The sequence below is a fragment of the Pseudomonas sp. 4CAES_32.4 genome, assembly GCF_058136335.1.
In genome coordinates, this window is the sequence record NZ_CM176882.1 from 6,053,235 (window position 1) to 6,109,569 (window position 56,335).

The following is a 56,335-nucleotide window of genomic DNA, read 5'->3' on the forward strand; positions in this document are numbered from 1 at the left end:
AACATCTTGCGGATCCTGCAGGCGGACGGGCGGATTTCCTTTACCGAACTGGGCGAAAAGGTCGGGCTCTCGACCACGCCGTGCACCGAGCGCGTGCGGCGTCTGGAGCGCGAAGGGATCATCATGGGCTACAACGCCCGGCTGAATCCGCAGCACTTGAAGGGTAGCTTGCTGGTGTTTGTCGAGATCAGCCTCGACTACAAATCCGGCGACACTTTCGAAGAGTTCCGCCGCGCGGTGCTGAAATTGCCGCACGTGCTGGAATGTCATCTGGTGTCAGGGGATTTCGACTATCTGGTGAAGGCGCGGATTTCCGAGATGGCCTCGTACCGCAAGCTGCTGGGCGACATTCTGCTGAAGCTGCCGCATGTGCGGGAGTCGAAGAGTTATATCGTGATGGAAGAGGTGAAAGAGAGCCTAAACCTGCCGATTCCAGATTGAGATGTGTGGCTGATGCCATCGCCAGCAGGGCTGGCTCCCACAGGTCCAGTGGTGAACACAAACAATGTGAACACCTGCAATCCCTGTGGGAGCTAGCCCTGCTAGCGATGCAGACGACTCGGTTTATCCAGCTAGACCAACACCTGCCGATTCGCCGCCATGTACTCGAATATCTGCTTCTCGACCCTTGGATGAATCAACTCCACCGGCCGCCGCTCATTCGGGCAGGGCAAGGTTTTGGTCGTACCGAACAACCGGCAGATCAGCGGCCGCTCTTCATACACCGTGCAGCCATTCGGCCCCAGATGCACACAGTTGAGCTCTTCCATCGCCGCATCCTGCTCAGCGCGGGTCTTGCGCGGCAGGCGGGCCATTTCTTCCGGCGAGGTGGTTACCGGGCCACAGCAATCGTGGCAGCCGGGCACGCACTCGAACGAGGGGATCTGCTGGCGCAAGGTGCGGACTGTCTGGCTGTTGCAGCTCATCGAAACGGTAACCGAGGTGAATTAGGCGACAATTGTGCCGCAAAAGCCGTGATCCAGACACCGCAGCCCGACCAGTGTTGCCCCCGTTCGGGCGTGCGGCTTATGCTCCGTCAAATTTTCTCGACACCCCGTCTCAGGATCACGCCCATGACTGCCCGCGCCCACTCCCCCGCGAGCCAACCTCACGTTGCCTCTTACTACGCCGCCAGCAGCCTGCCGCAGCCGGATCATCCGCTGCTGCAAGGCGAAGTGCTGGCCGACGTCTGTGTGGTTGGCGGTGGGTTTTCCGGGTTGAACACGGCGCTGGAACTGGCCGAGCGCGGGCTCAGCGTGGTGTTGCTGGAAGCGCACAAGATCGGCTGGGGCGCCAGCGGTCGTAACGGCGGACAGTTGATTCGCGGCGTCGGGCATGGCCTCGATCAGTTCGCCAACGTCGTCGGCAGCGACGGCGTGCGCGAGATGAAACTGATGGGCCTGGAAGCGGTGGAAATCGTTCGTCGGCGCGTCGAGCGCTTTCAGATTGCCTGCGACCTGACCTGGGGCTACTGCGACCTGGCCAACAAAGCTTCCGACCTCGATGGCTTTGCCGAGGACGCCGAAGAACTGCGCGGCCTCGGCTATCGCTACGAAACCCGCTTGCTGCAAGCCAGCGAGATGCACACGGTGGTCGGCTCCAAGCGCTACGTCGGCGGCTTGATCGACATGGGTTCCGGCCATCTGCATCCGCTGAATCTGGCCTTGGGCGAGGCGGCAGCGGCGCAGCAACTGGGCGTGCAACTGTTCGAGCATTCGGCGGTGACGCGTATCGACTACGGCCCGGAAGTCAAAGTCCACACCGCCCAAGGTTCGGTGCGGGCGAAGACGTTGGTGCTTGGCTGCAATGCCTATCTGAATGATCTGAATCCGCAACTCAGCGGCAAGGTTCTGCCCGCCGGCAGCTACATCATTGCCACCGAACCGTTGAGCGAAGAGCAGGCGCACAACCTGCTGCCGCAGAACATGGCGGTCTGCGACCAACGCGTCGCACTGGATTACTACCGGCTCTCGGCGGATCGTCGCTTGCTGTTCGGCGGTGCCTGCCATTATTCGGGGCGCGATCCGAAAGACATCGCTGCGTACATGCAGCCAAAAATGCTTGAGGTATTCCCGCAACTGGCCGGGGTGAAGATCGATTATCAGTGGGGCGGCATGATCGGCATCGGTGCCAACCGTTTACCGCAGATTGGTCGACTGAATGATCAACCGAATGTGTATTACGCCCAGGCTTATTCAGGCCACGGGGTGAATGCCACGCACCTGGCGGGCAAGTTGCTGGCCGAGGCGATCAGCGGGCAACACAGTGGCGGGTTTGACCTGTTTGCCAAGGTGCCGCACATCACCTTCCCGGGCGGCAAGCATTTGCGCTCGCCATTGTTGGCGTTGGGGATGTTGTGGCATCGCCTTAAAGAGTTGGTCTGATCTTTTTCCAGTGAATTTGAAGGCCCAATCGCGAGCAGGCTCACTCCTACAGTTGAAATGCGTTCCCCTGTAGGAGTGAGCCTGCTCGCGATGAGGCCCAAAACGACCATACAGATCTCAGATCCGCCAGAACGGCTTCAACCCTTCCTCCTGCGCTTGCTCACGCGTCAGCCCGACGTCCTTGAGCTGATCCGCCGTCAACGCCAGCAACGCCCTGCGCGTGTGCAGACGATGCCACAGCAGATCCCAGCGACTCAGGCCGGACGGTGCGTTGCGCATAATCTCATTGCGCGCACGATCCTTCTGCCCTGCCGCCAGTTCCTGACTGTGTAACGTCAGCCGCACATCGCTCAAGCCGTTCATTTTCGATACTCCTGTTTACTTGGGTAGCCAGAGATTCCATGATGCGCGGGCGACAAAAATCGTTACAGATTCAAAGCAACTGTATTAACTCCATACAGATTTGCCGCTCTGAAGACTGAATTGTCGATTTTTGCCGCATCTGTACTGGTTTAACGAATCATCTGCACCGAGGCAGCGCCATGACCCTCTACGTAAACCTCGCCGAATTGCTCGGCACGCGTATCGAACAAGGCTTCTATCGCCCTGGCGACCGGCTGCCGTCGGTGCGTGCCTTGAGCGTCGAACACGGGGTCAGCCTGAGCACGGTGCAGCAGGCCTATCGCATGCTCGAGGACAGTGGCCTGGCCACGCCGAAACCCAAGTCCGGCTATTTCGTCCCGGTCGGGCGCGAGCTGCCGGAGCTGCCCGCCGTCGGCCGACCGGCGCAACGGCCAGTGGAAATTTCGCAGTGGGATCAGGTGCTGGAATTGATTCGCGCGGTGCCGCGCAAGGACGTCGTGCAACTGGGGCGCGGCATGCCCGACATCAGCTCGCCGACCATGAAACCGTTGCTGCGTGGCCTCGCGCGTATCAGCCGTCGTCAGGACATGCCCGGCCTGTATTACGACAACATCCATGGCACCCTCGAACTGCGGGAACAGATCGCCCGATTGATGCTCGATTCCGGCTGCCAGCTGAGCCCCAGCGATCTGGTGGTCACCACCGGTTGCCACGAAGCGCTCTCGACCAGCATCCACGCGATCTGCGAGCCGGGCGATATCGTTGCGGTGGATTCGCCAAGCTTCCACGGCGCCATGCAGACCCTCAAAGGCCTGGGCATGAAAGCCCTGGAAATCCCCACCGACCCGCTCACCGGCATCAGCCTCGAAGCGCTGGAACTGGCGCTGGAGCAATGGCCGATCAAGGTCATCCAGCTCACTCCGAACTGCAACAACCCACTCGGCTACATCATGCCGGAGTCGCGCAAACGCGCCCTGCTCAACCTTGCGCAACGCTTCGACGTGGCGATCATCGAGGACGATGTGTATGGCGAACTGGCCTACACCTATCCGCGTCCGCGCACGATCAAATCCTTCGACGAAGACGGCCGCGTGCTGCTGTGCAGTTCGTTTTCCAAGACCCTGGCGCCCGGGCTGCGGATTGGCTGGGTTGCACCGGGTCGTTATCTGGAGCGTGTGCTGCACATGAAATACATCAGCACCGGATCCACCGCACCGCAACCGCAGATCGCCATTGCCGAATTCCTCAAATCCGGCCATTTCGAGCCGCATTTGCGGCGGATGCGCACGCAATACCAGCGCAATCGCGACATGATGATCGATTGGGTCACGCGCTACTTTCCGGCGGGCACCCGCGCCAGCCGTCCGCAGGGCAGTTTCCTGTTATGGGTGGAATTGCCGGAAGGTTTCGACACGCTGAAACTGAATCGCGAGTTGCTCGACCAAGGCGTACAGATCGCCGTCGGCAGCATTTTTTCCGCCTCGGGCAAGTACCGCAATTGCCTGCGGATGAACTACGCTGCCAAACCTACGGCGCAGGTTGAAGAAGCGGTGCGCAAGGTCGGTGAAACCGCGATCAGATTGTTGGCCGAAGCCGACTGACCTTTTTCCACAGACCAGCGTCCATATGCCGACCTTTGCCGCCAACCGGAACGATCCTACGTGAGCTTCAGACAGCCCCTATTCGCTTTGCTGTTATTCACCTCGTTCCTCAGCGGCTGCGCCAGCCTCGATGTGCCGCGCGAGCCGAGCCAGGCGTTGCCGGCGTCGAGCTCCAGTTTCGGCCGTTCGATTCAGGCGCAAGCCGCACCGTATAAAGGGCAATCCGGCTTCCGTCTGTTGTCCAACAGCACCGAATCTTTCACCGCCCGCGCCGAGTTGATCCGCCATGCGCAGGTCAGCCTCGACTTGCAGTACTACATCGTCCATGACGGCATCAGCACACGGATGCTGGTGGACGAATTGCTCAAGGCTGCCGACCGGGGCGTGCGCGTACGCATCCTGCTCGACGACACCACCAGCGACGGCCTCGACCTGATCATCGCCACGCTGGCAGCCCACCCACAGATCCAGATTCGCCTGTTCAACCCGCTGCATCTGGGCCGCAGCACCGGCGTCACGCGCGCGGCTGGACGGTTGTTCAACCTGTCGCTGCAACACCGGCGCATGCACAACAAACTGTGGCTGGCCGACAACAGCGCGGCCATCGTCGGCGGGCGCAATCTGGGCGATGAGTATTTCGACGCCGAGCCGAATCTGAATTTCACCGACATCGACATGCTCAGCGTCGGCCCGGTCGCCGAGCAGCTCGGACACAGTTTCGACCAATACTGGAACAGTGCGCTTAGCAAGCCGATCGACGAATTCCTCTCCAGCAAGCCAACCGCCAAAGACCTGCAGAACACCCGCACGCGCTTGGAAGAATCCCTGGAAGAAACCCGCAAACAGAATCACGCGCTGTATCAGCAGTTGATGACTTTCACCACCGAACCGCGCATGGACGTCTGGCGCAAAGAGCTGATCTGGGCTTGGAATCAGGCGCTGTGGGATGCACCGAGCAAGGTCTTGGCCAAGGATGAACCGGATCCGCAATTGCTGCTGACCACGCAACTGGCGCCGGAGCTGCGTGGGGTGAGTAAAGAGCTGATCATGATTTCGGCGTACTTCGTGCCGGGTCAGCCAGGCTTGGTTTACCTGACCGGACGTGCCGATGCCGGTGTCGCGGTGAGCCTGCTGACCAACTCGCTGGAGGCCACCGACGTGCCGGCGGTGCATGGCGGATATGCGCCGTATCGCAAGGCATTGCTCGAACATGGTGTGAAATTGTATGAACTGCGGCGCCAGCCTGGGGATAACTATGGCAGCGGGCCGCATGTGTTTTACAGCAAGTCGTTTCGCGGCTCGGATTCCAGTTTGCACAGCAAGGCGATGATCTTTGATCGCCAGAAGTCGTTCATCGGCTCGTTCAACTTCGACCCGCGCTCGGTGTTGTGGAACACCGAAGTCGGGGTGTTGGTGGACAGCCCGGAACTGGCCGAGCATGTGCGTGAACTGGCCTTGCAGGGCATGGCGCCAGCGCTGAGCTATGAGGCGAAGTTGCAGGAGGGCCAGATCGTCTGGGTAACCGAAGACAATGGCCAGATGCATACGCTGGCCAAGGAACCGGGGAGTTGGTGGCGCCGCTTCAATGCGTGGTTCAGCACCACCGTCGGCCTGGAACGCATGCTTTAAAAAGCAAAAGATCGCAGCCTTCGGCAGCTCCTTCAGAACGAATGCATTTCAACTGTAGGAACTGCCGAAGGCTGCGATCTTTCGATCTACGCAGCCTCGGTCACTGGGCCAAACGCGCCCTGACGCAAAAGAAGCAGAACCAACCCGAACGCCCCGATCGCCATCAACAACGGCAACGCATGCCCGTTGATCCACTGGCTTCCCGCCCCCGCTGCCAGCGGTCCGACGAGGCAGCCCACACCCCACAGCTGCGCGATATGCGCATTCGCCCGCACCAGCGCATCGTCGCGATAACGCTCGCCAATCAGGATCAGCGACAGTGTGAACAAGCCACCGGCACTCGCGCCGAACAACACCCACAGCGGCCAGATCAGCAGCGTATCGAGCAGTAGCGGAATCGCCAGGCTCGACAGCATCAGCACCACCGCGCACCCGGCAAACAGCGTGCGTCGCGACAGGTAATCGGCCAACGCACCTATCGGCAATTGCAGCAGCGCATCGCCGACCACCACGGTGCTGACCATCGCCAAAGCGATTTCAGCGGTGAAACCCTGTTGCAGGCAATACACCGGCAACAAGGTCAGGATCATCGCCTCGAACGCCGCAAACAATGAGACCGCCCATGCAATCGCTGGCAGTTCGCGGGCAAATCCCCATAGATCGCGGAACGTCACGCTGTTCGCTTCACTGCTCGGCGCACCGCTACGACCCAGCAACAGCAACGGCGACACCAACAGCAGTCCGACGCCGACCCAGAACCCGTAATCATGCTCGGTGCCCAATGCGCCCAGCAGCAACGGACCCGAGAGTTGGCTCAACGCATAACTGCTGCCATACAACGCCACCAAACGACCGCGCCAGTGCTCGACCACCAGTTGATTGATCCAGCTCTCGCCGAGGATGAACACGATGGTCAGGATCACGCCGATCATCAGGCGCAGCACCAGCCAGATCGGGTAACTCGGCAACAGCGCCAGCAAGCCAATCGACAGCGCCCCGGCCCACAGGCACAGGCGCATCAGGTTGGCCGTGCCAAAGCGCGCCGCCAGATGACTGGAAATCTTCGCGCCCAGCAACACGCCAATGGCCGGCATCGCCGCCATCACACCAATGGCGAAGGAACCGTAGCCCCAACCCTCCAGGCGCAACGAAACCAGCGGCATGCTGACCCCCAGGGCCAGGCCAACACTCAAGACAGACGCCAACACGGCGAAATACGTCGCCCAACGCATGGTCCACGCTCCTGTGGATTATTTTTATGTGCACCACAAAATCACTGTGGGAGCGAGCTTGCTCGCGAATCCGGTTTCACAGTCAGCAATTCTGCTGACTGATACACCGCTTTCGCGAGCAAGCTCGCTCCCACAGGGGATCTCTGTATGGTTCGGGAACCGGACTGAGTCAGGCTCCCTTAACGGCTTACAGCTTGATCCACGTCGCTTTCAGTTCGGTGTACTTGTCGAACGCGTGCAGCGACTTGTCGCGGCCGTTGCCCGACTGCTTGAAGCCGCCGAACGGTGCGGTCATGTCGCCGCCATCGTACTGATTGACCCACACGCTGCCGGCACGCAGGGCCTTGGCGGTCAGGTGCGCCTTGGAGATGTCCTGGGTCCACACTGCGGCGGCCAGGCCGTACGGCGTATCGTTGGCGATCTGGATGGCTTCTTCAGCGGTATCGAAAGCAATCACCGACAGCACTGGCCCGAAGATCTCTTCCTGGGCGATCTTCATCGCGTTGCTCACACCGTCGAAAATCGTTGGCTCAACGTAAGTGCCGCCGGTTTCCTGAAGGATGCGCTTGCCGCCAGCGACGAGCTTGGCGCCATCGCTGTGGCCGGATTCGATGTACGACAGCACGGTGTTCATTTGCTGGGTATCCACCAGCGCACCGACGTTGGTCGCCGGATCCAGCGGGTTGCCCGGTTTCCAGGTTTTCAGCGCCTCGATCACCATTGGCAGGAATTTGTCCTTGATCGAACGCTCGACCAGCAGACGCGAACCGGCAGTGCACACTTCGCCCTGGTTGAAGGCGATGGCACTGGCGGCGGATTCGGCTGCAGCCTGCAGATCCGGCGCATCGGCAAAGACGATGTTCGGGCTCTTGCCACCCGCTTCCAGCCAGACGCGCTTCATGTTCGACTCGCCGGAGTAGATCATCAGTTGCTTGGCGATCTTGGTCGAACCGGTGAACACCAGCGTGTCGACATCGTTGTGCAGGGCCAGCGCCTTGCCAACGGTGTGACCGTAGCCCGGCAGCACGTTGAGCACGCCTTTCGGAATACCGGCCTCAACGGCCAGTGCGGCGATGCGGATGGCGGTCAGCGGCGACTTTTCCGACGGCTTGAGGATCACCGAGTTACCGGTCGACAGCGCCGGGCCGAGTTTCCAGCAGGCCATCATCAGCGGGAAGTTCCACGGCACGATGGCGCCAACCACACCCACAGGCTCGCGAGTCACCAGACCCAGTTGATCGTGCGGTGTAGCGGCGACTTCGTCGTAGATCTTGTCGATCGCTTCACCGCTCCAGCTCAGCGCTTGCGCCGCGCCCGGAACGTCGATGTACAGCGAATCGCTGATCGGCTTGCCCATGTCGAGGGTTTCGAGCAGGGCCAGTTCTTCGGCGTGCTGCTTGAGCAGACCGGCAAAACGGATCATGGTGGCTTTGCGTTTGGTCGGTGCCAGGCGCGACCAGACGCCGGAATTGAAGGTAGCGCGGGCGTTTTCCACGGCGCGCTGGGCATCGGCGGCGTCACAGCTGGCGATCTTGCCGAGCAGACGGCCATCGACCGGGCTGATGCACTCGAAGGTTTCGCCGGAGACGGCGTCGGTGTATTCGCCATTCAGGTAGGCGCGGCCTTCGATTTTCAGGTCGCGGGCACGTTGTTCCCAGTCGGCACGAGTCAGGGTGGTCATTCGGGTGTCCTCCTCTATTGAATACGGGCGCCGCGATCTTCGCGGACGTCTTCAAGAATTCTGCCCGGCCAGCCTGCATTTCGGCCCGAGGCAACCGCCACCCTAAACCAGCGGCCGGGGTTGTTTCAATATATTTGACATAAGGTGGCCATACGGCCTTGCGGTGTTGATTTTAATCAACATAGACTTTGGCCCTTTCCAGCCAATCGCGCCGTATTCACAGGGGATAACAACAATGAACATCCAGAACGTCGTCGACATCAGCCTGACCAGCAGTGAAGCCGAACGCTATCGCCCGGACCCGGCCAAGGTCCTCAAGGGTGATCCTGAACAAGCGGTGTTTCACCAATACGAAAGCCCTTGTGGGCAAATGGGCGTTGGCGTGTGGGAAGGTGCGGTGGGTCAATGGACGGTGAATTACACCGAGCATGAATATTGCGAGATCCTGCAGGGTGTTTCGGTACTGCGTGATGGCGAGGGCAATGCCAAGACCTTGCGTGTGGGCGACCGGTTCGTGATTCCGGCAGGCTTCCGTGGCACTTGGGAAGTGCTCGAAGCGTGCCGCAAAATCTATGTGATCTTCGAACAAAAAGCCTGAGGCGGTATAACTATCTACCGCACTCGGCAGTTCTTGTCGGTTGATTATCAATCGGCATCTCGATTCACGAGGTGCCTTGATAATCACTCTGCCGCAAGGAATGCAGCATGGCCAATGCCACGACTTACACCGACGCCCAAGTACTCGACCTGATCAACTCGGTCATCGGTACGCAATACTCCGAAGCCTTGCGCCAGCAAGTGGAAGACACCACCGGACGCCCTACCCGCCCGTGGGGCAATTACGTGGCGACCTATGACTCGCGCGCTGAGCGCATCAATCTGAACGTCAACACCGATGACCGGATCATCTCGATCTATTTTGGTTAAACGTCGCTGACGTAACGTTTCTTCAGGCAACAAAAAAGGCCCGTATCGTGAGATACGGGCCTTTTTCGTAAGTCAGGAAAAATCAATTACTTGATTTTGCCTTCCTTGTACATCACGTGCTTGCGAACAACCGGATCATATTTCTTGATCTCGATTTTGTCCGGGGTAGTACGCTTGTTCTTGTCGGTAGTGTAGAAGTGACCAGTACCGGCGCTCGAGATCAAACGAATCAATTCACGCATGATTAGCTCCCTTAAATCTTGCCATCGCGGCGAAGTTCGGCGAGCACGACAGTGATGCCACGCTTGTCGATGATACGCATGCCTTTGGCAGATACGCGCAGACGCACAAAACGTTTCTCTTCTTCAACCCAGAAGCGGTGATGCTGCAGGTTCGGCAGGAAACGACGACGGGTTTTGTTGTTTGCGTGGGAAATGTTATTCCCAGTCACCGGACCCTTACCGGTAACTTGACATACTCTCGACATGCCTCAGCCCTCTAAAACCACATGCCCAACCCGGCATGGGTTGGCCGCTTAATCTCTCAGTCATTTGGCGCCAGGCGCCGCGTTTCTTTAGAGGTCTTACCGGCTACACCTACAGTGAAGGAACCGGGCCCCTAGAAAAGAGCGCTGCTTTATACCAGAAAGACTGAGGTGCAACAACTTTCCGTGTGCAATCAATCCACAAAAAGGCGTTTTTCCAGCCTGCGAACGCCTTGGATAAAGGCTGGCACAGACTTTTACCACTCGTCGCAGAAAATCACTTCTACGAAGGTTGCAGACTTTTTGCGAGGCACCGCGGTCTGAAAAACTGCCATCACTGTGCCCTTAAAATGCAAAAAGGGGATAGTCATTTGTAATCCAGCCCTCTAGGGTAGGCCTTTTCCAGACTGCACTTGCAGATGGGCCTTCGATCTGTAAAAGGAAACCGACCATGCGCCTCGCTGCCCTACCCCTGTTGCTCGCCCCGCTCCTGCTGAGCCCTCTGGCCCAGGCCGCCGCGCTGAGCGTCTGCACTGAGGCCAGCCCGGAAGGGTTCGATGTGGTGCAATACAACTCGCTGACCACCACCAACGCTTCGGCCGACGTGCTGATGAATCGTCTGGTGGACTTCGACACTGCCAGCGGCAAAGTCGTGCCGAGCCTGGCCGACAGCTGGGAAGTCAGCACCGATGGCCTGACTTACGTGTTCAAGCTGCATCCGCAGGTAAAGTTTCACACGACCGATTACTTCAAGCCGAGCCGCGAGCTGACCGCCGAAGACGTCAAGTTCAGCTTCGACCGCATGCTCGACCCGGCTAACCCGTGGCACAAGGTCGCGCAGAGCGGCTTCCCGCACGCGCAATCGATGCAGTTGCCGGCGTTGATCAAGAAGATCGACGCCCTCGATCCGCTGACCGTGCGCTTCACCCTTGATCATCCGGACTCGACGTTCCTCGCCACACTGAGCATGGGCTTCGCTTCGATCTACTCCGCCGAATACGCCGACAAACTGATGAAGGCCGGCGCGACCGACAAGCTCAACAGCCAGCCGATCGGTACCGGCCCGTTCGTGTTCAGCCGCTTCCAGAAAGACGCGGCGATCCGCTACAAGGCCAACCCGGACTACTTCGGCGGCAAACCTTCGGTCGATCCGCTGATCTTCGCCATCACCCCGGACGCCAACGTGCGCCTGCAAAAGCTGCGGCGTAACGAGTGCCAGATCGCCCTGTCGCCGAAACCACTCGACGTACAAGCGGCGCTGAAGGAGCCGACGCTGAAAGTCGAAAAGACTGACGCCTTCATGACCGCTTTCGTCGGCATCAACAGCCAGCATCCGCCGCTGGACAAGCCGGAAGTGCGTCAGGCGATCAACCTCGCCTTCGACAAGGCCAACTACATCAAAGCTGTGTTTGAAGACACCGCCGAAGCCGCCAACGGTCCTTACCCGCCGAACACCTGGAGCAACGCGAAGAACCTGCCGGGTTATCCGCACGATGTCGCCAAAGCCAAGGCGCTGTTGGCTAAGGCCGGGCTGAAGGATGGCTTCCAGACCACCATCTGGACGCGCCCTTCGGGCAGCCTGCTCAATCCGAACCCGAGCCTGGGCGCGCAGATGTTGCAATCGGATCTGGCGGAAATCGGCATTCAGGCGGAAATCCGCGTGATCGAGTGGGGCGAGCTGATTCGCCGGGCCAAGGCTGGCGAGCATGATCTGCTGTTCATGGGCTGGGCCGGCGATAACGGCGACCCGGACAACTTCCTCACGCCGCAGTTTTCCTGCGCGGCGGTCAAGTCCGGCACCAACTTCGCACGCTACTGCAATGCTGATCTGGACAAGCTGATCAGCGCCGGCAAGACCACCAGCGAACAAGGTGTGCGTACCAAGCTGTACGAGCAGGCGCAGGCGCAGATTCAGCAACAGGCGCTGTGGCTGCCGCTGGCGCACCCGACTGCCTATGCGCTGACGCGTAAAGACGTGCAAGGTTATTCGGTGAGCCCGTTTGGCCGACAGGACTATTCCAAAACCAGCGTCAATCCATAAGCGGCAAGCCGCAAGCTAGAGCTGTCCGCGCAGGGCTCTAGCTTGCCGCTTGTAGCTCGACGCTTGCCGCTGTTTTTTTACATCCAGCCACATTCCGCCATCGACAGCGGCTCGCCATCACCGACGATGAAGTGATCAAGCACCCGCACATCAATCAGCTCCAGCGCCTTCTGCAAACGCTTGGTCAGCAGTCGATCCGCCTGACTGGGGTCAGTGTTCCCCGACGGATGGTTGTGGCACAGGATCAACGCCGCGGCGTTATTGGCCAGACATCGTTTCACAATCTCTCGGGGATGCACGCTGGTGTTGTCGATGGAGCCGCGAAACAGCGTCTCGAATGTGAGTACTTGATGTTTGGAGTCGAGAAACAGGCAAGCAAATACTTCGTGCGGCTCGTGACGCAGCATTGCTTTCAGATAGTCGCGAACGACTTTAGGGCTTTCCAGGGCGGGTTTCTGCCGTGACTTCTCGGCCAGATGCCTTTTGTTCATCTCCTGAGCCGCTTGCAGTTGCGCAAACTTCGCCGGCCCGAGACCCAATTGTTTGCTGAATGCGTCCTGATCGGCCTCGAGCAGCAAACGCAGGCTGCCGAATTGAGTCAGCAGATTGCGCGCCAGATCCACAGCACTTAATCCGGGCAATCCGGTACGCAGAAAAATCGCCAATAACTCAGCGTCCGAAAGGCTCGCTGCCCCGTGCTCCAATAACCTTTCCCGCGGGCGTTCCGCCGCAGGCCAATCGCGAATACTCATACACATTCCCTGTCTGTGGGCGCCGCTGTTCCGTAGCGGTCGCTGTGATATCTTAGCCCATCTTTTTTGCGGGCGAATTCACCCTGGGGAGGGGGTTTCGCCACGTATGTCACCCACGAAATGAAAGGCAGACCTATGCAGCGGCTGTATCGGAAACGCATCGTTCTGGGCGTCGGCGGCGGCATCGCGGCCTACAAGAGCGCTGATCTGGTTCGTCGCCTGATCGACCAGGGCGCCGAAGTGCGTGTGGTCATGACCCACGGCGGCGCCGAGTTCATCACCCCGCTGACCATGCAGGCACTGTCCGGCCACCCGGTGCACCTCGACTTGCTCGACCCGGCGGCTGAAGCTGCGATGGGCCACATCGAGCTGGCCAAATGGGCCGACCTGGTGCTGATCGCCCCGGCGACCGCCGACCTGCTCGCCCGTCTTGCCCAAGGCATTGCCAACGATTTGCTGACCACGCTGGTGCTCGCCACCGACGCTGTCGTCGCGGTTGCTCCAGCGATGAACCAGGCGATGTGGCGCGACCCGGCGACCCAGGCCAACCTGCAACTCCTTGAAAGCCGTGGCCTGAAGACTTTCGGCCCGGCCTCGGGCAGCCAGGCCTGCGGCGACGTCGGCATGGGCCGGATGATGGAGGCCACCGACCTCGCACAATGCGCGGCAGACTGCTTCCAGCGTCAGGCACTGACCGGCAAACACGTCGTCATTACCGCCGGCCCGACCCAGGAAAACATCGATCCGGTGCGCTACATCACCAACCACAGCTCCGGGAAAATGGGTTTTGCCCTCGCCGAAGCAGCGGTTGAAGCCGGCGCCCGCGTTACGCTGATCAGCGGCCCGGTGCACCTGCCGACGCCGGACCGCGTCACGCGCATCGACGTGGTCAGTGCCCGCGACATGCTCGCGGCCTGTGAATCGGCGATCCCGTGCGACGTGTTTATCGCCTCGGCAGCCGTAGCGGACTACCGCCCGGAAGTCGTCGCCCCGCAAAAACTCAAGAAAGATCCTACGAGCGGTGACGGCTTTGTCCTGCAAATGGTGCGTAACCCAGACATCCTGGCCACCATCGCGACCCGTCCCGACCGTCCGTTCAGTGTCGGCTTTGCCGCCGAGACCGAACACCTGCTCGACTACGCTGCACGCAAGCTGAAGGACAAGAATCTCGATTTGATCGTCGCCAACGACGTCGCCAACCCGAGCATCGGTTTCAACAGCGAAGAAAACGCCTGCAGCGTGATTGACCGTGAGCTGCACGCCACGGTTTTCGCCCAGACCAGCAAGAGCAAGATCGCTCGCCAACTGGTCACTTTTATCGCCGAACGTCTGAACCAGGTTTAATTTACATGCACGCTTTGCAAGCCAAGATCCTCGACCCACGCATCGGCACCGAATTCCCGCTGCCGCAATACGCCACGCCAGGCTCCGCCGGCCTCGACCTGCGCGCCATGCTGGATCAGGACATTGTGATCAAGCCGGGTGAAACCGTACTGATCCCCACCGGTCTGTCGGTTTACATCGGCGACCCGAACCTCGCCGCGCTGATCCTGCCGCGCTCGGGCATGGGCCATAAGCACGGCATCGTGCTGGGCAACCTCGTTGGCCTGATCGACTCGGATTATCAAGGCCCGCTGATGGTGTCGTGCTGGAACCGTGGCCAGACCGACTTCACCATGACCGTCGGCGAACGTCTGGCGCAACTGGTGCTGGTACCGGTGGTACAGGCGCACTTCGAAATGGTCGAAGAGTTCGTCGAAACCGAACGCGGCACCGGCGGGTTTGGCCACACCGGCACCAAATAACGGAATACATCTCCTGTAGGAGCTGCCGAAGGCTGCGATCTTTTGATCTTGATCTTAAAAAACAAAGTCAAAAGATCGCAGCCTTCGGCAGCTCCTACGGGGGAAATTTGTGCAATTTGTGCGACAGGTTTTAACACCGAAAATCAAGGTTTTGCCGGGCGAAAGCCGCGCCGGGCGAGGCGTCATGGCCCTTTCATACCACGAACTCTCTGTGGAAAACGCCGTCATACCCTTCAGTTTGAGCCTGCCGTCGAACGATTCGTCGGTCTGTCCCGCCACTTTCGAGATGGAGCATTTCCGTAGATGAGCACCCCAGCCAAGATTGCCCCGAAGCTGCCCGACAGCATTTTCCGCGCCTATGACATTCGCGGCACCGTGCCGGAATTCCTCAATGCCGAAACCGCTTACTGGATCGGCCGCGCCATCGGTTCGCAGAGCCTCGCTCAAGGTGAGCCGAATGTGTCCGTCGGTCGTGACGGCCGCTTGTCCGGCCCGGAACTGGTTGCAGAGCTGATTCGCGGTATCGCCGAGAGCGGCTGCCATGTCAGCGATGTCGGTCTGGTGCCGACGCCGGCGCTGTATTACGCCGCCAACGTCCTGGCCGGCAAGTCCGGGGTCATGCTCACCGGCAGCCACAACCCGTCGAACTACAACGGCTTCAAGATCGTCATCGCCGGCGACACCCTCGCCAACGAACAAATCCAGGCCCTGCACGAGCGCCTCAAGACCAACAACTTGAGCAGCGGCAATGGCAGCGTCACCCAAGTCGAGATCCTCGACCGCTACAACACCGAAATCGACCAGGACATCAAACTGGCGCGACGCATGAAGGTTGTGGTCGACTGCGGCAACGGCGCGGCCGGCGTGATCGCCCCGCAACTGATCGAAGCGCTGAACTGCGAAGTCATCCCGCTGTTCTGCGAAGTCGACGGTAACTTCCCGAATCACCACCCGGATCCGGGCAAGCCTGAAAACCTCGTCGACCTGATCGCCAAGGTCAAGGAAACCAACGCCGACATCGGTTTGGCCTTCGACGGCGACGGCGACCGTGTCGGCGTGGTGACCAACACCGGCAGCATCGTTTACCCCGATCGTCTGCTGATGCTGTTCGCCCGTGACGTGCTGGAGCGCAACCCCGACGCGGAAATCATCTTCGACGTCAAATGCACCCGTCGCCTGGTGCCGCTGATCAAGGAATACGGTGGTCGGCCGCTAATGTGGAAGACCGGTCATTCGTTGATCAAAAAGAAAATGAAACAATCCGGTGCGCTGTTGGCCGGCGAAATGAGCGGGCACATCTTCTTCAAGGAGCGCTGGTTCGGTTTCGATGACGGTATCTACAGCGCTGCACGGCTGCTGGAGATCCTCAGCAAGGAAAAATCCACCGCGGAAGAGCTGTTTGCGACCTTCCCGAACGATATTTCTACGCCGGAAATCAATATCCATGTGACCGAAGAGAGCAAATTCAGCATCATTGATGCACTGCACGACGCACAGTGGGGCCCAGGCGCTGACCTGACCACCATCGACGGCGTGCGAGTCGATTACGCCAAAGGCTGGGGCCTGGTGCGCGCGTCCAACACCACACCGGTGCTGGTGCTGCGCTTCGAGGCCGATGACGAGGCAGAACTTGCGCGTATCAAGGACGTGTTCCACGCCCAACTGAAACGTGTTGCACCTGATCTCCAACTACCGTTCTGATCCACCGGAGCCCTGAATGACCCTCGAACGCGATGCCGCCGCCAACACTGCCAAGGTCCTGTCCGAAGCGCTGCCTTACATCCGACGTTATGTCGGCAAGACCCTGGTGATCAAATACGGCGGCAACGCGATGGAAAGCGAGGAGCTGAAAACCGGCTTCGCCCGCGACATCGTGCTGATGAAAGCCGTGGGCATCAACCCGGTGGTCGTGCACGGTGGCGGCCCGCAGATCGGTGATCTGCTCAAGCGTCTGTCGATCGAGAGCCACTTCGTCGATGGCATGCGCGTCACCGACGCCGCGACCATGGACGTGGTGGAAATGGTCCTCGGTGGCCAGGTCAACAAGAGCATCGTCAACCTGATCAACCGCCACGGCGGCAGCGCCATCGGCCTGACCGGTAAAGACGCCGAACTGATTCGTGCGAAGAAGCTCACCGTCACCCGTCAGACCCCGGAGATGACCCAGCCGGAAATCATCGACATCGGCCACGTCGGCGAAGTCATCGGTATCAACACTGACCTGCTCAACCTGCTGGTCAAAGGTGATTTCATCCCGGTGATCGCGCCTATCGGCGTCGGTGCCAACGGCGAGTCGTACAACATCAACGCTGACCTGGTGGCTGGCAAAGTCGCTGAGGCTTTGAAAGCTGAAAAGCTGATGCTGCTGACCAACATCGCTGGCCTGATGGACAAGTCGGGCACCGTGTTGACCGGCCTGAGCACCCAGCAGGTCGACGATCTGATTGCCGACGGCACGATCTACGGCGGTATGCTGCCGAAGATCCGTTGCGCGCTGGAAGCGGTTCAGGGCGGTGTGGGGAGTTCGCTGATCATCGACGGTCGCGTGCCGAACGCAATCCTGCTGGAAATCTTCACCGACACCGGTGTGGGCACGCTGATCAGCAATCGCAAGCGTCCCTGATCGCTGAAACATAAAAGATCGCAGCCTGCGGCAGCGCCTACAAAAACGAATTTCGTCTGTATGAAATTTCTGTAGGCGCCGACGAAGACTTCGATCTTTTTTGTGCGCGAGAGAAACGTCCGACGCTCATCAGCGAAGCGTCCGACATCGCGAAAGCAATAATCCTCATAGGATCTTCCCTGAATCCACAGGAGATCCTCCCCATGCAAAAAGACCACGTACCTTACGGCAGCGATGTTTCAGCAGGCACTTACGAATGTGCCGATTGCGGACACGAATACTCCAACCAGTCGAAAACCTCTCTGCCACCCTGCCCCGACTACCAACCCAGCACTCATGTGCTCAACGGCTGGAATATCTTGAGCGGCCAGGGCGATGCAGCGGCAGATCCGTACCCGGATCAGTCTTCCCAATAATCGTGGAGGACTGAATCATGCAGATCTCGTTCACGATCGACGCCGACGCTTTCGAGCAGGAACAGAAGGAACCAGTCAAAAAGACGCTGCGCATCAACGACGCCGAAATTGCTCACGCTCTTCAGCGCATCGCCAAGGCCAGCCTGACCGAATACCTGAAAATGCTGGTCGAGGGTGGCATGCCCAGCCGGGCTGACGAGGCCAAGCAGGATCGTCTGCTGTACTTGATTCAAAGCTACTTCGGGCAGACCTTGCCGACCGAATCGCAAATCTCGACGATCTTTCAGCTGACCCAGAGCCAAAGCAAAACCCTGCTGAAGAACACGGTGTCGCGCTTTCGCAATCAGCTCGATGACATCCTGCAACACAGCATGCGTGCGGTCGTGGCGTCTGCGGAATATGCGCAAACCGTGTATCTGGTGGTCATCAGCTCGGACGTGATTCGTGACGAGTTGAACATGCTGATCACGCAGAATGAGCCGACCTTCAAACCCATCACCAAACGCAAAGGCAGCGCCGGGCAGTTCGAGATCAGTGAGGATTCTCACGATTTGCTGTGCGCGACGCTCGGACTCAATGCCGTTCAGTGACATCGTCGCGGTCAGTGGCCTGCTGCTGACCCTGACTACTTTTCTGTTCAACTTGGCTTGGCCGACACTTAACCAAGCCTTGGCGCTGGATGAATTCCAATCAGGCCCGCAGAACAGAAGGCGTAGCCGGGAAAAAGTCAGGGATGCTTTTTACTGGCGAGCGCTGCCACTGACGTGCGCTTTTGCGACGTTGTTTTACGTCAATTTGCCCGCCGCCGTACGCATCTTGCGCAGCAGTGAATTCGCTCCATGGGATTTTGATGTGGATCGCACGCTGTATGTCATGGTGGTGATCGCGCTGCTGGCTTTTGCGCTGATAAACGTAGGCCTGACCGTGAAGCTGCTGAGAAAATGGCGAAAGCTGTGCTAACTGAAAACCAAAAGACCCCGCTCAGCGTGACTGAACGGGGTCTTTTTATTGCCGAAAATCCGACGTGGGAGCGAGCTTGCTCCCACAGGACTGCGATCAGACGCCAAACTGGGCGCGATACGCTTCCACGGCTGGCAGGTGCTGCTTGAGCTGCGGATCGTCAGCGAGGAATTCGAGCACCTGATTCAGCGAAACGATGCTGATCACCGGGATGCCGAAGTCGCGCTCGACTTCCTGGATCGCCGACAACTCACCGTTGCCACGCTCCTGACGGTTCAGGGCGATCAGCACGCCGGCGGCCTTGGCGCCGTCCTGGGAAGCAATGATCTGCATAACTTCGCGAATAGCGGTGCCAGCGGTGATCACGTCGTCGATGATCAGCACGTCGCCGGTCAACGGCGCGCCGACCAGGCTGCCACCTTCGCCGTGAGCCTTGGCTTCTTTGCGGTTGAAGCACCATGGCAGGTCACGGTCGTGATGCTCGGCCAGCGCAACGGCTGTGGTCGCTGCCAAAGGGATGCCTTTATAGGCAGGGCCGAACAGAACGTCGAAAGGAATGCCGCTTTCGGCGATGGCTGCGGCGTAGAAACGCCCCAGTTGCGCCAGGGCCGAGCCCGAGTTGAACAGGCCGGCATTGAAGAAGTAAGGACTGGTGCGCCCGGACTTCAGGGTGAACTCACCGAAGCGCAAAACGCCGCGATCGATGGCAAAACGAATGAAATCGCGCTGATACGCTTGCATGAAAAAAACCCCAAATACCACGGATTTAGCTAATTAGCTTGACGCCGTGTATCATACACGCACGCGATTTTTGGGGCCATTTATGCGGATCATCAGTGTGAACGTCAATGGTATTCAGGCTGCAGTCGAGCGTGGTTTGCTCAGTTGGCTGCAAGCACAGAATGCCGACGTCATCTGCCTGCAGGACACCCGTGCCTCCGCCTTTGAACTGGATGACCCAGCCTTCCAACTGGATGGCTACTTCCTTTATGCCTGCGATGCTGAAGTCCCTGCCCAAGGTGGCGTGGCTTTGTATTCGCGGTTGCAACCGAAGGCTGTCATCAGCGGTCTCGGTTTCGAGACGGCCGACCGCTACGGGCGCTACCTGCAAGCAGATTTCGACAAAGTCAGTATTGCCACCTTGCTGCTTCCTTCGGGGATGAACGGCGATGAGGACTTGAACCAGAAGTTCAAGCTCATGGACGACTTCGGCAAGTACCTGGACAAACAGCGACGCAAACGTCGCGAGTACATTTATTGTGGCTCGCTGTACGTGGCGCAGCAGAAGCTCGACATCAAGAACTGGCGCGACAGCCAGCAATCCCCGGGCTTCCTGGCGCCAGAACGCGCCTGGATGGACGAGATTGTCGGCAACATGGGTTATGTCGATGCCCTGCGCGAAGTCAGCCGTGAAGGCGACCAGTACAGCTGGTGGCCGGACAACGAACAGGCCGAGATGCTCAATCTGGGCTGGCGCTTCGACTACCAGATCCTGACGCCAGGCCTGCGACGCTTCGTGCGCAGCGCACGCCTGCCACGTCAGCCGCGGTTCTCGCAGCATGCGCCGCTGATCGTCGACTACGACTGGACGCTGACCATCTAAGCGTCATCTCGCCGTACAAAAAATGCCCGTATCGCAAGATACGGGCATTTTTCATGCGTCAGTCAAAGCAAATCCAAACCTAAACAGCCACGAAGAATGGCAGGGCCAGATACAGCTTGATCACGATGACATTGATGATGTCGATGAAGAACGCCCCGACCATCGGTACCACCAGAAACGCGATCTGCGACGGCCCGAAACGCTGCGTCACTGCCTGCATGTTGGCAATAGCGGTCGGTGTCGCGCCGAGGCCGAAACCGCAATGCCCCGCCGCCAGCACGGCTGCATCGTAATTGCTGCCCATTACCCGGAACGTCACGAAAATCGCAAACAGCGCCATGACCAGCGCCTGCACGGCCAGAATGATGAAGATCGGCAACGCCAGCGCCGCCAGATCCCACAATTTGAGCGACATCAGCGCGATTGCCAGAAACAGCGACAGGCTGACGTTGCCCAGCACCGAGACTTCACGCTCAAACACCTGATACAAGCCCAGCGCCGAAAGGCCGTTGCGCAAAACCACACCCACAAACAGCACGCAGACGAACGTCGGCAATTCGAGCGCAGTGCCTTGCAGCCAACCATTGAGCAGGCTGCCGGCCAGAAGGCTCACGGCAATCAAGGCCAGGGTTTCGATAAACGAGAAGGGTGTGATTGAGCGTTCTTTGTTCGGTTGCTCAAAACCCTTTGGCAGTCGCGGCGCCTCCTGTTGATTGCAGCCGGGCACTTCGACGCGTTTGATCAGCAAGCGTGCAACCGGGCCTCCGATCAGACCACCCAACACCAAACCAAACGTCGCGGAGGCCATCGCCAGTTCGGAAGCCGAAGCCAGACCGTACTTCTCGCTGAACACCGTGCCCCATGCGGCTCCAGTGCCGTGGCCGCCCGCCAGGGTAATGGACCCGGTCAGCAGCCCCATCAACGGGTCAAGCCCGAGCAGGGTTGCCAATCCAATACCCATCGCGTTCTGCACCACCAACAATCCGGTGACTGCCAAGAGGAATACCCCAACAATGCGCCCGCCTTTCTTCAGGCTGGCGAAGTCGGCACTCAGTCCAATGGTGGCAAAAAAGGCCAGCATCAGCGGCGTTTGCAGCGAAGTATCAAAGCGAACTTCAATATTGAACGATCGCAGAATCAACAACAGCAATGCGACTACCAGGCCACCGGCCACGGGTTCAGGAATATTGTAACTGCGCATGAAACCGACGCGTGTAACAAGTCCGCGCCCAAGTAAAAGTACCAGGGAAGCGGCCACGAGCGTTCCGTAAAAATCGAGCTGAATCATATGGATTATTCTTGGCTAGATATTCATGGGCGAATTGTTTACCTACATCCGCCCTATGAACTGGCTGATTGTCTCAACACTGATTACTGAGGAATTCAAGAGCCTTCGATGGCTTGAATATATCGAAATATTTCAGTAGCAATATTACGCGGGGGCCAACTCTACCAACCGCCTCACCTCATTGCCAAGGACATGAGCCGTCACTGGCGCACGCAGTTGTGACTAAAAATGTAATTACTGGATTTATACAGATTATTAACTACCAGTCATCGCCACCAGAGAATTCCTACATACAAAACCCAAATAATTAAGTTACGGAAATAAAAAAGCCCTGACATGTCAGGGCTTTTTTTAAATATTGCCAAATGCTATTTATTTAATCAGTCGCCAAGTAAATGGATAACGGTACGGAAAACCCTCGTTAGCCTTCACACCACCAATGATCGTCAGAATCAACGCACCGATGGCCAACAGACCAAACAGGAAGAATCCGATAATCAGCACCATCAGCAGGAAGCAGATCGCCGATGCGATGGCGACGGTGATCTGAAAGTTCAGCGCCTCTTTACCCTGCGCATCGATGAACGGGTCCATCTCGCGCTTCATCTGCCAAAGGATCAACGGCCCGATCAGCGTACCGAACGGGATCCAGATCCCCAGCAAGGCGGACAAGTGACAAAACACCGCCCATTGGCGAACCTCCTGGCTCGGTTTGGGCAGCAACTCTTGCTCACTCATCGCGTACTCCTTGCGGTTATGAACCTGCTCAGTCGGCCAGTGCAGCCTTTTGCAGTTCAAAGATCTCGTTCATGCCTTTCTTGGCCAGCTCCAGCATGGCGTTCAGGTCTTCAGGCTGGAACGGCGCGCCTTCAGCAGTACCCTGCACTTCGATGAAACCACCGGTGCTGGTCATCACCACGTTGAGGTCGGTCTCGGCAGCGGAATCTTCAAGATAGTCCAGATCCAGCACCGCCTCGCCCTGATACATGCCAACCGATACCGCGCCGATCATTTGCTTGAGCGGGTCGCCGCCTTTCAGGCCGCCGCGCTTCTTGATCACTTTCAACGCATCAACCAGCGCAACCATGGCGCCAGTGATGGACGCAGTGCGAGTACCGCCGTCAGCCTGGATCACGTCGCAATCGACATACAGGGTCACATCGCCCAGCTTGGACATGTCCAGCGCAGCGCGCAGGGAACGACCGATCAGACGCTGGATTTCCAGGGTGCGACCGCCCTGCTTGCCACGGCTGGCTTCACGCTGGTTACGCTCGCCGGTGGCACGCGGCAGCATGCCGTACTCGGCGGTCAGCCAACCCTGGCCTTGGCCCTTGAGGAAACGCGGCACGCCGTTTTCGACGCTGACGGTGCAGATGACTTTGGTATCACCGAATTCGACCAGCACCGATCCTTCGGCGTGTTTGGTGTAGTTGCGGGTAATGCGGATCGAGCGGAGCTGATCGGCAACGCGACCACTTGGACGTTTCATAGGAAATACCTGTACTGGGGACGGAAAACTGCCGAGCATTATAGAGCGCCGCACCGCGACTGGGCACTGCTTAAAAAATCCGCGCGACGACCGAAGCCCCTGAAACACGCATTACCGACGGGCTGCAGCCCTTTGTCACACCGTGTGTTTGGGCGCATTCGCCGCACTGCGCTACAATCCTGCGCCTTTGCTGCCAGTCGGCTTACATTCATTGATATCGCGCCTGCGGAACGACTGTTCCGCGCCGATCTGCATTGCGAGGTCACCGCCATGGTGCACAGCATGACCGCCTTCGCCCGCGTCGAGAAAGCCGGCGTCCAGGGCACCCTGAGCTGGGAACTGCGTTCGGTCAACAGCCGCTATCTGGAACCGCACCTGCGCTTGCCGGAGTCATTCCGCGACCTCGAAGGCGCGGTGCGTGAAGCGCTGCGTCAGGGCCTTTCGCGGGGCAAACTGGAATGCACCCTGCGTTTCACCGAAGAAAGCACCGGCAAAGCGCTGCAAGTCGATCGCGAGCGCGCCGCGCAACTGGTCGCCGCCGCCGAAACCATCGCTGGCCTGATCAAAAACCCTGCAGCATTGAACCCGCTGGAAGTGCTGGCCTGGCCCGGTGTACTGGTCGGCGATGCGACGGATCCACAGGCGTTGAACGCCGAGGCGCTGGCCCTGTTCAATCAAGGCCTGAAGGAACTGAAGGCTGGCCGCGAGCGCGAAGGCGCGGAGCTGGCCCGGTTGATCAACGAGCGCCTAACGTCGATCGAAGAAGACGTCGTGACTCTGCGTGAACTGGTGCCGCAAATGCTGGCAACCCAACGCCAGAAAGTCCTCGACCGCTTCGCCGACATGAAAGCCGAGCTGGATCCGCAGCGCCTTGAGCAGGAAATGGTCATCCTCGCGCAAAAGAGCGATGTGGCCGAAGAACTGGATCGCCTGAGCACCCATATCATCGAAGTGCGCCGGGTACTGAAATCCGGCGGTGCGGCCGGTCGTCGCCTCGACTTCCTGATGCAGGAGCTCAACCGCGAAGCCAACACACTGGGCTCCAAGGCCTTTGATCCGCGTAGCACCCAAGCCGCCGTCAACCTCAAGGTGTTGATCGAGCAGATGCGCGAACAAGTGCAGAATATTGAGTAAGGCAATCCTGACATGACCCACAGCACCGGCACCCTGTACATCATTTCCGCCCCTTCGGGCGCAGGCAAGAGCAGTCTGGTCAAGGCTTTGACCGACGCCAAACCGGAGATCCGCGTCTCTGTCTCGCACACCACCCGCGCCATGCGTCCGGGCGAAGTGGATGGCGTGAACTACAACTTCGTCTCCCGCGAAGCCTTCGTGAAGATGGGCGAGCATGGTGATTTCCTTGAGCGTGCCGAAGTGTTTGGCAATCTCTACGGCACCTCGCAAAGCCACCTGCAGCAAACCCTGGACGCCGGCCACGATCTGATTCTGGAAATCGACTGGCAAGGCGCCGAGCAAGTGCGCAAGCTGATGCCGCAGGCGCGTTCGATCTTCATCCTGCCGCCATCGCTGCAAGCCCTGCATCAGCGCCTGACCAACCGTGGCCAGGACAGTGACGAGATCATCGACGGCCGCATGCGTGAAGCCGTCAGCGAAATGAGCCACTACGTCGACTACGACTACTTGATCATCAACGACGATTTCGCTCACGCACTGGACGATCTGAAGGCGATTTTCCGCGCCAATCAACTGATTCAGAAGCGCCAGCAGCAGCTTCATGGCAAATTACTGGCCGAACTGCTCGGTTAATCAGCACTTCCCAAAATGCCTGCAAGCGCTTTACATTGGCGCTTGCAGCGCGTTGAAGGGCTTGGTTAAAAAATCAGCGCTTCCCTAATCGCTGGTGATTTTTTAAACTGTTGAGTCCGCTCGCCCAACCGGGCAGCGCGCATCTTGCATTCGCTCCGAGGAATACCATGGCCCGCGTAACCGTTGAAGACTGCCTAGAACACGTGGATAACCGCTTTGAGCTGGTCATGCTCTCTACCAAGCGTGCCCGTCAACTGGCCACCGGCGGCAAAGAGCCACTGGTCCAGTGGGAAAATGACAAGCCGACTGTTGTCGCCCTGCGTGAAATCGCTGAAGGCCTGATGAGCTACGAGTTCATCGCCGAGCAAGAAATCGTCCACGAAGATCCTGTCTTCGCTGCGTTCGAGGACGAGTCCAACGAGGCCGTTTAAGCCTATGCCTGGTCGACGTAGCACGGCGCGGGATCACAGCTTACGGCAGGAGTCATCATGCCGAGCATAGACGCCCTCGCCGATCGCTTATCGACCTACCTCGGCAACGACCAGGTCAACCTGGTCCGCCGAGCGTATTTCTACGCCGAACAAGCCCATGACGGTCAACGCCGTCGCAGCGGCGAGGCGTACGTCACGCATCCTCTTGCCGTGGCCAATATTCTTGCCGACATGCACATGGACCATCAGAGCCTGATGGCTGCGATGCTGCATGACGTGATCGAAGACACCGGTATCGCCAAGGAAGCGCTGCAAGCGCAGTTCGGTGAAACCGTGGCCGAACTGGTCGACGGGGTCAGCAAACTGACCCAGATGAATTTCGAGACCAAGGCCGAAGCCCAAGCCGAAAACTTCCAGAAAATGGCCATGGCCATGGCACGCGACATTCGCGTGATCCTGGTCAAACTCGCCGACCGCCTGCACAACATGCGCACGCTGGAAGTGCTGTCCGGCGAAAAACGCCGGCGGATCGCCAAGGAAACCCTCGAAATCTACGCGCCCATCGCCAACCGGCTGGGCATGCATGCGATCCGCATCGAATTCGAAGACCTCGGCTTCAAGGCCATGCACCCGATGCGTTCCGCGCGGATCTACCAGGCGGTCAAACGCGCCCGGGGCAACCGCAAGGAAATCGTCAACAAGATCGAAGAATCCCTCGGCCATTGCCTCGCTATCGACGGCATCCAGGGCGAAGTCAGCGGTCGTCAGAAACACCTCTACGGCATCTACAAGAAAATGCGCGGCAAGCGTCGGGCCTTCAACGAGATCATGGACGTCTATGCGTTCCGGATCATCGTCGACAAGGTCGATACCTGCTACCGCGTGCTAGGTGCTGTACATAATTTGTACAAACCGTTGCCGGGCCGCTTCAAGGATTACATCGCGATCCCCAAGGCCAACGGCTATCAGTCGCTGCACACGACATTGTTCGGCATGCATGGCGTACCGATCGAGATCCAGATCCGTACCCGCGAAATGGAAGAGATGGCCAACAACGGCATCGCTGCCCATTGGTTGTACAAATCCAGCGGTGACGAACAGCCGAAAGGCACTCACGCCCGCGCCCGTCAGTGGGTCAAAGGCGTGCTGGAAATGCAGCAACGTGCCGGCAACTCGCTGGAATTCATCGAAAGCGTGAAGATCGACCTGTTCCCGGACGAGGTCTACGTGTTCACGCCAAAAGGCCGGATCATGGAGCTGCCGAAAGGCTCCACGGCGGTCGATTTTGCCTACGCGGTGCACACCGACGTCGGCAACAGCTGCATCGCCTGTCGGATCAATCGGCGTCTCGCACCGTTGTCCGAACCGCTGCAAAGCGGCTCCACGGTCGAGATCGTCAGCGCCCCCGGTGCACGACCAAACCCGGCGTGGCTCAACTTCGTCGTTACCGGCAAGGCGCGCACGCACATTCGTCATGCGCTGAAACTGCAGCGTCGCTCGGAATCCATCAGCCTCGGCGAACGCCTGCTGAACAAAGTCCTCAACGGTTTCGACAGCGCGCTGGAGAAGATTCCGGCCGAACGCGTCAAGGCGATGCTCACCGAGTACCGCCTGGAACTGATCGAAGACTTGCTCGAAGACATTGGCCTGGGCAACCGCATGGCCTACGTGGTCGCCCGTCGCCTGCTGGGCGAAGGCGAACAACTGCCAAGTCCGGAAGGCCCGCTGGCGATTCGCGGCACCGAAGGTCTGGTGCTCAGCTACGCCAAGTGCTGCACGCCGATCCCGGGCGACCCGATTGTCGGGCACTTGTCGGCGGGCAAAGGCATGGTGGTGCACCTGGACAACTGCCGCAATATCAGCGAAATCAGGCATAACCCGGAAAAATGCATCCAGCTCTCGTGGGCCAAGGATGTCACCGGCGAATTCAACGTCGAACTGCGCGTCGAGCTGGAACACCAGCGCGGCCTGATCGCCCTGCTGGCCAGCAGCGTCAACGCAGCCGACGGCAATATCGAGAAAATCAGCATGGACGAACGCGATGGTCGCATTAGCGTTGTCCAGTTGGTGGTCAGCGTCCACGACCGTGTGCACCTGGCCCGCGTGATCAAGAAGCTGCGCGCCTTGACCGGGGTGATCCGCATCACCCGCATGCGTGCATAACTCAACCATTACAAGGAGTCATACATGACCAAGACTGTTATCACCAGCGACAAGGCCCCGGCCGCCATCGGCACTTACTCCCAAGCGATCAAGGCGGGCAACACCGTTTACATGTCGGGTCAGATTCCTCTGGACCCAAAAACCATGGAACTGGTTGAAGGCTTCGAAGCCCAGACCGTTCAGGTGTTCGAGAACCTCAAAGCCGTGGCCGAAGCCGCCGGCGGCTCGTTCAAGGACATCGTCAAACTGAACATCTTCCTCACCGACCTGAGCCATTTCGCCAAGGTCAACGAGATCATGGGCAAATACTTCGACCAGCCGTACCCGGCCCGCGCCGCCATCGGCGTTGCTGCCCTGCCAAAGGGTTCGCAGGTTGAAATGGATGCCATTCTGGTCATCGAGTGATGCGCACGGCGCGGCCTTCAACGCCGCGCCGACTGCTCAGCAAGAAAAGGTTTTGAAAGGATTCCACCATGCGCAAAGCGCTAGCTCTCCCGCTGCTCGCCATTTTCCTCGGCGGCTGCGCCAGCAACCCTGCCGATCGTGATATCAGCGGCACCTGGATCAATCAGGTGGCGATCGATGCTGCAGCCAAGGGCGGCCCCCTGCGCGAAGCGCTTCAGGCTTACGGTCCCAACCTTGAGTGGGACGTCAACACCAAGGCCAGTCAGGCTCGCTACACCAACGGTTTTGAGAACGTCGAAGGACGGCTGCTGGGTGAGAAATCCGGCGCCTGGAAAGTCGATTTCTATGGCAGCTCCGCCAGTCAGCTGAAACGCGACGGCAGCCAACTGCAGCAGGCCGCCAGCGATAACGAACCTGAGCAGCTGTTCGACCGCGCACAGATTCCGGTGCCGGAAGGTGCGCCGATTGGCGCCAGCTTCGAACGCGCGTTGTATTCGGCGTATCTGGGCGGTGACTGGAAAATCACCAGCGGCCAGGGCGAAGGCAGCACCGTGCAATTCCAGGCGGACGGCCAGGTCTCCGGTTTGCCGGGGGCTGATCGTTACGCGTTATGTCTGGCGGGCGATTGCGCATCAATGAGCAATGGCAACGACAGCATGTGGCTGCAACAGAATGGTCAGGGCAATAACTGGATCTTTGTGCGCAAGGGCAAAGAGCTGGAAATTCTCCAGGCGGTGAATGCCGCGTTGGCGGATGAACAACCGCAGTTCACCGCGGGTGAGCGCAAGTGGTTGCTCGAGAAGCAGTGACCCGCTTCTGAATTCGCAGACATCCCCTGTAGGAGTGAGCTTGCTCGCGATAGCGGTGTAACAGTCAGCACAAGTGTTGAATGTTATGGCCTCATCGCGAGCAAGCTCACTCCTACAGTTGTTTTGGGGTGTCTCGAACTCAGGATTCACCTTCAAGAATCGCGGCATAACCTTCGCGGTAGCTCGGGTACGTCGGCGTCCAGCCCAACGCTTTCACACGCGCATTGCTGCAACGCTTGCTGCCCGTGCGCCGAACGCTGGCGTCTTCCGCCCATTCGGTCACGCCCAGATACTCACGCAACCAACCGACCACTTCCGCCAACGGTGCCGGCGCATCGTCGACACCGATATAGAAATCCTCCAGCTTCACGCCCTGCCGATCTTTCTCCAGCAGAAATGCCAGCAACCCGGCGGCGTCGTCAGCATGGATCCGGTTGCCATACAGCGGCGGCTCAACCGCCACGCGATAGCCACGGCGCACCTGCGTCAGCAGCCATTCGCGGCCCGGGCCGTAAATTCCGGTCAGGCGCAGGATGCTCGCCGGAATGCCGCTGTTGAGCGCGACCTGTTCCGCTTCCAGCATCAGGCGCCCGGAATAACCCGCCGCCACCGTCTCGGACGTCTCATCAACCCACTCGCCGTCCTGCTGCCCATACACGCTGCTGCTGGACACGAAGATCAGCCGCTCTGGCACCTGCCCGTAGTCATCCAGCCAACTCAGCACATTCTGCAAACCCTGCACGTAAGCGGCGCGATAACCAGCCTCGTCGTGATCGGTGGCCGCGGCGCAATACACCAGGTAATCCACCGCTCCCACCGGCCAGGTCGCCGGGCAGTCTTCATTGAACAGGTCGCCGGCAACGCCGATGACCCCGTCAGGCAGCTTCGAAACATCCCGGCGCAAGCCGTGAACTTCCCAGCCAGCCGTCAGCAATTGCGTGGCCAGACGACTGCCGACATCACCACAACCGGCAATCAAAACAGAAGGCGCGGACATCAAAAAACTCCCATCGGAAAGGCACAGACTAGCGCCGGCAAGGGACGAGCGGCTAGCAATGTAGGAAAAAAAGATACTCTATTACTTTTGTTAACAAGAATTACTTGCAATAATGCACGCCACTTTTGTTCTCGGCCTTACGAGGCCTGGTAGAGCATCACCGTTTTTCTATCTCAGGTCCGGCCAGCATGACACGTAATCAAATCCCCGCTTCGCCAACCAAACGACCTCGCGTTTTTAGCGCGGTGGCGGCACTGTTGCTCAGCTTGATGCTGGCACCGACCGCTGCGTTCGCCGACGCTCAAGCGCCCGCCGCACCAGCCGCTGCCGAACAGCACGCCCCGGCCGCCGAGGCGCCAGCTGCTGCTCCGGCTGCCACCGATCCGGTGCAGGCAGTCGACGCTGCCGACGTGCCTGAAGTGCTCGAGGCCGACAACAGCTTGGGCATGGCACACGACCTGTCGCCGTGGGGCATGTACCAGAACGCCGACATCATCGTGAAAATCGTGATGATCGGTCTGGCCATCGCTTCCATCATCACCTGGACCATCTGGATCGCCAAAGGCTTCGAGCTGATGGGCGCCAAGCGTCGTCTGCGTGGTGAAATCGCCGCTCTGAAGAAAGCCACCACCCTGAAAGAAGCCAGCGCCACCGCCGGCAAAGAAGGCACTCTCGCCAACCTGCTGGTGCACGACGCGCTCGAAGAGATGCGCCTGTCGGTCAACAGCCGCGAGAAAGAAGGCATCAAGGAACGCGTGAGCTTCCGTCTCGAGCGCCTCGTAGCAGCCTGCGGTCGCAACATGAGCAGCGGCACCGGCGTCCTCGCAACCATCGGTTCCACCGCGCCGTTCGTCGGTCTGTTCGGTACCGTGTGGGGCATCATGAACTCCTTCATCGGCATCGCCAAAACCCAGACCACCAACCTTGCTGTCGTAGCGCCGGGTATTGCTGAAGCACTGCTGGCCACTGCACTGGGTCTGGTTGCAGCGATTCCAGCGGTTGTGATCTACAACGTGTTCGCCCGCTCGATCGCCGGTTACAAGGCACAGGTTTCCGATGCTTCGGCAGAAGTCCTGCTGCTGGTCAGCCGCGACCTCGACCACCAGCCTGAGCGCAGCTCTCAGCCGCATATGGTCAAAGTGGGGTAATCGGCCATGGGCCTGCATTTGAAAGAAGGCGCAGACGACGATCTGGCCGAGAACCACGAAATCAACGTCACGCCGTTCATCGACGTGATGCTGGTGCTGTTGATCATCTTCATGGTGGCCGCTCCGTTGGCCACCGTGGACATCAAAGTCGACCTGCCTGCCTCGACCGCCAAACCGGCGCCGCGGCCAGAAAAACCGGTGTTCCTCAGCGTCAAAGCTGATCAACGCCTGTTCCTCGGCGAAGACGAAGTGAAACCCGAAGCACTGGGCGCCACTCTCGACGCCAGAACCAAAGGCAAGAAAGACACCACCATCTTCTTCCAGGCTGACAAAGGCGTGGATTACGGTGACCTGATGAGCGTGATGGATAACCTGCGTTCCGCCGGTTACCTGAAGGTCGGTCTGGTCGGACTTGAGACGGCAGCCAAGAAATGATCACGACGCGCCATAAGCTGACGCGTTACAGCGGTAGCCTGGCCGTGGTGCTGGGCGTTCATGCGCTGGCCATCGCGCTGGCGCTGAACTGGACCGCCCGCCCGCCCATCGAGTTGCCGCCACAGGCAATGATGGTCGAGCTGGCCCCGGTTCCGGCCCCGCCACCGCCTGCTCCGCCGAAAGTCGTCACACCGCCACAGCCACCGGCTCCGGTCGAAGAGTTGCCGATTCCGAAACTGGCCGAAGCACCGAAAGCTGAAATCGCGGTGCAGAAGCCCAAGCCGAAGCCAAAGCCTAAACCGCCGAAGCCGGTCGAGAAAAAGCTGCCTGATCCACCGAAGGAAAAACCTTCCGAGGAGAAACCGGCTGATACGCAACCGACTCAGGCACCGACGGAGAAATCCGCTCAGCCTGCACCGGGTCCGTCGCCTGCGCAGATGGCGGCCAAAGCCAGCTGGCAAGGCACCCTGCTCGCGCATTTGGCCAAGTACAAAAAGTACCCGGCCAGCGCGCAGGCAAGGGGCAAGGAAGGCTTGAACCGCCTGCGCTTTGTGGTGGATGCCGAAGGTAACGTGCTGTCGTTCGAACTGGTGGGCCGCTCTGGCAACGCTGATCTGGACCGGGCTACCCTGGAAATGATCCGCCGCGCGCAACCGCTGCCCAAGCCACCGGCCGACATGCTGAACAACGGCTCGATCGAAATTGTTGCGCCGTTTGTTTACTCCCTCGAACGCCGCCGCTAAGCAACACCGCAATACCTGTGGGAGCTGGCTTGCCAGCGATAGCGGTGTGTCAGAGAAGGATTTATTAGCTGACCCACCGCAATCGCTGGCAAGCCAGCTCCCACAAGGTTCTCCGCTAGCCGAGAGAACCAAGGCAAAAAGGCACCGAAAGGTGCCTTTTGCATATCCACTCGCGGCAAACCCACATTACCCGGTGTCGCATTCCTCACTCAGTCTGATAACGTGCGTCTATCGATTGCAGCCGGTATGCTTGGCCCGCATCTTCATGGACGCTTGCTATGACCCTCACAGAATTACGCTACATCGTTACCCTCGCCCAAGAGCAGCATTTCGGCCACGCGGCCGAGAAATGCCACGTCAGCCAGCCGACCCTGTCGGTGGGCGTGAAGAAACTTGAAGACGAACTCGGTGTGCTGATTTTCGAGCGCAGCAAAAGCGCCGTGCGCGTGACCCCGGTCGGCGAAGGCATCGTCGCCCAGGCGCAGAAAGTCCTTGAGCAAGCCCAAGGCATCCGCGAACTGGCCCAGGCCGGCAAGAACCAGCTGACCGCACCGCTGAAAGTCGGCGCGATCTACACCGTCGGCCCGTACCTGTTCCCGCACCTGATCCCACAACTGCACCGGGTCGCCCCGCAGATGCCGTTGTACATCGAAGAAAACTTCACCCACGTGCTGCGCGACAAACTGCGCAACGGCGAGCTCGACGCGATCATCATCGCCCTGCCGTTCAACGAAGCCGACGTGCTGACCCTGCCGCTCTACGACGAACCGTTCTACGTCCTGATGCCGGCCCAGCACCCGTGGACGCAAAAAGAAACCATCGACGCTGGCCTGCTCAATGACAAGAGCCTGCTGCTGCTCGGCGAAGGCCACTGTTTCCGCGATCAAGTACTCGAAGCCTGCCCGACCCTGACCAAGGGCAACGATGGCGCCAAGCACACCACGGTCGAATCCAGCTCGCTGGAAACCATTCGCCATATGGTCGCCTCCGGTCTGGGCATTTCGATTCTGCCGCTGTCGGCGGTCGACAGCCATCACTACGCCCCCGGCGTGATCGAAGTGCGTCCGCTGTCGCCGCCGGTGCCGTTCCGCACCGTGGCTATCGCCTGGCGCGCGAGCTTCCCACGGCCGAAAGCCATCGAGATTCTCGCCGACTCCATTCGCCTGTGCTCGGTGGCCAAGCCAGCGGCGCCGGTTACGGCCGGTTAAGCGAGCGTCATGACTGAGCTGTCGCAAGTGTCGGTGACGGCACTCAAGGGTGTCGGCGAAGCCATGGCCGAGAAACTGGCCAAGGTCGGTCTTGAGAACCTTCAGGACGTGCTGTTCCACCTGCCGCTGCGCTATCAGGATCGCACCCGCGTGGTGCCGATCGGCCACTTGCGACCGGGGCAGGACGCCGTGGTCGAAGGCACCGTCAGCGGCGCCGACGTGGTCATGGGCCGCCGTCGCAGCCTCGTCGTGCGTTTGCAGGACGGCACCGGCGGACTCAGTCTGCGCTTCTACCATTTCAGCAACGCACAGAAAGAAGGCCTCAAGCGCGGCACGCGGGTGCGCTGCTACGGCGAAGCCCGGCCCGGCGCCTCCGGGCTGGAAATCTACCACCCGGAATACCGCGCCATTACCGGTGACGAACCGCCGCCAGTGGATGAAACCCTGACCCCGGTCTACCCGCTCACCGAAGGCCTGACGCAGCAGCGCCTGCGCCAGTTGTGTATGCAGACGCTGACCCTGCTCAAGCCCGATACGCTGCCCGACTGGCTGCCGACTGAACTGGCGCGCGACTATCAACTGGCGCCGCTGGCCGACGCGATCCGCTACCTGCACAACCCGCCCGCCGATGCCGATGTCGACGAACTCGCCCTCGGCCATCACTGGGCGCAGCATCGCCTCGCCTTCGAAGAACTGCTGACCCATCAGTTGTCGCAACAACGTCTGCGCGAAAGCATGCGTTCGTTGCGCGCGCCAGCGATGCCGAAAGCCAAGAAGCTGCCGCCGAAATACCTGGCCAACCTCGGCTTCAACCCGACCGGCGCCCAGCAACGCGTTGGCAACGAAATCGCCTACGACCTCAGTCAACACGAACCGATGCTGCGGCTGATTCAGGGCGACGTCGGCGCGGGCAAAACTGTGGTTGCTGCCCTCGCCGCGTTGCAAGCGCTGGAGGCCGGTTATCAAGTCGCGCTGATGGCGCCGACCGAGATTCTTGCCGAACAACATTTCATCACCTTCAAGCGCTGGCTCGAACCGCTGGGCATTGAAGTGGCGTGGCTGGCCGGCAAGCTCAAAGGCAAGAACCGCGTCGCCGCGCTGGAGCAGATCGCCAGCGGTACGCCGATGGTGGTCGGCACCCACGCGCTGTTCCAGGACGAAGTACAGTTCAAGAATCTGGCGCTGGTGATCATCGACGAACAGCACCGCTTCGGCGTGCAGCAGCGTCTGGCGCTGCGGCAGAAAGGCGTCGGCGGGCGCATGTGCCCGCATCAACTGATCATGACCGCCACGCCGATTCCTCGGACCTTGGCGATGAGCGCCTACGCCGACCTCGACACCTCGATCCTCGACGAACTGCCGCCGGGTCGAACCCCAGTCAACACCGTGCTGGTCACCGATACCCGCCGCGTCGAAGTCATCGAACGGGTGCGCGGTGCCTGCGCCGAGGGCCGTCAGGCCTATTGGGTGTGCACGTTGATTGAAGAGTCGGAGGAACTGACCTGTCAGGCCGCCGAAACCACGTTTGAAGACCTCACCCTCGCCCTCGGCGAGCTGAAAGTCGGGCTGATCCATGGGCGCATGAAGCCTGTCGAAAAAGCTGCGGTCATGGCCGAATTCAAGGCCGGTAACCTGCAACTGTTGGTCGCGACCACGGTGATCGAAGTCGGCGTCGACGTGCCCAACGCCAGCCTGATGATCATCGAAAACCCCGAGCGCCTCGGCCTCGCGCAACTGCACCAGTTACGCGGCCGTGTCGGCCGGGGCAGCGCCGCCAGCCATTGCGTGCTGCTCTACCATCCGCCACTGTCGCAGATCGGTCGCCAGCGCCTGGGCATCATGCGCGAGACCAACGACGGTTTCGTCATCGCCGAAAAAGACCTCGAACTGCGCGGCCCCGGGGAAATGCTCGGCACCCGCCAGACCGGCCTGCTGCAATTCAAAGTCGCCGACCTGATGCGCGACGCCGACTTGTTACCCGCCGTGCGCGACGCCGCGCAAGCCCTGCTGGAGCGCTGGCCGACCCACGTCAGCCCGTTGCTTGATCGCTGGTTGCGTCACGGGCAGCAATACGGCCAAGTGTGAGCACCGTCGCAGTTTCTGACAGATCGTTCTGACCAAGCTGGTTATACTCCTGCCATTGTTTCAAAAACGGATACAGATCATGACCGAAGCCGCCCTCGCCCCCGAATCTCCGCACGCGCCGTCTGTCATCCGGCTGCTGCTGGACAAGCTCGGGATCGCCTACGAAGAAGTGCTCGACCACCACGGCCTCAATGCATCGCGCAAGGTGCAAGCCGTGTTGCTCGATGACGCTGTCGGTGCGCTGATGGTGCTGTTTCCGCAGAGCCAGTTGCTCGATCTCAATCGCCTCGCCGAACTGACGGGCCGTCGCCTGACTGCCGTGTCGACCGAGCGCCTGCAAAAGATGCTCGGCAAACACAATCTGAGCCTGCTGCCAGGCCTGCCGGCGCTGACCAGTTCGCCGTGCCTGTATGAAGAAAGCCTGCTGCGCGAACCGAAGTTGCTGATCAACTCCGGCGAGCCGGGCCTGCTGCTGGAAATCACCAGCGAAGACTTCAAGACCATGCTGACCAAGGCCAGCGCCGCCAACTTCGGCGAAGCCCTGAGCAGCATCCGCCCGAACCTCGACCGCCCGGACGATGACCGCGAGGAAATCACCCAGGCCGTGCAAGCGTTCACCGCGCGGCGTATCCAGCAGCGTCTGGAAGCGACCATCGAGATTCCGCCGCTGGCCGAAACCGCACAAAAAATCATCAAGCTGCGCGTTGATCCGAACGCCACCATCGACGACATCACCGGCGTCGTTGAAACCGATCCGGCGCTGGCCGCGCAAGTGGTGAGCTGGGCGGCATCGCCGTACTACGCTTCGCCGGGCAAGATTCGTTCGGTGGAAGACGCGATCGTTCGCGTACTCGGCTTCGATCTGGTGATCAATCTGGCGCTGGGCCTGGCTCTCGGCAAGACCCTGAGCCTGCCCAAAGACCACCCGCAACACACCACGCCGTACTGGCAGCAGTCGATCTACACCGCCGCCGTCATTGAAGGCCTGACCCGCGCCATGCCACGCGCCCAGCGTCCGGAAGCCGGCCTGACCTACTTGGCTGGTCTGCTGCACAACTTCGGTTACCTGCTGCTGGCCCACGTGTTCCCGCCGCACTTCTCGCTGATCTGCCGCCACCTGGAGGTCAACCCGCACTTGTGCCACAGCTACATCGAGCAACACCTGCTGGGTATCAGCCGCGAACAGATCGGCTCGTGGCTGATGCGCTACTGGGACATGCCCGATGAACTGGCCACTGCCCTGCGCTTCCAGCACGACCCGAGCTACGACGGCGCCTACGCCGAATACCCGAACCTCGTCTGCCTGGCCGTACGCCTGCTGCGCAGCCGCGGCATCGGCTCCGGGCCCGACGAAGACATCCCCGACGCCCTGCTCGAGCGCGTCGGCCTGAGCCGCGACAAAGCCAACGACGTCGTCAGCAAAGTTCTCGAAGCCGAAGTCCTGCTGCGCGAACTGGCCTCGCAATTCAGCCAGGCTTAAAACAAAACAGGCCCGCTCCTCCAAGGATCACCAAAATCCCTGTGGGAGCGAGCCTGCTCGCGAAGAATCCAACTCGGTCTACCAGACCGCCCCTGATCGTTCCCACGCTCCGCGTGGGAATGCATCCCGTGACGCTCCGCGTCACCAAAGGCTCAAACCTTAGGCTTCGCCTTTCTCGGCACCAAATACTTCATCAACCCCTGAAACCACATCACCAGCGCCGGATTGCCCTTGAGCTGGATCGACTTGTCCTGAATCCCCTGCATAAACGCCAACTGCTTGTTCTTCGCCTGCATCGTCGCAAAGCCATAACCGGCATCTTTAAACGCAATCGCAAACGCCGGCTCCGCCACCACGCCAGACTTACTGGTGATGCGCTGATCCTTGACCACGAAATGCCGCGCCACTTTCCCGTCCAGCGTCTGCAGCTGAAACACCAGATCCTTGTCACCCAACTGCTGCTGGAACGCAGGATTTGTCCGGCTGGCTTTACCCATCAACAAACCCATCATCCACAGAAGAAAACGAAATTTCATGCGCACAGCCTCAAAAGGAAAATGAACGGCCGGGGCAGTGTAAGGGATTCAGACGATAACACCAGTATCTGACTCTATTGGAAGAGGATGCAGACAATTTCCCGCACGATGACCGCCAAGTCACGATTCAAGCTCGCCCATTGATCGCTCCCCCGCTCAGCGTGGGAATGCATCCCGAGACGCTCCTCGTCTCACCACTCACCTTTCCTACACCTGTTGAAACACATCCCTGTAGGAGCTAGCGAAGCCTGCGATCTTTTGATCTTAAACCCTGCAACCCAATGGGAAATTTCCTGCAAAGCGCCGGGATACCCATGAACTAGGCAGGTTGGCAGTTCGTCGATAGCCTCTGTGTGTCGCCGCAAAATCGGTGACCGGATGTGCAAGTCCGAACTCGGGGAAATCAATTAATTGCTCAGGATTTACACCGATGACCGATGAAACATTCAGCACCGAAGCAACCTCGCCCTACGAATCCCCCAATTCGAAGAAACTCCACGAAGCCGCCGAACGCGCCCTCGACCACCATTTCAAACCGCCCATCGAACCACACCCCAAACGCGAAACCGGCCTCTTCAGCCTCTCCCCCGGCACCGACGCCGAAGCCCTCATGGCCAATGCCTCCGAAGACCTTCTGTCCATCAGCGTCATCGCCTGCGACCTCGCCGACGACCTCCACGGCTCCCGCCGCTCGGTGGCACTGGCCCTAAGCCGAATGGCGGATGGAGTGCGATTGATGGTGGAAGGAACACTCGACCACATCGAAGTGCGGAGCGTGGCGGCTAAGCCGTAGCGGGATTTTTGGATAAAAAAAGAGGGACGTTAAGTCCCCTTTCCATCGACTCTCGGAAAGCCAATGGTCGTTTCAAAAGTCGTGAAACCAGCGGCATTCGAAATGCTATTTTGCTAACCAAAGAGGGCGGCTCATATCAAGCCGCCCTCTATGCTTTCGCAATTACACCTTCTTCTCAGACGACTTCAAATTGCTGGCCTGTTCGGCCACCAAATCCATCCAGCCACCGGGCTTGTCTTCATCATTAGCGGCTTTCGCCACCATACCGGCCAATGAACCGAAGTCCTTCTTACGAGCAGCTTCGGCTGCTTCAACCGCTTGATGGGCAACCAGGATTTTCTGCAGCGCAGGCGTGTTGGCAGTGGCTTCGCTCAACGGTTTTAGCGGAGGCAAGGCTGCGACCTTGGCGACCATATCGCCCGGCGCTTTAGTGAACGACCTCAGGGCATCCAGATTGCTTGCCACCGGAATCGCGATACCGGTAAGCGGGTCGAATGCGCTGATTTCCGGCAGGCCTTTCCCGGTAAGTATTGGTCGAGCAACGTTCATCAGAGGAAATGCCAGCAACATACGCGGATCGCGTTTTTTTATGCTCAAACCGATACTGGCCACTGCTATACCGATGCCGATAACACGCCCAGCCGTGGCAACCAAAGACAACTGCTTGTTTGACTCGTTATCGAAATGCACCAGACGTATACGGAAGTAATCAGTGAAAGGTTCGCGCGGCCCTATGCCAGATGTATTCATAAACCATGCGCGAGAGTCATGAACCTGATCATCAAATAGCGCAACCAAGTCTTCTTGACCCTGTCGCACTTTGTTTGGCCCGCTGAACATTTCCTTGTAACGCGCCGTGCCATTGTCATACAGGTAGTTGTACTCCTCGGCTTCATCTTCCTCGTTGATAGCGTAGACCGTGCCCCCAACCAGCATATCGATGATCGTACTGCCAATTTTCCAGTCATCCAGGATTCCCCATTCTTTCAGGTAGTCATGACGGAACTCGGCAGCCGCGCCCAAGAGCTGAACCTGATCAAGGGGTGGATCGAAAGCTTTCTCCAGACGGATGCTGTCGACCTTTGCCTGCCCCCCGACAATCTGGACATTCAATTGATATTCTTTTTCCTGCGCCTCAGTGTAAGTGGGCAACGGCTGCCCTTGCGCTGCGGCAGCAGATTCAGCGGAGCGACGCTTATAGATCGCGCTCCAGGCAGCCTGCTGGGCCTCCGGCATATCTTTGTCGACGTTCGCAAAGAAACCACGTTGTGCTAAGCCACCGGCATAACGATCAATGCGCCAACCCGTAATCAGCGCCTGCTCACGCTTGATCATTTCATCGAGAGTGCCGCCTTTGACTTGAGACTGCCATGCATTGAAACGCTTAACTAACTCGTCGGAAACGTCAAACTCTTCCAAGACCTCATCCGTCATCATGCGCCATTTTTCGTGTACCCCCTCTTGCCACGCGAATGGTGGTACTTGTAAAGGAGCACCAAATTGGAAGGCCTCAGCATAGAGATGTTGAAGTGCGACTTGAGAGAGTATGTAGGCGCTACCCGGAAGTGCTTTACCTTGGTTACCCGGAGAATAACCACCGCCTACATCCGAATGTACGCCGGGGTAAAGAAACTCAAAAGTGTTCTCACGATAGCCAGAGGCCTGATCAGAGTCACGTTGACCTTCAGCATTTTTTGGCCGACGCCGAATCGAGTCTAAAGGAAAACTGGCACGTTGCTCGTGCGCCGACACCAGATGTACGCAACGTTTCAGAAAATGACAATCGTCAGGCAAGGCAGTATTCATACATTTGGCCAACGATTCATCAGGCAAACGCATGGTGCCGTCTGCCCAACCCATATGCCCTGCCGCAAACGGCATGCTATCAGCCATACCTACGGCTGCCACTGTGTCGCAGATGCCAAGAAACTGTATGGAGATTGGCAACCCTGCAAATCTATATTCGACTTGGTCTTCTGCACCTTTTGTACGAGTGAGCGCCTGCAACCAATTGGCAAAAGTTCGCGCCTGCGCAGCACCACGCGAAAAACCATAAACATAAAGACGCATCGCGAGAATTTCTGGTTTTTCTTCCGAGTCGCGGCGTTTGGCTAAAGCTTCCTCTAGCTTTTTTATTTCTGGTCGGAGCGTGGACTCACGTTTCTTTTCACCATTCTCGAGCAAACCACCGGTAACAAAAGTAGTAAGCCCAGTAGCCATCGAATCGAGAAACGCTTGAGTTTCGGAAATTTCAAGTCGGCTCCCATCAATCGTTTGTTTCAATACATCGATTAGTCTTGTCAGACCCCAATTTATTCGATTTTCACCACCACTCGCAAACATTAATCCGCCATCACTTGGAGTATACTCACGAACATCGGGAAATACTGTTCCAACTCCAGGGCTGTAATAACGGAAGAAGCCTAGATCTTCGGTTACAGGATTCCCTCCCAAGCTCGCGTGAAAAATTCTTGCAATATTGCTACTTGATGAAGGTACCGACGAGCTATCAGCTTTGTCATTATTGTTGGTGCCGTCAAACGCGATTGTAATGTGCAGAGTTTTACAGCATGGAGGTCCACTGTAGGCAGCACCTGATGCTTCGTTTTTTTTTCGCTGTTGATTGCCGAAGTTAATCTCGTCACGCTTCTGCAAATTAATATTTTTTGTTAAATTTCCAGGATCAGTGGGTAATCGTCGCTGTTCCGGGAAAACTGGAGCAACAAGCGCCGCACTTGGAGATTTGCTTGACCCGGCATGAGTTAGTGATTCGAGCATGAAGCCGACTCCTTGATATGGAAATAAGCTTTATCTGGATAGTTTTTATTTGAAGGGGTCAAGCATGTGGTCGAAACGCGCACTTGATCACAAGGTAGAAAGTGAACTTGTAACGCACAAACCTCTTGGCCATATTTTGGAATATCCACAACGGCTTTATGATTTAAATAGTTTTGTTTTTTTTCACTCATACGTTTACGCCATGCGTCAGAGTAAGGACGCTCGGTCCAATTAGCAGACGCATGAGGATCAGGATCTGTCTGCCACTCCACTATAGCCTTAAGGCCTGGCGACCACGTTCGAGGAAGAACCCCACAGCAAACCTCAGCCGCCCCACCTAAATTTGGCCCAAGATTCGGTCCCCCCGCACCATTAACAGTAAACCGATTAATGGCGGCAGAGGTATGGTTATAGCCAGTTATTGGCGCTGACAGCATTTTTGACTCAGCTTGACAGCCACTAACTATCAAAACACCAAATATTAAAGATAGCGCGCGTGTGTAATAGGATCGTCGATAATTCAAAAACGAATGAGCTTTAGAAGACAAATGCCACCTCCAGATAAATGAACTGCGCCCTTTAAATAGCAAGGAGCCCAAAAAGAAATTAGAACTAGTAGAATTTTTCATTAAGGAGCCAAACATATCGTCGCCTCCTTTAATTGAAAGTAATCATGATCCAGATATTTCGGATGGACCGGGGTGTAGCAGGTGGTAGAAACACGGACTTTATCGCAAGGTAGAAAATGCACCTGTATTGCGCAAAATTTTTCGCCATACTTAGGAACATCGACAATTTCTTTATGATGCGTGTAATTAGCGGCATGACGAGTATAAGCATTAGACTCAATCTGGCCGTACTTATCACGTTTAATGGCCGCGCGAGGGGCCGGATCGCTTTCCCACTCAACAACAGCTTTTAATCCCGGAGTCCATGTACGAGGCAAGGTCGTACAGCAAGTCTGAGAGCTCAGCCCACCTTGATGCGGGCCAATGTTAGGCCCGCCGCCTCCATTCACTGTGAATCGGTTAATGTTGCTCGACGTGTGGTTATAGCCCGAAATCGGAGTGCCTAACATCTCGGACTGCGCCTGACAGGCACCTAAATTCATCAGAACAAATACCAACAACAAAACGTTGGTTAACTGAATCCTTTTGGGACAAAAAGACCCCCATCTATTTTTAACTTCAAAACGATTCCAGCCTAGAAAAACGTTTGATACAAACGCCAACGAGCCGCGCAAATCATTCACCCCTACCATACGCTTAGACATATACCTGACGCTCCATGCTCACCTGATTATTAACAGGACTCTCGAACAACCAGGACCTGTACTAACTGTACATATATGTTTTAAATCGCATATCAGAAAACTCCTTTCAAACCTGTCGTACCATATGCCGAGTTATAACTTCGAACATGCTGACGGCTCCTTTAAATGAAAATAGGCCTTGTAGGGATAGTTAGGATGACCCGGTGTAAAACAAGTGGTAGAAACCCGAACTTGATCACAGGGTAGAAAGTGAACTTGTAACGCACACACCTTTTCAGCGTACCTTGGAATTTCCACTATTGCTGAATGATGAGAAAAACCAGCAGAGTGGCGAACAGCAGCAGCCTTTACAATTTGACCCTGTTGATCACGTTCCAGCTTTGCATAGGGCTCTGGATCTTTATCCCACTCAACAATCGCTTTTAAATTAGGATTCCACTGAACCGGAAGTAGACCACAGCAAACTTCACCACCTCCCTGATGGGGCGGAATATGTGGACCACCGGCGCCATTGATACTGAATCGTATAATTGATGCAGACGTATGGTTATAACCAGTAACCGGCGCACTCACCATCTCCGGCCCACCACGACACCCACTCAACGCCAATACCCCCAGTAAAACCCACACACAGACCAGCCCGGAAGACATCGCCCCCCGCACCGACCCACGCGCAATCGCATTCATCAAATCAACGCCTTCGGCGGCTCATCGATCACAAACGACGAGTTCTCCACCAACCACTGCTCAATGAACGGCTCGCGTTCCTCCGGCTCTTTCAACCCCTTCTGATTCGCCGCCAATTGGCTGCGATACAAGTGCCGAATCAAACTCTCGTTACGGCTCAAGCCATAGTTTTGGGGCACTGCGCAGCGATCGACCCGGTAGGCATCTGCTTCTGTCCACGCGAGCAGGTTGGCCACTTGTGGGTGATCGAACATCACCGGGCCGGCGGCGGGTATTTGCGCGTGGCGGACGTAGTTGCCGGGCAGGCTTTGCGGTTGTTGGTCGCGGTCGAGCCAGTGCCAGGAGATAACGGCGGCGTGGAAGGCGTTGCTTTGTACCGGGGTCAGGGTTTCGGTGACCGGCAGCAACATGCGCGGGTCGTAGTAGCGCAACACGCCTTCGGAACGGCCTTGGTTCCATTGGGCTTGAAGGAAGCCGCGCAGGTGATCGGCGAGCGCTTCGAATTGCCATGGGCTGAATACAACAACGACATGTTTATTGCAGTCGACGCCGTTGATGAAGGTTTTCAGCCAGTCGCGTTGGCCGATGTCGACGCGCAGCAGCAACGGGCCGAAATCGGCGATGGCGACCTCGGGAGTGTTTTCAAACAGCTTGGCCAGTTTTGCCGCGTCGGGCTGTTCGGCGAGCTGTTGCAGCAGTGGGTAGTCGAGGCTGGTGGCGTCGACCAGCACGTCTAGATGCTGCTGTTTGAGTTGTTGGGCGTTGACCCACAACTCGTCGAGCCAGCGCGCATTGCTTGTGTTCATGAAGTCGTCCTTTATCGTGCGGCCAGGGCTTGAGCGTTACGTTTGGCCCGGGCCAGACATTCCTTGCACACCGGTGGTGGCGGCAGCGGTGCGTTCGGCAGCGCCTGCGGTGGTACTGCGCCGGCGATGTCCTTGTCGGCAGCGCCCGGCAATATCGGCGGCTTGATGCCAATGCCAGTACCCGACCCAGCCGACCCGCCAGCATTAATCTTCACCACCGGCCCAACCACCGTCACACCGCCGCCATCCAGCTTGATAAAGCTCCCACCCCCAAGAATGGTCAGCTCTGTCCCCGCCTCAATAACAATCTTGTCCCCAGCCTTGAGGTGAATCTCTTTCCCCACGCTGGTCAGTTGCGCAGTCCCCAACTTCACATGCTGGTTCTGCCCAATCGTCAGGTGATCATCCAGCTTCGCTTCAACCTTGCGGTCGGAAATCGTGGTGCGGTGTTCTTCGGCCTTGAGCTCGGTATAGGTGTTCTTCACCACCGTGTCGTGACGTTCATTGCCGACCCGAATCTTCTGATCGTGCTCAACGTTCTCATCCCAATCCCGCTGGGCATGAATGTAGATCTGCTCTGCACCCTTCTTGTCTTCGATGCGCAGTTCGTTGTACCCACCGCCACCCGGCGAGCTGAGCGTTTTGAACACGCTGCGGGTCTTGTTCGCCGGCAGTGCGTACGGCACCGGGTTTTCCTTGTGATACAGGCAGCCGGTGACCAGCGGTTGGTCGGGGTCGCCTTCGAGGAAGGTGACGAGGACTTCCATGCCGATGCGCGGGATGCTGATGGCGCCGTAGCGGTCGCCGGCCCAGGAGCTGGAGACGCGCAGCCAGCAGCTGGTTTTGTCGTCGGCGAGGCCTTCGCGGTCCCAGTGGAACTGGACTTTGATGCGGCCGTATTGGTCGCAGTGGATTTCTTCACCTTTGGGGCCGGTGACCATGGCGGTCTGGCTGCCGAGTACGCGCGGTTTCGGGTGTTCGAGGGCCGGGCGGTAGAACACGTCCCACGGGGTGGCGAGGAAAGTGTTGCGGTAGCCCTGGTGGAAGTCGTCCTTGTTGTCGGTGGTGTCGCTGGTCACGCCTTCTTCGAGGACTTGCGGTTGCTTGCCTTCGTGGAAGATTTCGGTGAGCAGCCACAGGTCGTTCCACTCGCTGCGCGGGTGGTCGGACATGGCCATGAAGTGGCCGCTGACCAGTTTGGTCTGGTCGCCGCGACCTTCGGCCTGACGGTAGTCGGCGCGGTGGCGTTCGAGGGCGCGCTGGCTGAGGAACTTGCCACGGGCGCGGTCGATGAAGCGGCCCGGGTAGTCGTAGTCTTCCAGATCCGGTTCGCTGCTATCGCTGTCAGGAGCGCCGTCGGGTTTGTACGCGGCTTCCATTTGCAGGCGCGGTTTTTCGAAGTCGTAATCGCGGCGCGTGGTGCGGCTGGTGCGGGTTTCCAGACGCAGTCTGAAACCTTTGATCACCGGTTCTTCGGCAACCATGCCGCTGCCCTGCACGTAGGCCGTTGGTTGGCCGAGGTCGGGGAACACGGTCTGATCATCGCCGAACACCAGCAGGTGCCCTTTTGGGTTGTGCTGGAAGTGATAGTGAATACCTTCCTCTTCGCACAGGCGCTGGACGAAATGCAGGTCGGTTTCGTCGTACTGCACGCAGTAGTCGCGATCCGGGCACGGCTGGCTCAGCTGGAAACTGTAAGCGTTGCCCTTGATCCCGTGTTCGTCGAGGATCAGCGCGATGATTTTCGGCGCCGACATCTGCTGGTAGATGCGCTGGTTGGTGCGGTGATGCAGGTATTGCAGCTGCGGCACCATCGACACTTTGTAGCGGGTCAGGCGCTTGCCGGCATCACCTTGGGCGACGCGGTAGATCTGGCCGTGAATGCCACTGCCCTGCGGATCGAACGCCAGAAACGCCTGCTTGTGCAGGAGCTTTTCCAGGTCCAGATCCGGGTTTTCGCTGACCAGTTCCAGGTCGAAACGATACGGCTGGCTGATGCCTTCGGTGCCGGTGAACGACAGCACTTGCAGGTCGCCGACGTAGTCTTCCACTTTGAGGCTGAAGTGGGTTTCGTTAGCTGGGTTGAACATAAAGTGCTCCCTGTTCGAATGTCATCCGTTACGCCCGAAGTCGCAGACGTTGCAGCCAGGACGAAGTGGCGCCCAAGGCGTCACGCAATTGTTGGGCAGTGATGGTGCGTGCTGCCGGGTCGAAGCTCAGCGCGGTTTGCAGCGCTGGCCAACAGTGTTTCGGTAAGTTCGCCGGGGCGTGCAACTCGCGCTCCAGGTGCTCGTCGCGGGCCTGAGTCGAGGGCAAGCGGCGAAACGGGTGTTTGCCGCCCGCCAATTCATAGATCACGCAGGCCACGCCGTACACGTCCGCGCTGGCCGACAACGGTTGGCCCTCAAGCAGTTCGGGGGCGGCGTAGCCTGGGGTCCAGGCGTTGAAGCGTTCGCGGCTCAGGTGCGGCAGGCCGGGCATGACGCCCTCCTCTGCTTGGCCGAGGCCGAAGTCGAACAGGCGCAAGCCGTCTTCGCTGAGCATGACGTTGCTCGGTTTAATGTCACCGTGCAGCACGCCGCGACCGTGGGCGTAGGCCAGCGTGTCGAGCAGCGGCAGGACGATGTCGCGCAGTTCTTGCCACGGCAGGCCGAAGGGCCGCTCGCAGAGCAATTTGTCCAGGGTCAGGCCACGCATGTATTCCATGGTGATGAAGGCCCGCTGGCAGTCGGTGTCGACTTCAAAGGTATGCGCACGCACGACGTTGTCGTGGCGCAGGCGTCGGGTCAGGGCGAACTCGCTGTAGAGTAAGGCACTGGCGTCCGGCGATTCGGCAAATTCTTCGCTGAGGATTTTCAGCGCAATGTAAGGATCGGGATCACCGAACTGTTCGTGCAGCAGATCCCGCGCCCGGTAAACGGCGCCCATGCCACCGGCCCCGAGCAGACGCTCGAGGTGGTAGCGACCGGCGAGTACATCCGGCAAAACACCGATGCTGGCCTTGGTCGGCGCCAGCAACGGCTCTGCTTTGTTTTCCTTGGCGAAGGCGAAGTAAGTCAGGTTGTTGGCCTGTTCTTCGCTCATCAGCAAGTCATCGATGGGTGATTCGATCTTGGTCATTGGCGGATCACCACGGCAGTCAGGTTGTCGCGCGCGGCGCCACGCAGGGCGCCGTCGAACAAACGTTCCAGCGCCACGTGCGGCGCGCTGAGGCTGAGGGCGGTGCCGAGGGCATCGCTGCTCAGGCCCTGATACAAACCATCGCTGCAAAGCAAAAACGCATCGCCCGGATACACCTCCAGTTCCAGCACATCCAGGGTCAGTGTTTCGGCAGCACCGACGGCTCGGGTCAAGGCTTGAGCCGCCGGGTGCGCCGCCGCTTGTTCGACGCTCATTTGCTGCTCGTCGATCAGTTGCTGTTGCAGCGAATGGTCCTTGGACAGCTGATACAACCGCTGCCCGCGCCACATATAGCAGCGGCTGTCGCCGGCCCAGATGCAGGCCGCGCGATTGCCTTCCACCAGCAGCGCCACGACGGTGCTGCCCATGATGCTGTCATGACGCCCGGCGGTGACCGTCAACTCCTGCCCCAAACGCCGGTTCAACCAGTGCAGGCACTGGCGGATGGCTTTGAGGCGTTCGTCGAAGTCCTCGTGTTGCGGCAGTTCAGCCAGGCTGGCGACGATCAACTGGCTGGCGATGTCGCCACCCTGATGACCGCCCATGCCGTCCGCGACCACCCACAGCCCCTGCTGTGGCGAGTCGAGGAAGGCATCTTCGTTGCGCGCCCGCACCTTGCCCGGGTCGGTACGCGCCGCGCTGCGCCAGGCACTGGCCACCAGCATCAGAGCTGCACCGGCATACGGAAGGTGCGCAGCACGCCCATGTCGAACGGGTTCGGTGTGCGCTGGCTGCTCAACAGGTAGTTGGCGCGCAGGCCACCCACATCGGCTTTCAGCACCAGCACGTCGCGACCGGTCAGGTACTCGGTCTGCATCAGGTCGAACAGACGGAACAGCGACCATGGGCCAGAGTTCTTCTCGATACCGATCGGGCGCCCGGCCATTTTGTCCATGACCAGACTGGTGCGACCGTCTTCAGCATCGGTCGGCCATTTGAAGGTCATCGGCAGGATCGGACCGTGGCGGTATTCCATGGTCTTGTCGCCGAACTTGAACTCGGAACGGCTGACCGCCGGATCGAGGGTGTACGGCTCCAGTTTGAACTGCACGGTCGGCTCGGCCGGGTTGATCGAGAAGAAGCTCTGACGAATCGTCAGTGCTGCCGCCATCTGATCGAGGTAGACCTTCGACACCGGCAGGCTGTGACCGTCGACGCTACGCATGCGGTAGTTGCCCGGATCGCCGCTGACGAACGGACGCATGTAGCTGTCGAAGAAGCGGTCGACGATGCCTTGAGCCTTGAAGAACTCGCGGAAGTCGCTGATCGCCACGTCGCTGGTGCTGCTGGCGCTGAATGGATAACGCTTGCTGATGGTTTTGCCATACACGCTGTACAGCTCGTTCTGATAACGACCGTTCAGGTATTGGTAGGCATCGTTGAGCACCAGACGCCACGAGTCTTCGGCCAGCACGTTGAACCACACGCTCAGTGGACGCGGCAGGCGACCCGAAGCGGCGCGCAGGTTGGTCAGCGCATCACGCTGGCCGCTCATGCGGGTTTTCGCCATTTCGAACGCGGCTTGTTCCGGCGTGCTGGAACGGGCCAGGCCGGACAGTTGCAGTTGCAGGTCGTTGAGCGCGTTGAACGCTGGCGTCAGGTCAGCGCCTGGGCCGTTGTTGTCATCAAGCAGACGATGCAGCGGTTCGAAGCGGCGTTGCAGCGACTTCTTCGCGGTGTCCGGCAGGCTCTTCGCCACGCTCAGGGCCGAAGCCTTGTCCGCCACGGCAGACGCCAGTTTGCCGACTTTACCCAGTTTGCCTTTCTGCCCTGCCAACGCATCAGCCGCATCACCGGCTTCATCCACAGGATCAGCGGCTGCCTCGAAGCGGGTGTTCTCACGCACTTCGGTCAACAGCGCCAACACCGGCGAATTAGCCGAGGTCAGGCCCGCCAGTTGCTCGGCGCCTTCACCGGCGTCGCTGATCGGCGGCAGTGCAACCTGGCCAACGGCTTCGCTCCAGTAGTTGGCGTAGTCGCGGAAGTACAGTTGCTCCAGCTCGACCATCAGGCGACGCAAGTCCATGTCGCTGATGCCCGCACCTTCGCCCAGCACCCAGTTGTCACGCAGGATATCGGTGACCAGCGTTGCGCCCTGTACCGAGAAATACTGCTGATAACCGGATTGGGTGTAGAAGCCCGGAATCACGTACTCGGTGCCGATAAACAGCGAGCCTTGCGGGCCGAGGTGTTGGCTGAAGCGATATTCCGGCAGGTTGCGCGCCTGCTCGCGGAGCATGCGGTACACCACGGTGGCCAGCGATTCGCTGCGCAATACCTGACGCGCCTGAGTGACCAGTTGATCGTTCAGCGGGTAGATAAATGGCTGCTTCAGCAAACGCTCGAGATGCGTGTTCAGACCGTTCTGCACCGCGGTGTTGCCGGTGTAGCGTTGCGACCAGTCAGCGGCGACCCAGTCCTTGAGCCACACGGCATCGCGGCGATCTTTCATGTTCAACATCAGGTACGCGCGCAGGCTGTTGAGCAGCTTTTCGCGGTCCTTCATGTTCGCGCGGATCTGCCCTTCAAGCATGGTCGCAACCCGTGGCAGCAGTTGCTTTTCAAGCTCGCGCTCGTAAGCCTCTTTGACCACTGGATTGACGTCTTCGCCCTGATACAGGCCGCCACGTTCGTGATAGGAAACGTCACCCTTTTTCGGGAACGCCTGAGTCGCGGCATAGCTGGTGTCGAGGGTTTTCAGCACGCCCATGGCGTCATCACGCGGCGTCAATGCGCTGCGCTGCTGCGTCCAGTTCTGCGCCAGAGTGCGCAGGTTTTCCAGACGCTCATAGTTCGCCGAGAAACCGCCCGCCCACAGCATGCCGAACAGCGCCAATGCCGCCAGTGCACCGACGTACAGCGCACGCTGGCCCCAATGAATGCGGCTGCGTTCGCGCTTGTCCAGACCGGCGAGATCGGCCTCAGGGAAGATCACGCGGCTGAGCAAGTGATGGATGAAACGCGAACGACCGCTGCGCAGAGTCGGCAGCACACCGGCGTTCATGCCGAGGCTGGCGCCGATGCCGGCGGTGGTCGAATCCATTTCCTGGGTCAGGTGCGGTGCGCTGGTCAGGTAGAAACCGCGCAGTTGCGTAGCACGCTGATAACGGTTGCCGGTGAACGCCATGTCGACGAACAGGCATAGACGCTCCCCGATCTGCCCGAGTTGATGCGGGAAGTCGAGGATGCGGCCACGGCGCTGCGTGTCGCGCTCGGAGTGCATGCGCATGATCACTTGGCTGTTGAGGCGACGCAGCAACTCTTCGAATTCGTTGCGCAGCACAGCCACGTCGGTGCCGACCTGATCCTTGCGGAAACTGGTGCCAAGCACTTGATCGCTTTCTTCGCGGGTCAGTTGATCGAAGAACTCGTCGAAGCCGAGCAGCTTGTCAGCCTTGCTCAAGACCAGATACACCGGCACATCGACGTGCAGTTTCTGATGCACATCCTGCAGACGACCACGTACCTGGCGCGCCAAAGTATCGATGTCCTGTTCGCTGCCGCCGAGCAGGGTTTCCACCGGAATGGTCACCAGCACGCCGTTCAGCGGACGGCCGCGACGACGTTTGCGCAGCAGCTCCAGCAAGGTCGTCCAGGCACTGCCGTCGACTTCCACATCCGGTTGCGTGGTGTAACGCCCGGCGGTGTCGATCAGCACACCGTGGTCGGCGAAGTACCAGTCGCAATGACGGGTGCCGAGGGTGTCGCGGGTCAGCTTGCGGTCGATCTTGTTGATCGGGAATTCCAGACCGGAAAAGTCCAGCAGGCTGGTCTTGCCCGAGGCCTGCGGACCGATCAGCAGATACCACGGCAAGTCGCTGCGCCAGCGTTCGCTGCGGCCGCGATACAGGCTCGAGGTTTTCAGGGTTTTCAGCGCGTCCTTGAAGCGCGCCTTCAACTCTTTCTGCTCGTCGTCGATCAGCTCTTCGCGGCGGATGCGATCCTGGCCGTCTTCGCTTTCTTCGTCGGCTTTCTTGCGGATACCGGCGCGCCAGCTGACGAAGACCATGGTCAGGCCCCAGATCAGGAACAGCACGGCGATGGTCAGCAGACGGGAAGTCGAACCTTCCCAGAACTTGTAATCATCGACTGCCAACAACGGGCCGACGAACCACACCAGCAGCGCCAAAAACAGCACTAGCAGCAGGGTCCAGACCCAGGTCTGGCGCAGGAAGGCGCCGACTTTCTTGAAAAACTTTTTCATCACACGTCCCTGTTTACGGCTGCGACTGCGGTTGGACCGCGGCTGGATCAAGCGGCTGATAAGGTTGCAGAACGGTGTCGCGCTGCTCGCCCAAGACCCAGGCGAAGCCCGAATACATCACCACCAGACAGACGAAAGTGAACAACACCACCATCCACGCCGGCACGATGCGCACCAGGTTGCGGCGCTGATCGTCGAGACCTTCCCAATGCGGCGACAACTCGCGCGGCACGTCGCCACGCAACTGACGGATCTGCCGGTACAACGCGTCGCGGATGCCTTCGAGTTCGAGCATGCCGCGAGCCTGCACGCGGTATTTGCCCTCGAAGCCGAGGGACAGGCACAGGTACATCAATTCGAGCATCGGCAGGTGCTTAACCGGGTTCTTCGACAGCCGATCGAGCAACTGGAAGAACTTCTCGCCACCGAAGGTTTCGTTGTGGAAGCTGCTGAGCAAGCTCATCTGCGACCACTCGCTTTCGTTGCCCCACGGCGTGGTCACGACGGCTTCGTCGACCACGGTGCAGAGCACGTAACGCGCAGCCATCACTTGGCTGCTCTCGGCGCCATTGTGCAGAGCGCGTACTTCAAACAACTTGAGCCCGGCGGTCAGGCGCTCGTTGAGCGCGTAGAGGTCTTCGCGGGTTTCGCTATGCTTGAGGCGCACCACTTCCGAGAGCAACTCGGACGAGGCTGCCACCAGCGAATTGAGGCTGATGTTGAACGCCTCTGCCGGACGCAGGCGCGCGGCGTAGATCATGCGTTCTTCCAGTTGCTCGAAGCGCGGTGGCGCGGCGAAGTCGGTCAGCGGACTCGACGCCGGTCCGTGGCCTTGACGATCGAGCAGGACGGTTTTGTCGTCCTGGTTGTAATCCGTTTCCTTGATCATGTCGGTCAGTTCCTGATGGCCCAGAATTTCAGTTCAAGCTCGGCAAATTCGCCGGACACGTGGAACGCGAAACCGCCGGAGCGCTCGAGTTGTGCCAGGTCTTCGGAACTGAGTTCGAGGATGAAATAGGTTTTGTTCGAATGGAACGCGATCTGCCGCGGGGCCACCGGCAACGGTTTGACCTTGATCCCCGGCAAGTGCAGGTTGACCAGTTGGCGGATGCGCTCCACCGGGCCGACCTTGAGGTGCGCCGGCAAGCGATGGCGCAGTTCTTCGGAGTCGCAGTTGGCACTGGCCGCCAGCACGAACGAGGCCGAGCCGAGCAGTTTGTGGTCGTGCAACGGCGACACGATGATGCCGTACTGACGCGCTTGCAGGATCAGTTCGATGGCGTGCTGTTCGAGCACCATCGACAGTACCTGACGAATCGCTTCCATCAGTTTGCGGAAGCTGCCGCCCTGATCGGCGTGGGAGTAGCGGCTGTCCAGACGCGGGCGTTTGCTCTCGCCGGAGAAGGTCGCCAGATCGCCGAGCATGGTCAGCAGCGTGCGGTACAACTCTTCCGGGTGCACCTGTTCCAGACCGAGGTAGTGACGCAGCAGCAGTTCGGTGCGGTTGATCAGTTGCAGCATCATGAAGTCGCCGACTTCAGCGCCGCCGACCTTGCCGTTGGAGCGAATCCGCTCGGCAATGGTGTCGCCACGGTGGCTGAGCATGCTGATGACTTCTTTCAGGCACGACAGCAGGTAGCTGGAGGCGTGAGCCTGAATGTAGGTCGGGACGAAATCCGGATCGAGGCTGATCACGCCGTCGGGCGTGGTGTCGAGCACGTCGCAGATCTTCAGCTTCACGTAGGCCTGATCGCTCTGCTGCTCGCCGAGCAACAGTTTGAAGTCCGGGCGCCCGCAGCTGACCTGGCTGGCGGAATCGTCGCCGGCGTTGGAGTCGGCGACTTCGGCGTCATACGCGGTGTAGCGCGCGAGCACGTCGGACTGCTCCGGACGACGCGACTCGATGTGGTTGCCAGTGACCAGCGGCAGCGCCAGATAGATCGGCGTGTTACCGGTGTTCGGCGGCACGTCGAGCGCCAGCGGTTCAGTGTTGCCACCGAGTTCGAACAGGCTGCCATCCGGCAGAATCCCCGAGGCTTCACTGATCACCAGTTTGCCCATGTTGAGGAACTGCAGGTCGATCTCCAGATTGAGGAAACCCCAGGTGTAGCCACCCAGCAATTGCGTGCGGGTTTTCATCTGGTGATCGTAATAGCGATCGTTGTGCTGGAAGTGCTGCGGACGCAGCAGCATGCCTTCCTGCCAAATGACTTTATGAGTATTCATGGTCAGTCATCCGCCTTGGCGAGCACTTGATTGGTGTTACGGATGCCGGCCTGGTCCAGGGTCAGATCGACTTCGGTGATTTCCAGTGGCGTGATCTGCACCGTGTGGCGCCATTGGGTTTCCGGCAAGTCGCGGTAGGCGGCGAGAACGCCGACATAGCTACTGCCCTCTTCCACCTTGAGCTTCAGCTCCACGGTTTCGCCGGGGCGCAATTCGAGTTCTTCGCTGGCCACCAGGTCCGGGTTGAGGGATTCCTTGGCGCGCTCGTAGAGGCTGAAGAAATCAGCGTTCTCGAAAGTCACCGGGTGCTTGAGTTCGAACAGACGCACCACCACTGGCGATGGGCGGCCGTTGAGATCGAGGTTCAATTGATCGCTGCCGGTCAGTTTCAGGTTGATCTTGGTCACTTTCGAGTATGGCGACAGCGACGAGCAACCGGCGAGCAACACCAGCACGGTGAGCGCAGTCAGCGTCTTGAAAAAAGCGGTCGAGCGGCGAGACATGCGCATCATCCTTGGTGGTCGGTGTGGAGGGTGGAGATCAGGCGAATCTGTTCTTCGTAGGCCTGGGCGAAGTCGCGGGCCAGCAGACGCTCGCTCCAGTCATCGTCCTGACGCAGTGCCTGGTGATAGCGGCCGAACGCTCTCCAGCGCCCGCCCGACGTGGCGATCAACGGCTTGCTATCGCGCTCGAAACGCAGGGTCAGTTGCTCCGGCGAGAAGTGCTCCAGCGTGCCGCGCACGGCGGCGCGGCTGGCGGTCAGCAGTGCAACCTGATGCGCCTGCAGATCGCGGAACGCACGGGAGATGGCTTGCTCGGCGGGCAGGTGGCCGGGCTTGCTTGGCTGCAACAGAATCTGCAGCGCTTCGCTCGGGTCGACGGCGAATTTCAGCGGATTCTTGTTGGTGCCTTGCACGGTGGTCTGCGCCAGACGCAATTCGTTTTTCAGCTCGGAACGGGTGCGCAGGCTCTGTTGCAAACCGCCGATGCTCTGACGCAGCAGACGTGCGGCGCTGAGTGCCAAGGCTTCGCGTTCGTCGTGGCTGAGGCCTTTGACGTCGACACCCAGCGCAGCGCCGAAATGATCCCAGAAACCTTCGCTTTGGCGCTCGACGGCTTTCGGTGCCGGAGCGGGCTCAGGTTCTACCGGGGCTGCGATCAGCTCCGGGACCATCAGGCTTTCCATGTCGATGCGCGCGTAGTCGGCACGCTGACGGGAGTCCTCAGGCTTGGTGTTCGGCGCCAGCAGTTCGTCGATTTCCGAATACACGCGCTCTTGCTGTTCGAGGGCATTGAGCGGGTCGAGGTCGAGGAAAGCGTCGTCCGGGATGATGCTGCCGGCGGGGCGCGGACGCCCGGCTTCACCGTCGAAAGTCGCGGGGTCGCGCACTAGCCGCGCGCGTATCTCGAAGTCACCCAGCACGTAGGTGCTGCCGTGTTCGATCCGCACCGGCTCGCCCTTGTGCAGGCGTGCGCCGCTGTCACCGTCCTGCACACCGTTGCTGCTGGTGTCGGTCAGGAAGAACGTGCCCTCGCGGTAGCTGACAATCGCGTGGTGATTGGACAAGTGACGCTTGCGGTCAGGGATGATCCAGTCGCAGTCCTCGCCCCGCCCGATCACGCCGCCGGCCTGTTTAAAGGTCTTCTGGCACAACTCGGTGGGCACGAACTGCTTGGTGTTCAGCATTTCGAAAACCAATTCCATGTTTGATGCTCCTTGCGGTCACTTACCGCGATTGACCGCTTGCGGATCACCCAACGGGCGATAGTCGTTGTCGTTGAATTTGTAATTGCCGCTACAGCCGCCAAGGCCGCATAGAACGACGAGGGTCAGCAGGACAGCGTGCCAGTGACGAACAGACATCAGAGGGTCTCCAGGTGTAGACAAAGCACAAAGCGCCGACCCTTGCGGGCGGCGCTGAAATAGTTTTTCGAGGTGAAATCGATGAGCGTTTGCCTAGCCATCGAAATCCCCCAGATTGATGTTCAGACGGCCGAGGCGGTACAGCAGCGTGCGCCGAGGCAGGCCCAGTTCGCGGGCCGCGAGGGTCTGGTTGCCGTCGTTTTTACGCAGGCAATCAAGCAACAAAGTGCGTTCGACCTGCTCCAGACGTTCGCGCAGATTCAAATGGCTGTTGTCTTCCAGCACCGGGTCCATGCGCAGGGAGAAATGCTCGGCGAGCAATTCACCGCCCTCGCACAACAGCACCGCGCGCTCGACCAACGCCTTGAGTTCGCGGACGTTGCCGGGGAAGGTGTAACCGCCCAGATGCTCCAGCGCTGCGTCTGACCAGCGCACCGGATCACGCTGCAAATACGTGCAGGTCTTTTCGGCGAAATGCTGGGCCAGTTCGAGGATGTCGCCTTCGCGCTGACGCAGCGCCGGCAGCTCGATCGGGAATTGCGCGAGGCGGTAGTACAAGTCCTCGCGGAATTTGCCTTCGCTGACCAGCGTCGACAGATCGCGGTGGGTGGCGGCGATGATGCGCACGTCGATCTTGTGCGTGTCGTTGGAACCCAGCGGACGGATCTCGCCTTCCTGCAACACGCGCAGAATCTTCGCTTGCAACGACAGCGGCATGTCGCCGATTTCGTCGAGCAACAGCGTGCCGCCATTGGCCGCGTCGAACAGCCCGGCGCGATCACGGTCGGCACCGGTGAAGGCGCCTTTGCGATAGCCGAACAGCTCGCTTTCCAGCAGGTTTTCCGGCACTGCTGCGCAGTTCTGCACGATGAACGCCTGGGAACGACGCGGGCCACAATCGTGAATGGCCCGGGCGACGACTTCCTTGCCAGTACCGGTTTCGCCACGCAGCAACACGGTGTACGGGCTGTGCAGCACTTTGCTGATCAGCGAATGGGTCTGGCGCATCGCCGCACTTTTGCCGATCAGGCCATAACCA

Annotated in this window: 55 protein-coding genes and 1 pseudogene (2 of these 56 only partly in view); 28 read left to right on the top strand and 28 right to left on the bottom strand. The window is 59.2% G+C overall.

Features of this window, described 5'->3' with window-relative positions:
• A protein-coding gene (locus tag AC3Y64_RS27375) for an Lrp/AsnC ligand binding domain-containing protein (protein ID WP_003206849.1) crosses the window boundary here: on the top strand, positions 1-441 show its 3' portion. The gene continues 48 nt to the left of window position 1, outside the view; the window shows 441 of its 489 coding nt (coding positions 49-489); its start codon lies beyond the left edge, outside the window; its stop codon occupies positions 439-441.
• 131 nt (positions 442-572) lie between these two features.
• Here the strand turns inward: AC3Y64_RS27375 and AC3Y64_RS27380 are convergent, their stop codons facing one another.
• Complete coding sequence (locus AC3Y64_RS27380) at positions 573-926, bottom strand: YkgJ family cysteine cluster protein (protein ID WP_038359217.1); 354 nt, start codon at positions 924-926, stop codon at positions 573-575.
• Positions 927-1,073: 147 nt separating this feature from the next.
• On the opposite strand from AC3Y64_RS27380, the gene AC3Y64_RS27385 reads away from it, so the two are divergent.
• Entirely contained in the window at positions 1,074-2,384 is a 1,311-nt protein-coding gene (locus AC3Y64_RS27385; RefSeq protein ID WP_489985871.1) for an NAD(P)/FAD-dependent oxidoreductase, read from the top strand.
• Between the two features lie 117 nt (positions 2,385-2,501).
• Here the strand turns inward: AC3Y64_RS27385 and AC3Y64_RS27390 are convergent, their stop codons facing one another.
• The gene (locus tag AC3Y64_RS27390; RefSeq protein WP_489985872.1) at positions 2,502-2,747 is read right to left on the bottom strand and encodes a DUF1127 domain-containing protein; all 246 of its coding nucleotides are present in this window, start codon (positions 2,745-2,747) and stop codon (positions 2,502-2,504) included.
• 179 nt (positions 2,748-2,926) lie between these two features.
• On the opposite strand from AC3Y64_RS27390, the gene AC3Y64_RS27395 reads away from it, so the two are divergent.
• Together AC3Y64_RS27395 and AC3Y64_RS27400 are read left to right on the top strand one after the other, a co-directional pair.
• Complete coding sequence (locus tag AC3Y64_RS27395; protein ID WP_489985873.1) at positions 2,927-4,348, top strand: aminotransferase-like domain-containing protein; 1,422 nt, start codon at positions 2,927-2,929, stop codon at positions 4,346-4,348.
• Between the two features lie 60 nt (positions 4,349-4,408).
• Positions 4,409-5,977, top strand: a complete 1,569-nt coding sequence (locus AC3Y64_RS27400) for a phospholipase D-like domain-containing protein (RefSeq protein ID WP_489985874.1) — start codon at positions 4,409-4,411, stop codon at positions 5,975-5,977.
• 86 nt (positions 5,978-6,063) lie between these two features.
• Here AC3Y64_RS27400 and AC3Y64_RS27405 read toward each other — a convergent pair whose 3' ends face one another.
• Both AC3Y64_RS27405 and AC3Y64_RS27410 read right to left on the bottom strand, forming a co-directional pair.
• Positions 6,064-7,209 (bottom strand): MFS transporter, encoded by a 1,146-nt coding sequence (locus AC3Y64_RS27405; RefSeq protein WP_489985875.1) that lies wholly within the window; start codon positions 7,207-7,209, stop codon positions 6,064-6,066.
• Between the two features lie 187 nt (positions 7,210-7,396).
• Positions 7,397-8,890, bottom strand: coding sequence for an aldehyde dehydrogenase (locus tag AC3Y64_RS27410; RefSeq protein WP_041071948.1), 1,494 nt, complete (start codon positions 8,888-8,890; stop codon positions 7,397-7,399).
• Between the two features lie 235 nt (positions 8,891-9,125).
• Here AC3Y64_RS27410 and AC3Y64_RS27415 point away from each other — a divergent pair, with 235 nt between their 5' ends.
• The gene (locus tag AC3Y64_RS27415) at positions 9,126-9,488 is read left to right on the top strand and encodes a cupin domain-containing protein (protein WP_489985876.1); all 363 of its coding nucleotides are present in this window, start codon (positions 9,126-9,128) and stop codon (positions 9,486-9,488) included.
• 107 nt (positions 9,489-9,595) lie between these two features.
• Entirely contained in the window at positions 9,596-9,817 is a 222-nt protein-coding gene (locus AC3Y64_RS27420; protein ID WP_489985877.1) for a hypothetical protein, read from the top strand.
• Positions 9,818-9,903: 86 nt separating this feature from the next.
• Here the strand turns inward: AC3Y64_RS27420 and rpmG are convergent, their stop codons facing one another.
• Both rpmG and rpmB read right to left on the bottom strand, forming a co-directional pair.
• The gene (gene rpmG, locus AC3Y64_RS27425; RefSeq protein WP_016772554.1) at positions 9,904-10,059 is read right to left on the bottom strand and encodes a 50S ribosomal protein L33; all 156 of its coding nucleotides are present in this window, start codon (positions 10,057-10,059) and stop codon (positions 9,904-9,906) included.
• A gap of 11 nt (positions 10,060-10,070) precedes the next feature.
• On the bottom strand, positions 10,071-10,304 hold the full coding sequence (gene rpmB, locus AC3Y64_RS27430) for a 50S ribosomal protein L28 (protein ID WP_007920377.1): 234 nt from the start codon (positions 10,302-10,304) through the stop codon (positions 10,071-10,073).
• A 448-nt stretch (positions 10,305-10,752) separates the two neighbouring features.
• On the opposite strand from rpmB, the gene AC3Y64_RS27435 reads away from it, so the two are divergent.
• Positions 10,753-12,342, top strand: coding sequence for an ABC transporter substrate-binding protein (locus AC3Y64_RS27435; RefSeq protein ID WP_489985878.1), 1,590 nt, complete (start codon positions 10,753-10,755; stop codon positions 12,340-12,342).
• Between the two features lie 77 nt (positions 12,343-12,419).
• On the opposite strand, the gene radC is transcribed toward AC3Y64_RS27435, so the two are convergent.
• Positions 12,420-13,094 (bottom strand): RadC family protein, encoded by a 675-nt coding sequence (gene radC, locus AC3Y64_RS27440; RefSeq protein ID WP_489985879.1) that lies wholly within the window; start codon positions 13,092-13,094, stop codon positions 12,420-12,422.
• 135 nt (positions 13,095-13,229) lie between these two features.
• On the opposite strand from radC, the gene coaBC reads away from it, so the two are divergent.
• From coaBC to AC3Y64_RS27475, 7 genes and pseudogenes are all read left to right on the top strand, one after another.
• Positions 13,230-14,438 carry a bifunctional phosphopantothenoylcysteine decarboxylase/phosphopantothenate--cysteine ligase CoaBC gene (gene coaBC, locus AC3Y64_RS27445; RefSeq protein ID WP_122604565.1) on the top strand — a complete coding sequence of 403 codons (1,209 nt, stop codon included), beginning with the start codon at positions 13,230-13,232 and terminating at the stop codon, positions 14,436-14,438.
• Positions 14,439-14,443: 5 nt separating this feature from the next.
• Positions 14,444-14,899: a dUTP diphosphatase gene (dut, locus tag AC3Y64_RS27450; RefSeq protein WP_095049326.1), complete on the top strand. Its 456-nt coding sequence runs from the start codon at positions 14,444-14,446 to the stop codon at positions 14,897-14,899.
• A 324-nt stretch (positions 14,900-15,223) separates the two neighbouring features.
• Positions 15,224-16,600: pseudogene (locus tag AC3Y64_RS27455) on the top strand (phosphomannomutase/phosphoglucomutase); the annotation flags it as partial.
• 16 nt (positions 16,601-16,616) lie between these two features.
• Positions 16,617-17,522, top strand: coding sequence for an acetylglutamate kinase (gene argB, locus AC3Y64_RS27460; protein WP_064389560.1), 906 nt, complete (start codon positions 16,617-16,619; stop codon positions 17,520-17,522).
• 203 nt (positions 17,523-17,725) lie between these two features.
• Positions 17,726-17,938, top strand: a complete 213-nt coding sequence (locus AC3Y64_RS27465) for a hypothetical protein (RefSeq protein WP_489985880.1) — start codon at positions 17,726-17,728, stop codon at positions 17,936-17,938.
• A gap of 17 nt (positions 17,939-17,955) precedes the next feature.
• Positions 17,956-18,528: a hypothetical protein gene (locus AC3Y64_RS27470; RefSeq protein ID WP_489985881.1), complete on the top strand. Its 573-nt coding sequence runs from the start codon at positions 17,956-17,958 to the stop codon at positions 18,526-18,528.
• Positions 18,515-18,898 (top strand): hypothetical protein, encoded by a 384-nt coding sequence (locus AC3Y64_RS27475; protein WP_489985882.1) that lies wholly within the window; start codon positions 18,515-18,517, stop codon positions 18,896-18,898. Before AC3Y64_RS27470 ends, AC3Y64_RS27475 begins: the two co-directional genes overlap by 14 nt.
• Before the next feature lie 96 nt (positions 18,899-18,994).
• Here the strand turns inward: AC3Y64_RS27475 and pyrE are convergent, their stop codons facing one another.
• Positions 18,995-19,639, bottom strand: a complete 645-nt coding sequence (gene pyrE / locus AC3Y64_RS27480; RefSeq protein ID WP_008078597.1) for an orotate phosphoribosyltransferase — start codon at positions 19,637-19,639, stop codon at positions 18,995-18,997.
• Between the two features lie 82 nt (positions 19,640-19,721).
• Between pyrE and crc the strand changes: the two genes are divergently transcribed.
• On the top strand, positions 19,722-20,501 hold the full coding sequence (gene crc / locus AC3Y64_RS27485) for a catabolite repression control protein Crc (protein ID WP_007920349.1): 780 nt from the start codon (positions 19,722-19,724) through the stop codon (positions 20,499-20,501).
• A gap of 79 nt (positions 20,502-20,580) precedes the next feature.
• Here the strand turns inward: crc and gltS are convergent, their stop codons facing one another.
• From gltS to rph, 3 genes are all read right to left on the bottom strand, one after another.
• Entirely contained in the window at positions 20,581-21,789 is a 1,209-nt protein-coding gene (gltS, locus tag AC3Y64_RS27490) for a sodium/glutamate symporter (protein WP_489985883.1), read from the bottom strand.
• Between the two features lie 372 nt (positions 21,790-22,161).
• The gene (locus tag AC3Y64_RS27495; protein WP_489985884.1) at positions 22,162-22,527 is read right to left on the bottom strand and encodes a DUF4870 domain-containing protein; all 366 of its coding nucleotides are present in this window, start codon (positions 22,525-22,527) and stop codon (positions 22,162-22,164) included.
• Positions 22,528-22,555: 28 nt separating this feature from the next.
• Positions 22,556-23,278: a ribonuclease PH gene (gene rph, locus AC3Y64_RS27500; RefSeq protein ID WP_122594509.1), complete on the bottom strand. Its 723-nt coding sequence runs from the start codon at positions 23,276-23,278 to the stop codon at positions 22,556-22,558.
• A gap of 270 nt (positions 23,279-23,548) precedes the next feature.
• Between rph and AC3Y64_RS27505 the strand changes: the two genes are divergently transcribed.
• The 6 genes from AC3Y64_RS27505 (at position 23,549) to AC3Y64_RS27530 (ending at position 28,853) form a co-directional block, all read left to right on the top strand.
• Positions 23,549-24,412: a YicC/YloC family endoribonuclease gene (locus AC3Y64_RS27505; protein ID WP_489985885.1), complete on the top strand. Its 864-nt coding sequence runs from the start codon at positions 23,549-23,551 to the stop codon at positions 24,410-24,412.
• A gap of 12 nt (positions 24,413-24,424) precedes the next feature.
• Complete coding sequence (gene gmk / locus AC3Y64_RS27510; protein WP_122594507.1) at positions 24,425-25,045, top strand: guanylate kinase; 621 nt, start codon at positions 24,425-24,427, stop codon at positions 25,043-25,045.
• A 167-nt stretch (positions 25,046-25,212) separates the two neighbouring features.
• The gene (rpoZ, locus tag AC3Y64_RS27515) at positions 25,213-25,476 is read left to right on the top strand and encodes a DNA-directed RNA polymerase subunit omega (RefSeq protein ID WP_122594506.1); all 264 of its coding nucleotides are present in this window, start codon (positions 25,213-25,215) and stop codon (positions 25,474-25,476) included.
• 57 nt (positions 25,477-25,533) lie between these two features.
• Entirely contained in the window at positions 25,534-27,639 is a 2,106-nt protein-coding gene (gene spoT / locus AC3Y64_RS27520; protein ID WP_064589822.1) for a bifunctional GTP diphosphokinase/guanosine-3',5'-bis pyrophosphate 3'-pyrophosphohydrolase, read from the top strand.
• 24 nt (positions 27,640-27,663) lie between these two features.
• On the top strand, positions 27,664-28,044 hold the full coding sequence (locus AC3Y64_RS27525; protein ID WP_003229509.1) for a RidA family protein: 381 nt from the start codon (positions 27,664-27,666) through the stop codon (positions 28,042-28,044).
• Between the two features lie 68 nt (positions 28,045-28,112).
• On the top strand, positions 28,113-28,853 hold the full coding sequence (locus AC3Y64_RS27530; protein ID WP_489985886.1) for a hypothetical protein: 741 nt from the start codon (positions 28,113-28,115) through the stop codon (positions 28,851-28,853).
• Positions 28,854-28,992: 139 nt separating this feature from the next.
• On the opposite strand, the gene AC3Y64_RS27535 is transcribed toward AC3Y64_RS27530, so the two are convergent.
• Entirely contained in the window at positions 28,993-29,850 is an 858-nt protein-coding gene (locus AC3Y64_RS27535; protein WP_489985887.1) for an SDR family oxidoreductase, read from the bottom strand.
• A gap of 188 nt (positions 29,851-30,038) precedes the next feature.
• Between AC3Y64_RS27535 and exbB the strand changes: the two genes are divergently transcribed.
• The 6 genes from exbB (at position 30,039) to AC3Y64_RS27565 (ending at position 36,949) form a co-directional block, all read left to right on the top strand.
• Positions 30,039-30,998, top strand: a complete 960-nt coding sequence (gene exbB, locus AC3Y64_RS27540; RefSeq protein WP_489985888.1) for a tonB-system energizer ExbB — start codon at positions 30,039-30,041, stop codon at positions 30,996-30,998.
• Between the two features lie 6 nt (positions 30,999-31,004).
• On the top strand, positions 31,005-31,433 hold the full coding sequence (gene exbD, locus AC3Y64_RS27545; protein ID WP_053125060.1) for a TonB system transport protein ExbD: 429 nt from the start codon (positions 31,005-31,007) through the stop codon (positions 31,431-31,433).
• The gene (locus AC3Y64_RS27550; protein ID WP_038359287.1) at positions 31,430-32,176 is read left to right on the top strand and encodes a TonB family protein; all 747 of its coding nucleotides are present in this window, start codon (positions 31,430-31,432) and stop codon (positions 32,174-32,176) included. Before exbD ends, AC3Y64_RS27550 begins: the two co-directional genes overlap by 4 nt.
• A gap of 278 nt (positions 32,177-32,454) precedes the next feature.
• Complete coding sequence (locus AC3Y64_RS27555; protein ID WP_158958341.1) at positions 32,455-33,384, top strand: hydrogen peroxide-inducible genes activator; 930 nt, start codon at positions 32,455-32,457, stop codon at positions 33,382-33,384.
• Positions 33,385-33,393: 9 nt separating this feature from the next.
• Positions 33,394-35,469: an ATP-dependent DNA helicase RecG gene (gene recG, locus AC3Y64_RS27560; RefSeq protein ID WP_158958343.1), complete on the top strand. Its 2,076-nt coding sequence runs from the start codon at positions 33,394-33,396 to the stop codon at positions 35,467-35,469.
• 79 nt (positions 35,470-35,548) lie between these two features.
• Complete coding sequence (locus AC3Y64_RS27565; RefSeq protein WP_489985889.1) at positions 35,549-36,949, top strand: aminoacyl-tRNA deacylase and HDOD domain-containing protein; 1,401 nt, start codon at positions 35,549-35,551, stop codon at positions 36,947-36,949.
• 152 nt (positions 36,950-37,101) lie between these two features.
• On the opposite strand, the gene AC3Y64_RS27570 is transcribed toward AC3Y64_RS27565, so the two are convergent.
• A complete protein-coding gene (locus tag AC3Y64_RS27570; RefSeq protein WP_129386565.1) occupies positions 37,102-37,485 on the bottom strand; it encodes a helicase in 384 nt (127 codons plus the stop codon).
• 430 nt (positions 37,486-37,915) lie between these two features.
• On the opposite strand from AC3Y64_RS27570, the gene AC3Y64_RS27575 reads away from it, so the two are divergent.
• Positions 37,916-38,278, top strand: coding sequence for a DUF6124 family protein (locus tag AC3Y64_RS27575; protein WP_489985890.1), 363 nt, complete (start codon positions 37,916-37,918; stop codon positions 38,276-38,278).
• 162 nt (positions 38,279-38,440) lie between these two features.
• On the opposite strand, the gene AC3Y64_RS27580 is transcribed toward AC3Y64_RS27575, so the two are convergent.
• From AC3Y64_RS27580 to AC3Y64_RS27650, 15 genes are all read right to left on the bottom strand, one after another.
• Positions 38,441-41,056, bottom strand: coding sequence for a T6SS phospholipase effector Tle1-like catalytic domain-containing protein (locus tag AC3Y64_RS27580; RefSeq protein ID WP_489985891.1), 2,616 nt, complete (start codon positions 41,054-41,056; stop codon positions 38,441-38,443).
• On the bottom strand, positions 41,041-41,700 hold the full coding sequence (gene tli1a / locus AC3Y64_RS27585; protein ID WP_489985892.1) for a Tli1a family immunity protein: 660 nt from the start codon (positions 41,698-41,700) through the stop codon (positions 41,041-41,043). Before tli1a (AC3Y64_RS27585) ends, AC3Y64_RS27580 begins: the two co-directional genes overlap by 16 nt.
• Positions 41,685-42,167, bottom strand: a complete 483-nt coding sequence (gene tli1a, locus AC3Y64_RS27590; protein WP_489988036.1) for a Tli1a family immunity protein — start codon at positions 42,165-42,167, stop codon at positions 41,685-41,687. Before tli1a (AC3Y64_RS27590) ends, tli1a (AC3Y64_RS27585) begins: the two co-directional genes overlap by 16 nt.
• A gap of 294 nt (positions 42,168-42,461) precedes the next feature.
• Positions 42,462-43,016: a Tli1a family immunity protein gene (gene tli1a / locus AC3Y64_RS27595; protein ID WP_489985893.1), complete on the bottom strand. Its 555-nt coding sequence runs from the start codon at positions 43,014-43,016 to the stop codon at positions 42,462-42,464.
• On the bottom strand, positions 43,016-43,822 hold the full coding sequence (gene tla1, locus AC3Y64_RS27600; protein ID WP_253481328.1) for a toxin Tle1 chaperone Tla1: 807 nt from the start codon (positions 43,820-43,822) through the stop codon (positions 43,016-43,018). The genes tli1a (AC3Y64_RS27595) and tla1 overlap by 1 nt, the downstream gene beginning before the upstream one ends.
• An 11-nt stretch (positions 43,823-43,833) precedes the next feature.
• Positions 43,834-45,912 carry a type VI secretion system Vgr family protein gene (locus tag AC3Y64_RS27605; RefSeq protein WP_489985894.1) on the bottom strand — a complete coding sequence of 693 codons (2,079 nt, stop codon included), beginning with the start codon at positions 45,910-45,912 and terminating at the stop codon, positions 43,834-43,836.
• A 28-nt stretch (positions 45,913-45,940) separates the two neighbouring features.
• Entirely contained in the window at positions 45,941-46,942 is a 1,002-nt protein-coding gene (locus AC3Y64_RS27610; protein ID WP_489985895.1) for a serine/threonine-protein kinase, read from the bottom strand.
• Positions 46,939-47,667, bottom strand: a complete 729-nt coding sequence (locus AC3Y64_RS27615) for a PP2C family protein-serine/threonine phosphatase (protein WP_397483744.1) — start codon at positions 47,665-47,667, stop codon at positions 46,939-46,941. Before AC3Y64_RS27615 ends, AC3Y64_RS27610 begins: the two co-directional genes overlap by 4 nt.
• Positions 47,667-51,206, bottom strand: a complete 3,540-nt coding sequence (gene tssM, locus AC3Y64_RS27620) for a type VI secretion system membrane subunit TssM (protein ID WP_158958364.1) — start codon at positions 51,204-51,206, stop codon at positions 47,667-47,669. Before tssM ends, AC3Y64_RS27615 begins: the two co-directional genes overlap by 1 nt.
• A gap of 13 nt (positions 51,207-51,219) precedes the next feature.
• Complete coding sequence (gene icmH, locus AC3Y64_RS27625) at positions 51,220-52,095, bottom strand: type IVB secretion system protein IcmH/DotU (RefSeq protein WP_489985896.1); 876 nt, start codon at positions 52,093-52,095, stop codon at positions 51,220-51,222.
• 5 nt (positions 52,096-52,100) lie between these two features.
• Positions 52,101-53,432, bottom strand: coding sequence for a type VI secretion system baseplate subunit TssK (tssK, locus tag AC3Y64_RS27630; RefSeq protein ID WP_064389585.1), 1,332 nt, complete (start codon positions 53,430-53,432; stop codon positions 52,101-52,103).
• Positions 53,433-53,434: 2 nt separating this feature from the next.
• A complete protein-coding gene (gene tssJ / locus AC3Y64_RS27635) occupies positions 53,435-53,935 on the bottom strand; it encodes a type VI secretion system lipoprotein TssJ (protein ID WP_158958368.1) in 501 nt (166 codons plus the stop codon).
• Between the two features lie 5 nt (positions 53,936-53,940).
• The gene (tagH, locus tag AC3Y64_RS27640) at positions 53,941-55,137 is read right to left on the bottom strand and encodes a type VI secretion system-associated FHA domain protein TagH (RefSeq protein ID WP_489985897.1); all 1,197 of its coding nucleotides are present in this window, start codon (positions 55,135-55,137) and stop codon (positions 53,941-53,943) included.
• An 18-nt stretch (positions 55,138-55,155) separates the two neighbouring features.
• Positions 55,156-55,296 (bottom strand): hypothetical protein, encoded by a 141-nt coding sequence (locus tag AC3Y64_RS27645; RefSeq protein WP_003229566.1) that lies wholly within the window; start codon positions 55,294-55,296, stop codon positions 55,156-55,158.
• 93 nt (positions 55,297-55,389) lie between these two features.
• A protein-coding gene (locus tag AC3Y64_RS27650) for a sigma-54 interaction domain-containing protein (RefSeq protein WP_489985898.1) crosses the window boundary here: on the bottom strand, positions 55,390-56,335 show its 3' portion. It continues 575 nt past the right edge of the window; only the last 946 of its 1,521 coding nucleotides appear in the window; its start codon lies beyond the right edge, outside the window; the stop codon is at positions 55,390-55,392.

Excerpts from the sequence above, each read along its gene's own strand:
- AC3Y64_RS27380 (WP_038359217.1), bottom strand. The coding sequence starts at position 926 with ATGAGCTGCAACAGCCAGACAGTCCGCACCTTGCGCCAGCAGATCCCC.
- AC3Y64_RS27385 (WP_489985871.1), top strand. The coding sequence starts at position 1,074 with ATGACTGCCCGCGCCCACTCCCCCGCGAGCCAACCTCACGTTGCCTCT.
- AC3Y64_RS27390 (WP_489985872.1), bottom strand. The coding sequence starts at position 2,747 with ATGAACGGCTTGAGCGATGTGCGGCTGACGTTACACAGTCAGGAACTG.
- AC3Y64_RS27395 (WP_489985873.1), top strand. The coding sequence starts at position 2,927 with ATGACCCTCTACGTAAACCTCGCCGAATTGCTCGGCACGCGTATCGAA.
- AC3Y64_RS27405 (WP_489985875.1), bottom strand. The coding sequence starts at position 7,209 with ATGCGTTGGGCGACGTATTTCGCCGTGTTGGCGTCTGTCTTGAGTGTT.
- AC3Y64_RS27410 (WP_041071948.1), bottom strand. The coding sequence starts at position 8,890 with ATGACCACCCTGACTCGTGCCGACTGGGAACAACGTGCCCGCGACCTG.
- AC3Y64_RS27415 (WP_489985876.1), top strand. The coding sequence starts at position 9,126 with ATGAACATCCAGAACGTCGTCGACATCAGCCTGACCAGCAGTGAAGCC.
- AC3Y64_RS27420 (WP_489985877.1), top strand. The coding sequence starts at position 9,596 with ATGGCCAATGCCACGACTTACACCGACGCCCAAGTACTCGACCTGATC.
- rpmG (WP_016772554.1), bottom strand. The coding sequence starts at position 10,059 with ATGCGTGAATTGATTCGTTTGATCTCGAGCGCCGGTACTGGTCACTTC.
- rpmB (WP_007920377.1), bottom strand. The coding sequence starts at position 10,304 with ATGTCGAGAGTATGTCAAGTTACCGGTAAGGGTCCGGTGACTGGGAAT.
- AC3Y64_RS27435 (WP_489985878.1), top strand. The coding sequence starts at position 10,753 with ATGCGCCTCGCTGCCCTACCCCTGTTGCTCGCCCCGCTCCTGCTGAGC.
- radC (WP_489985879.1), bottom strand. The coding sequence starts at position 13,094 with ATGAGTATTCGCGATTGGCCTGCGGCGGAACGCCCGCGGGAAAGGTTA.
- coaBC (WP_122604565.1), top strand. The coding sequence starts at position 13,230 with ATGCAGCGGCTGTATCGGAAACGCATCGTTCTGGGCGTCGGCGGCGGC.
- dut (WP_095049326.1), top strand. The coding sequence starts at position 14,444 with ATGCACGCTTTGCAAGCCAAGATCCTCGACCCACGCATCGGCACCGAA.
- argB (WP_064389560.1), top strand. The coding sequence starts at position 16,617 with ATGACCCTCGAACGCGATGCCGCCGCCAACACTGCCAAGGTCCTGTCC.
- AC3Y64_RS27465 (WP_489985880.1), top strand. The coding sequence starts at position 17,726 with ATGCAAAAAGACCACGTACCTTACGGCAGCGATGTTTCAGCAGGCACT.
- AC3Y64_RS27470 (WP_489985881.1), top strand. The coding sequence starts at position 17,956 with ATGCAGATCTCGTTCACGATCGACGCCGACGCTTTCGAGCAGGAACAG.
- AC3Y64_RS27475 (WP_489985882.1), top strand. The coding sequence starts at position 18,515 with ATGCCGTTCAGTGACATCGTCGCGGTCAGTGGCCTGCTGCTGACCCTG.
- pyrE (WP_008078597.1), bottom strand. The coding sequence starts at position 19,639 with ATGCAAGCGTATCAGCGCGATTTCATTCGTTTTGCCATCGATCGCGGC.
- crc (WP_007920349.1), top strand. The coding sequence starts at position 19,722 with ATGCGGATCATCAGTGTGAACGTCAATGGTATTCAGGCTGCAGTCGAG.
- gltS (WP_489985883.1), bottom strand. The coding sequence starts at position 21,789 with ATGATTCAGCTCGATTTTTACGGAACGCTCGTGGCCGCTTCCCTGGTA.
- AC3Y64_RS27495 (WP_489985884.1), bottom strand. The coding sequence starts at position 22,527 with ATGAGTGAGCAAGAGTTGCTGCCCAAACCGAGCCAGGAGGTTCGCCAA.
- rph (WP_122594509.1), bottom strand. The coding sequence starts at position 23,278 with ATGAAACGTCCAAGTGGTCGCGTTGCCGATCAGCTCCGCTCGATCCGC.
- AC3Y64_RS27505 (WP_489985885.1), top strand. The coding sequence starts at position 23,549 with ATGGTGCACAGCATGACCGCCTTCGCCCGCGTCGAGAAAGCCGGCGTC.
- gmk (WP_122594507.1), top strand. The coding sequence starts at position 24,425 with ATGACCCACAGCACCGGCACCCTGTACATCATTTCCGCCCCTTCGGGC.
- rpoZ (WP_122594506.1), top strand. The coding sequence starts at position 25,213 with ATGGCCCGCGTAACCGTTGAAGACTGCCTAGAACACGTGGATAACCGC.
- spoT (WP_064589822.1), top strand. The coding sequence starts at position 25,534 with ATGCCGAGCATAGACGCCCTCGCCGATCGCTTATCGACCTACCTCGGC.
- AC3Y64_RS27525 (WP_003229509.1), top strand. The coding sequence starts at position 27,664 with ATGACCAAGACTGTTATCACCAGCGACAAGGCCCCGGCCGCCATCGGC.
- AC3Y64_RS27530 (WP_489985886.1), top strand. The coding sequence starts at position 28,113 with ATGCGCAAAGCGCTAGCTCTCCCGCTGCTCGCCATTTTCCTCGGCGGC.
- AC3Y64_RS27535 (WP_489985887.1), bottom strand. The coding sequence starts at position 29,850 with ATGTCCGCGCCTTCTGTTTTGATTGCCGGTTGTGGTGATGTCGGCAGT.
- exbB (WP_489985888.1), top strand. The coding sequence starts at position 30,039 with ATGACACGTAATCAAATCCCCGCTTCGCCAACCAAACGACCTCGCGTT.
- exbD (WP_053125060.1), top strand. The coding sequence starts at position 31,005 with ATGGGCCTGCATTTGAAAGAAGGCGCAGACGACGATCTGGCCGAGAAC.
- AC3Y64_RS27550 (WP_038359287.1), top strand. The coding sequence starts at position 31,430 with ATGATCACGACGCGCCATAAGCTGACGCGTTACAGCGGTAGCCTGGCC.
- AC3Y64_RS27555 (WP_158958341.1), top strand. The coding sequence starts at position 32,455 with ATGACCCTCACAGAATTACGCTACATCGTTACCCTCGCCCAAGAGCAG.
- recG (WP_158958343.1), top strand. The coding sequence starts at position 33,394 with ATGACTGAGCTGTCGCAAGTGTCGGTGACGGCACTCAAGGGTGTCGGC.
- AC3Y64_RS27565 (WP_489985889.1), top strand. The coding sequence starts at position 35,549 with ATGACCGAAGCCGCCCTCGCCCCCGAATCTCCGCACGCGCCGTCTGTC.
- AC3Y64_RS27570 (WP_129386565.1), bottom strand. The coding sequence starts at position 37,485 with ATGAAATTTCGTTTTCTTCTGTGGATGATGGGTTTGTTGATGGGTAAA.
- AC3Y64_RS27575 (WP_489985890.1), top strand. The coding sequence starts at position 37,916 with ATGACCGATGAAACATTCAGCACCGAAGCAACCTCGCCCTACGAATCC.
- AC3Y64_RS27580 (WP_489985891.1), bottom strand. The coding sequence starts at position 41,056 with ATGCTCGAATCACTAACTCATGCCGGGTCAAGCAAATCTCCAAGTGCG.
- tli1a (WP_489985892.1), bottom strand. The coding sequence starts at position 41,700 with ATGTTTGGCTCCTTAATGAAAAATTCTACTAGTTCTAATTTCTTTTTG.
- tli1a (WP_489988036.1), bottom strand. The coding sequence starts at position 42,167 with ATGAATTTAGGTGCCTGTCAGGCGCAGTCCGAGATGTTAGGCACTCCG.
- tli1a (WP_489985893.1), bottom strand. The coding sequence starts at position 43,016 with ATGAATGCGATTGCGCGTGGGTCGGTGCGGGGGGCGATGTCTTCCGGG.
- tla1 (WP_253481328.1), bottom strand. The coding sequence starts at position 43,822 with ATGAACACAAGCAATGCGCGCTGGCTCGACGAGTTGTGGGTCAACGCC.
- AC3Y64_RS27605 (WP_489985894.1), bottom strand. The coding sequence starts at position 45,912 with ATGTTCAACCCAGCTAACGAAACCCACTTCAGCCTCAAAGTGGAAGAC.
- AC3Y64_RS27610 (WP_489985895.1), bottom strand. The coding sequence starts at position 46,942 with ATGACCAAGATCGAATCACCCATCGATGACTTGCTGATGAGCGAAGAA.
- AC3Y64_RS27615 (WP_397483744.1), bottom strand. The coding sequence starts at position 47,667 with ATGCTGGTGGCCAGTGCCTGGCGCAGCGCGGCGCGTACCGACCCGGGC.
- tssM (WP_158958364.1), bottom strand. The coding sequence starts at position 51,206 with ATGAAAAAGTTTTTCAAGAAAGTCGGCGCCTTCCTGCGCCAGACCTGG.
- icmH (WP_489985896.1), bottom strand. The coding sequence starts at position 52,095 with ATGATCAAGGAAACGGATTACAACCAGGACGACAAAACCGTCCTGCTC.
- tssK (WP_064389585.1), bottom strand. The coding sequence starts at position 53,432 with ATGAATACTCATAAAGTCATTTGGCAGGAAGGCATGCTGCTGCGTCCG.
- tssJ (WP_158958368.1), bottom strand. The coding sequence starts at position 53,935 with ATGTCTCGCCGCTCGACCGCTTTTTTCAAGACGCTGACTGCGCTCACC.
- tagH (WP_489985897.1), bottom strand. The coding sequence starts at position 55,137 with ATGGAATTGGTTTTCGAAATGCTGAACACCAAGCAGTTCGTGCCCACC.
- AC3Y64_RS27645 (WP_003229566.1), bottom strand. The coding sequence starts at position 55,296 with ATGTCTGTTCGTCACTGGCACGCTGTCCTGCTGACCCTCGTCGTTCTA.